The following is a 57,671-nucleotide window of genomic DNA, read 5'->3' on the forward strand; positions in this document are numbered from 1 at the left end:
CAAAGAGCACTTATTTTTATATAACTGTCAAAGCCAGGTTATAAATCGTCTATCTCTTATTCTAAAAAAAATGTTCGCTTCGAGATCGAAAAATTGTATTCTTAAGTATTATCTAAAGTTGAACGACTGAAAAGGAAGTTTAATACGCTTTTAAATTCGAAAATACGTCCTAACAGAGAAGTGAGCCCGCTAAGATTCGAACTCAGGACCTCGCCATGTGAAGGCTTCAGCAACTCGAGACTTGATGCCAGTGATGATCTTACCTCATTCTTATCAAAGGTACCAAATATTTCAAATCTATTTTCCTATTTATCTCCTTTCAGATGTCAAGGAAACTAATACCTGAGGTCATGTTTTAATAGTATAACCCTCTCAGGACACATAATCTGCGAGCGCATAAAATAATTGCAATCATTACAAAGCAGTTGTTAGTTAACAAGCAGGAATAAGCAGGAAGTATTGTTATGACTGAACGACAGGTTGAAAGCGTACTTATCGAAATTCCGAAAGGAAGCCGGAACAAATATGAGTATGATAAGGAAAAGAAAGTGATTAAATACGACAGGATGCTTTTTTCTTCAATGGTATATCCATCGGATTATGGTTTTTTCCCGGAGACTCTGGCCCTTGACGGTGACCCTTTAGATGCCATGGTTTTGACATGGGAACCTACATTTCCGGGATGTGTAATAGATGTACACCTTGTGGCATTGTTTGACATGGAAGATGATAAAGGAAGAGATCAAAAAATACTCTGTGTTCCAAAGAATGACCCAATGTGGAATTATATTGAGACAGTTGACCAGGTTCCGCCTCATCTATTTAAGGAAATTACTCACTTCTTCCAAACTTACAAGAATTTAGAGGACAAACGAGTGAAAGTTATCGGTTGGAAAAGCCTCGAAACAGCAGTCACTATACTCGAGGAAGCTAAATCCCGATATATTGAGCAGAAGAAATAATGTAATCCGTGGGTGTAATCAAGGAGTTATCATTTTGCTTTTACGTCTGGGGGGACGTAAAAAGTATAATTGCCAGAAGGTATAATTTATTAAAAACAATATGAAATTTGTAAAAAAGTAATGGATATTTGCAAAAATCTCTGTAAAAAAGACAGTGGGCTCGCTGAGATTCGAACTCAGGACCTCTGCCGTGTGAAGGCTGAAGCATGCGATGTACGCACCATTATTGACGAGCTAAATCCTGTGACCTTTCTTTCTCATTAAATAAGGACTCAAATCGCCAGAATATTGTTGAACAAAAGGCTAATGCTCTTAACAATATCTGAGCTGAACATAAGGACAAATTCAAAGCTGGTAAAATGAAAAATCCAGAGTAAGGCACAGATGATTAATGTGCCTAAATGATACGAGTTTTTGACAATATGAGTCCTGCAATAATTAAGATTAAAACACAGAAATAACTCATATAAGTAGACCCTACATTCGGTACATTACTACTTGGAAATGATACATTCACATTTTCACATACAGTGCCATAAGTTTGAGACTGCGCACGAATTCTCACAGTGTACGTATTTCCAAGATGATTAGTGACTATAAAAGAGTCAGTTACCACTCCTATAGAGTTACTTACTTTGTCATTAGTACCTGAGATTCCAGAAGGTACAAATGTTTTTCCACTACTCATAGTACCCAATACAAAAGTCAGGTTGCTAGATTGTGATGAAGAATCATAATAGCTTGCATTAATATAAGCTGCTGTATTGTTTATCTGTTTAGATGTACAATTTGCACTAATCACAGTCTGCATTGCAGGTATTGCAGCGGTATCACCTGCAGGTATTGTAATAGTATATTGATCCAAATTAGGTGTCACTTTTTTAGTGTACTTTTGTCCAGCTGGAGTAATTAGTACAATTTCATATGTAACATCTTGAGTCAAATGGAAACTTACTCTACTGTCTTTATTTGCCCAAGCACAAAAATTCGGTTTTTCATTATTTGGGTCATTATTTGGTGTATAAATTTGAACTTCACATCCAGGAATCTTTTCATTTGAATTAGTTAAAATATCTAAATGTACATAGTGTGGCATACAATAATCAGGTGCTTTAGCCATTTTCAAATTCATTTCTGTGTTTGTACCTGTCACATTTACTGGTAATTCAGGACTGTTAAGATAGCCTGTTGCTGAAGCAGTTAAACAATACATGCCTTTTCCACTGTTAACAGTGAACTGATAAAGCCCATCAACATCAGTAATTTGAGTATCATTCCACGTATTATTTGATAATGTTACTACAGCACTCTGAATAGGTTGACCTGTAATTGCATCTGTTAAGTATCCAAATATACCAGAATTAACCGCACCCGATGTTTTACCATTTACTGTGAACAAACTTACAGGACTGTTGTACACCCATGAATTATGAATGTCATCGTGTGCACTGATTTTTATGGCAAACGGTCCATTGTAACTTATTGGTACATTTGCAGACGTTTGTGAAGTATTAAGACTATATATTAAGTGAGAAGGATCGAATTTTGATGTACTGTTGTATACCTTGATAGAATAACCGGTTGCGTTTAAATATGTCCAGCTTATACTTACATATCCGTTAACAGTTGAAATTGTACTGCAATGGGTTGGAAAAGTAACAGAAGGTGCTACAGAACCATTGTAAACCGGTAAATTTCTTGTACCATTGTCTGCAACATACCCATAATCTTTTGTACCCTTGGCGCTTGAATAGGAGCTAGTTTCAGTATTGCCAGTTGATCTAATATTCATGCCATTAATTCCTTTATATATAGGACTGTTATAGAATATATTATTTGAAACAGTACCTTTGCCTGAACAAGCCCCATCAGCTGGGTCTTGATAAATTGTATTTAATTGAAGGGTTGAAAATATATTGTTATGAATATTAAGGCCTGTTACATTACCTCCCATTACTTCTACACCAGCATTACCAGAACCGGTATCAGTGTAGAAAGTATTCTTGTAAATTTGAACATTTTTCGTGTTATGAATTTTAATGCAAGAATTTATAAAAGTGCCCCAGCAATTATTAAATATTGAAATTCCATCACCTGCTGACCATGCATCAAAACTGTCATGACCGGGTTTACACACCGTATTATAAACCTGAACGTTGCTGGTATTTTTTTTACAGTGAATAAAGTCCCCCATACTATATTGCATTTTTAAGTCATGGATAACTACATTTGAACAGCCAGACAAAAGAACTCCTTTTTCATACTCTCTATATTTGTTGCTTGCTGCATGCATTTTACTTAACGATCCCCAACCCCCATCAATTAAGAAATTTGAAATTTCAATATCAGAAATACCTTTACATTCAATAATATTTTGAGTTGCAAAATTAGAACCAGGATTGTCACAATAGATTACCGTCGCACCAATCCCATTTCCGTTAAGGGTTACCCCTGATTTCATAATTATGGGTGAACTTATGTGAAATGTGGTTGATGCAAGCTGTACAGTGTCCCCTGAATCCGCTGATTGTATGGCAGCGTTAATAACATTTTGGTCGTCTGAGCCTGTAGGATTAAAGGAAGTTCCTGGGCCTACATTGATAATTGCACCTGAACAATTTGTTGAAAAAAAACAGATAAATAAAAACAAAGGAATAAAAATATATTTAGCTTTCACACTTATCACTAATCTTTCTATGGCTCTACTCTCTAATATTTCTTATGTTATCTGCCTTGTTTTATTCTCAAAGTTAAAGGACAAGTTTTAAAATTAGTTACTAAACAAAGAAATCCTACCTCGAAGCAAGAATAGAAACATTAAAAAAGCTCTATACGCATCTAGAACAGGAAAACGAGACTAATAAAGAGAAGTGGGCCCGCTGAGATTCGAACTCAGGACCTCCGCCGTGTGAAGGCGACGTCATAACCGTCTAGACCACGAGCCCACAGATTGCATTTGAAAATTAATAAGGGTTAAGCAACCATAAAATAGAAGTTCTTATGTATAAGCTTATCGCTTGTTAACCACATTAGGGGCTTCCCTGATATGTTATGTTATTATTTTTTATGTTTTTTCGTCCTGGTTTCCAGTCAATTTATCTGAGTAATTTTTACATGGTCAATAAAGTAAATAAGTAATAACTGTGAATGAATGTAGAAATAATTTAAGTTCGGGTCAAAATGATAGAACTCATAAAAATCCTCTTCAGCATGCCCTTTTTGCTTTATTCGTGTTATTCGGACCTGGATTCCCGCAGGGTCTCAAATAAAGTCTGGAAATACATGCTTACTTCAGGGTCCGTGTTTGTATTCTATGAACTTTTTACAGACGGCGTTTCCCACCTTATACCTCTTCTTTTTTCGGGAATTATTGTTTTTACTGTAGTTTATATTCTCTTCCAGCTTGGGGCTTTCGGGGGCGGGGATGCAAAAGGGCTGATAGTGCTTTCCATCCTTTTTCCTTCCTACCCGGTTTTTAGTTTTTCAGGAAAAATGTATCCCCTACTCGGGTTTCCTCCTGTAGGGCTTTTTACATTCACGGTCCTGGGAAATGCCCTCCTGCTGACGACTCTTGTTCCCCTCGGAATGTTCTGCTACAACCTCCTGCATTTCTCGCCTGAGATGGTCAAAACGCCTCTTTACATGTTTATAGGATACAGAACTGAGGTCTCTTCTCTGAAATATAAGAAACATGTTGGACTGCTTGAGAGGTTTGAGCTTGACGAACGCGGAAGTCTTAAAAAAGGGTTTGCCCGGACAGGGCTTAACTTCGATGCAAACCAGAGACCAGAACTTGAAGAGTATCTGAAAAAAGGATTGATTGAAAAAGATATATGGGTTACTCCTGGCTTGCCGTTCATGCTTTCAATTACAGCGGGCTTTATAACTGCTGTCATTTCCGGGGATTTGATATTTTATGCTGTCATGCGCCTGATGGTAGGCTGAATTAAGGGCTGAATAAAGGCAGAATCGAATTATCTCCGAAAACTGTTATCTGATTTTTTCTGTTACAGTTTCCGGTCTCTGGTTCCATTTATTTTCACCTGTTCCAGCCGATGCACGAGCTTCACCTGCAACATAGGGTCCAATGGTTCTACAGGAACCACACGTTCTATATGAATTATTGGTTCCATCAGAATCACACGCTCTATCGGAATCACAGCCTCTGCCGAATTCAGCAGCCTCTCTGCAGGTCTAAATCATGTTTATCTTTTAAATTATATTTACCTTTCTTGCACGACAAGCAGTCCGTAGAGAATTGTTTCCGGAACAGGTGGATTTTCAGGAGTGCCTTTTGCGATCCTTTCTTCAGGATAGCCGAGGTTTTCGCAGGTATAAAGTTCAGCTTCTATTCCCAGTTCTTTCAGAATATCTGCAACCTCAAAGGAGCCAAACGTCTCTTCAGGAAGTAAGAAGATATTTCTCCCGTTCTTCAGTTCCCGGATGAGTTCGGCTTTTGCTGGCTCAAATTCCCTACCATGGGCTGTGATTGCACATAGTTTAGTCAGGTTCACTTTCGTGCGTGCACATGCCACCTGCATTGAAGAAATCCCGGGAATCACTGTATCTTTTTCCCCTGCAAATTTCCCGAGCCCTGAAAACATAGGGTCTCCTGTGGATAAGACTACTGCATCTGCTGGCAAGAGGTGAAGTGACTTATAGTCCTTAATTGGCTTTGCTTCACAGGTAATATACTCCTGTGCAAGTTCAAGGGCTCTTTTTGCGCCATAAATTACAGACGCTTTCCTTATGGCCTTTATTCCTTCTTCCGTGAGCATTCTGGGCCCGACTCCAACTCCTACTACAATCATTCTCTTTTTTCCCCTTCACATGTTTAAGTCTTTTAAATTTCACTTTTCCCGTATGACTTTTAATGTGTAATCTCTTCAGCTTTTTCAGTTTAATTCTTCAGTTTTTTCGTTTAACTCTAACTTTTGCCGTCCATCAGGATAGACCCATCTCTGTCAATTACTATGATTCTTGCGCCTTTCCCTTTCCCGATTGCCATCTCGAAGGCTTCTTTCAGGCGCTCGTGTTCAGGCGCTTTTTCAAGCATCTCGACGACAGTTACGTATCCGCTGTCTTCAAGCATGCCCGGGTTTCCCCATTTAAGGACAAGGCCCGGAAGCCCGAAGATAATGATATCCCCTGATGCATGATCAAGCCCTTCCGATATCCTGCTTCCGACCATAACTACTGTATAATCAGGAAAAAGCATGTGAGAGTAACGCATTCCTATTCGGCCTGTAGTCAGGACCACCCTGTCTGTACATCGGATAAGATCTCCTTTCGTCTCTCCGAGGTGGTCGTTCCAGGGTTCAACAAAACCCGTACTGCCGAGGACAGAAATCCCGCCTTCCACTCCTATCCTGCTGTTCAGAGTCTCCTTTCCGACCCTTTCCCCGTCAGGAATTGAGATTGTAACCTCGGCTCCTTTCAGGCCCAGTTCTTCTACGGCTTCCTGTACTGCGGCTTTTATCTGTTCCATTGGTTTCGGGTTAATAGCCGGCTGGCCTTTAGGAACCTGGAGCCCGTCCCTTCTAACAATTCCGATGCCATTTCCCCCGTAAATTCGGACTTCTTCGGCTTCCCTGGCTTCACCCACAAACTCAAGCCCCCTGGTAATGTCGGATTCGTGGTCGTTTTGGATCTTTTTTACGACTGCATGCCCTGGAGAGGATTCGCTGACATCGAGCTGAGCCCTCAGTCCTACAGGAGTCGGGACGGATACTCTGTCTACCTTTTTCTTAAGAGAAAGGACAGCGGCTTTTGCAGCAGCACTGGCTGTAGTTCCTGTAGTGTACCCTCGTTTGAGGACAGACCCATCACTCAGAACCACAATCATTCCGGATGCTACTTGTGTTTCAAGCTCTTCCCTGGGTAGCCCGGAACGGATAATCCATTCTTCAGGGATCTTGAAATTGTTAACAGGATCTATCATGGAAGAATACTCGGAGGTTTTTTATTATAAATGTATTGACGTGAAAATCGGAAAAGAGCCCAATCGATTTCCGCTCGAATTTTGCTTCGGGATCACAGAAAATCGGAGATTTTCTGGGAGTTGCGATGTAATTAATCGCAACAACACGGGGTTCATTTCACTGCACCCCCCGAATTGAGCCTCTGGAGTACGCTGTCCTTCTCGCTGCGGAGAGGACTAATTTACAAAATTACAGTTTTGCCATGTTTTTCGTTATTATGGTGTTTTGATTGGGTTTTTCCACGCACGTCTGTGTTTTTCGTAGTTATGAAACCTGTAGTAAAACCTGTGGTGATTTAAGTGTAAATACTTACATTTTAACTATAATTAGGTTTATAAGTGTAATTAATTCGTGAGTTTACTATAATGAAGCCGTGGAATTCCAGTAGAAATTCAGCTAAAAAGAGGTAGTAGAGAATAAAAAGCCCTGTTTTAAGAAATGTTTAGCCGATAGAAAGTGTTCAGTCACTGATTGAAAATAATTGGTAAATGATAGAGAAAAGTTATTGAATTACTATTTATTAATATTTATTGGATTGTAAAAGGTTGTCCGGAAATAAACAGATTACAGAATTTTAGAAAAGATGTGGCATCATTCCCGGAGTTGGGATTTTGTTTTTGTGGAAATTGGGGTTTTTCCTGAATTCTGGAACGATTGGGGTGCGTTCCTTGTTGGAATTTGGATTTGGGGTTGGTGTGTGAAAAATAGCTTTGTGGAATGATGCCTAATATAGGTATCAGTACTTGCCTGACACCCACTACTACATCTTAAGTTATATTATATAAATGTATAGGAAACTCATAGCCGTGTTTCGATATAGAAGTACATCGATTGATCGCGAATATATTGCCTATATTGCCTATATATCCTCTATCTATTCTCTATATATTTATTTACGGGCCGCGTATTCTAACCGCAATGAAACAACTTCCTCTTCGAAATATATGTTTATCTTACCTAAAGTATCTGGAAAACACGGGAAAAACCACACCGATTACTTTTTCCGAGTCCCAGCCAATTTTACTGGATCCTTGCAAACATACGGTCCAGTTCTCCTTTCGTAAATGTGACCACAGTGGGCCTTCCATGAGGGCAGGAGTAGGGATTTTCAGCTTTTTTGAGCTGTTCTATCAGCTCTTCCATCTGCCTGGGATTACAGGCTGCTCCTCCTTTGATTGCTGCCCTGCATGCAAGGGTCTTGCAGACTTTTTCCGAAATCCCTGTATCCTTTTTAACTTTTCCTGAAGCTAGAAGGTCAGAGATTACGTCATGGACAATTTCCGGATTCTCAAGCCTGCCGAAGACCTCAGGCACAAAGGTGACCACATAAGTATTATCCCCGAACTCCGAGATTCCGAAGCCGCACTCTTCCAGATAAGGAATGTATTCTTCCATGAGCACTTTTTCTTTAGGGGTAAGGTCTATGGTTACAGGAGTAATCAGCTCCTGCACCCTGGACTGTTTCATTCTCAAAACCTGCTCATAAAGAATTCTCTCGTGAGCTGCATGCTGGTCAATAAGCACAAGGTCTTCTCCTTTTTCGGCAAGGATATACAGTTTAGAGACCTGTCCTATAATCCGCAGGTCTTCAAGAGGGTCCGTATTTGGTTTTATTTTCGGCTTTTGCCTCTCTTCTGTATTTATTTTTTCTTTTTCTCCCTCTCCTTCGTTCTCTTTTTCTTTCTGTTTTTCCTTCTCTCTTTTACTATCCTGCTCCTTTTCTCTCAGGATTTCCTGCGCTCCGCCCTCTCCGGTAAAGTTCAGAAGGCGCTCTGATTTCTTTAACTTTCGTTCGGTATCTTTTACTGGATAGGTGTAGGTTTCGGCCTTTTCTCTCAAGATTTTGCCGCTTTCAGAAACCCTGGCTTTTTCCGAAACCTCTGTTTCCTTTCCAGTTACTTTTATTTGGAAGGTTTCCGGAGACTCTGATACCTGTAATCTGCCTGAAGAACCTGAAACTTCAAAGGTTTTCTGAGAAGCTCTGTCCCTTTTTTCCCTAATCTCGGGTACTAGAGCATGTTCGGAGAGAACCTTCTCAATCGCTGATGTGACTATGTTCCCAAGTTCTTTTTCCCGGCTGAAGCGAACCTCGGCTTTGCGGGGATGCACATTCACATCCACTTCTGCGGGATCAAGAATAAGGGAGAGTACTGCCACAGGATAACGTCCTTTTGGGATCTTGGTGTAGTACCCCTCGCGAATAGATTTACTGATACCTCTTGAAGCTACTGGGCGGGTATTTACGAAAAGAAAAAGCTGATCACTGTCTCCTCTGGTGGTTTCAGGCTTTGAAATGTATCCCCGAATCTCAAAGTCTTCTGTCCGATATTCCAGGGGGAGCATTGAACGAGCGGTATCTGGTCCCAGAAGATTCACAATACTCTTAAAAAGATCGCTTGATCCCGCGTTTCGGAGGACTGGTTTTCCTTCACTTAGCAGAGTAAAGGAAATATCCGGATTTGCCAGAGCAAGCTGCGTGACGGTATCGGTAATATGAGCAAGTTCCGTACGGTCACTTTTCAAGTATTTCCTCCTTGCAGGGGTGTTATAAAAAAGGTCTTTTAAATATACTGAAGTGCCTGGAGCCGCGCCTGCATCCGAGGTATCCAATACCTTTCCTCCATGGATTACTATCTTAGTGCCTGTAATTTCTTCCAGAGGTCGGGTAAGAATTTCCACCTTTGCAATGGCTGTAATAGAGGAAAGAGCTTCTCCCCTGAAACCCATTGTAGAAACAGTATCCAGATCTTCGATCCGCGTGAGTTTGCTTGTTGCGTGTTTTTTGTATGCAACAAGGGCATCACCCCTACTCATTCCGCAGCCATTGTCCCGGACAAGAATGGAGTTTTTTCCGCCTTTTTCAACTTCGATCCGGATATCGGTAGCCCCTGCATCGATTGAGTTATCTATCAGCTCCTTTACTACGGATGCAGGGCGTTCTATTACTTCTCCTGCTGCAATTTTGTTTATTGTATCCTTATCAAGGATTCGGATTTTATTTCCCTGTACTTTCCCCTTCACTTCAACAAGTTCTTCCATAATTCCTTTACTCCGTCCAGACCAGAAAAATATCCCTTTGAACATCCTGTAAAAATCCTTCAGATGCCCTTTAAAACCCATTTAATAGTCATTTAAAAGCCCTTTAAATATTTTTGGTCCCTTTAATCGAGCAGCCTTTTCAATTCGTGGAGTTTATTCAGGGCTTCTATGGGCGTCATTTTCTCCACATTCAATTTTCTCAGAGCTGCTTCCACAGAATCAGACCTGCTCGCCGGTGCAGGATTTGCGCCACTTCCGGGGTCAAAAAGCATCATCTGTGTATAGCGTGCTGTTGCTTTGCTTTTTCTTTTTTTTCCATTTTCGCTATCTTCGGCATCCTCAAGCATGTTTTCCTTTTCGAGTTCCTTGAGAATTTCGTTTGCCCTGTCGATAACCTTTTCCGGGACTCCTGCAAGCCTTGCAACATGGATCCCGTAACTCCTGTCTGTCGCCCCTGGTACGATTTTTCTCAGGAAGACGAGTTCATGACCTTCTTCTTTTACCGCGATATGATAATTTTTGACCCTTTTCAATTTCTCTTCAAGGGCTGTGAGCTGATGGTAATGTGTTGCAAATAGCGCCCTTACTCCGACTTTTCCTCTGTTATGCAGGAACTCCACAACAGATTTTGCAATACTGTACCCATCATAAGTACTGGTTCCCCTGCCGATTTCGTCAAGAAGCACAAGGCTTCTGGGAGTTGTATTGTTCAGGATATTTGCAAGCTCGACCATTTCCACCATAAAGGTACTCTGTCCGCTTGCGAGGTCATCGAAAGCCCCTATTCTTGTAAAAACCTGATCAATAATCCCTATGGAGGCATGGGATGCAGGAACAAAAGAGCCTGCTTGAGCCATAATAGCTATGAGGGCAGTCTGGCGCATATAGGTGGACTTTCCTGCCATATTCGGGCCAGTTACCAGCAAAAACTGGTTTTCCTTGCAGTCCATTTCGGTATCGTTGGGGACAAAACCTCCCGGTAGGGTATTTTCAACTACCGGATGCCTTCCATCCCGGATAAGGATCTTGCAGTTGTCTGTAAGCTGAGGCCTGATGTAATTGTTATTTTCTGCAACTTCAGCCAGGTCTGTAAGGACATCAAGAACTCCTATCCATTCGGCTGTTTCCTGGAGTTCTCTCGAATGGGCTGATAGAGTCTGCGTAATTTTCATAAATATTTCGTATTCAAGAGCCTTTGCTTTGTCATTAGCTGTTAGGATGAGGCTTTCTTTTTCCTTGAGTTCAGGCGTGAAAAAGCGCTCTGCATTTGCCAGGGTCTGTTTTCTGATGTAATCTTCAGGTACCTGGTTGCTGTTGGCATTGGTTATTTCTATATAATATCCAAAGACCTTGTTGTATCCAACCTTCAGGGACTTTATCCCGCTTTTCTCTTTCTCTTTCTGCTGAAAAGTTGCAATCCACCGCTTGCTGTTGCTGGCAATGTCCCTGAGTTCATCAAGTTCTGCATTGTATCCTGGCTTTATCATTCCCCCTTCCCTAACTGAGACAGGGGGCTCGTCAACTATTGCTTTTTCTATCATTTCAGCCAGATTTTCAAGTTCCGAAAAGGCTGCAAGCCTCTCTGCAATCTCTTTTAATAGTCCAGACCCGATTTTTTCCATCAGCGAATCCCGGACAGGAGGTAAGGCGTCCAGGGATCTTTTTAGGGCTATGAGATCCCTTGCGCTTGAGTTTCCATATACTACCCTGCCCACGAGGCGTTCTATGTCCCTCACTTCTGAAAGCCAGTTTCGGATATCGTAGCGGAGCAGGGGGGTTGCTGCCAGTTCTTCTACGGCATCTAGCCGGAGATTTATCTTTTCTACGGAAAGTAGAGGCTTTAAAAACCATTTCTTCAGGGTACGGCTTCCCATAGGCGTTTTTGTACAGTTCAGACTGCGGTAAAGGGAATTTTCGTCCCCATCATCTCGCACATTTCTCACAATTTCGAGATTGTGCAGGGTTACAGAGTCCAGGATCATAAACTCGGAATTCGAGTAAGTCCGCAGCGTATTGATATGAGTAAGGTCCCGCAGCTGCGTGGTCTGTGCGTATTCCAGGGCAGCCCAGGCAGAATACACTGCAAAATCCAGTTTCTCACAGCCCATGCCTTCAAGGGTTGCAACCTTGAAATGGGTTTTTAATTTTTCTCCGGCCTCCCCGGTTCCTGAAATCTCAGGGGCAAACTCCTGAACAATTGTCTGGTCTTTCAGCCTGCTTGCAAGGTCTGTATTTTTGTAAAGAGATGGGGGCAGAATACATTCTGCAGGGTGCATGCGGGCAAGTTCGCTCAGGAGTTTTTCGAAACTCTCCGAGTCCCGAAACTGTGTTGTAAGGAATTCTCCTGTAGAAATATCCAAGAAGGAGACTCCGATTTCTATTTCTTTTTCCTTTTCGGTATTTTTTCCAGACTTTCCAACTTCTTTTCCTGCGACTGCCATGAGGTAATTGTTTGAGGCATCCGAAAACATTGAAGAATCAATTGCCGTGCCAGGCGTGACTACCCTGACAACTCCCCGCTTTACAACCCCTTTTGCCTGCTTCGGGTCTTCAAGCTGTTCGCAGATAGCCACTTTATATCCTTTGTTTATGAGCCTTGGCAGGTAAGTGTCAATAGCGTGGTAGGGTATTCCTGCAAGCGGCATTTTTTCCCCGGTTTTGTCTTTTCCCCGGGCTGTCAGTGTAATTTCAAGCTCTTTGGCAATCGTTTTTGCGTCTTCCCCAAAGGACTCGTAGAAGTCCCCCATACGGAAGAAGATCAGGGCGTCAGGGTATGCCTGCTTGGCTTCATAGTACTGGCGCATTGCAGGGGTCATCATTTCAGTCATTTTTTACTCACTGTAAGCCTTGAATTGTTCTGGTGTAAAATTAGAATTGGTGTGTAGTATAGCTTCAAATCGGTTTCGAACTTAAATATCTACGCTTAATTAGCTTCGGATTCGCGCTCACGGAAAATATCGGCAGGCACGGTAAAATTCACTCCATAATCTATAACCATGGAAGGCATACCACTGAAGACACGGAAAGCACGGAAGAATTGTGTCTGTGTTTATTTTTTCGTATTTTAAATTCTCTGAATACTGGTTAGTGAATACTATATCTTTATTAAAATCATCCTTCTTATATATAATTAACAATTCGATACTGTAAGGTATCTCAACGGAGGAAATTACTTTGAATCGGGAAAAACTAATCGAAATCTGTCCTGTTTGCGGGAACGCAGATATCTACTATGAAGTTGGCGGGTATGCAGGTGCAGTCTACCACTGTAAGGAATGCGGGTATGTCGGAGCCTTTGTTATTGAAGCTAATGAGGAAATGATCGAGAAAATCAAGGAGAAGTATAAGCGTGAAAGAGAGATGGGTAAAGAATAATCTTAGAGCTCATCCCCAAATCAGTTTTATTCTCAATCAGTAAGAGTTTCAGAAATAATTTTCATGATCAGAAATGTTGATTGATTATTCAGAATACGAGAATCAGAGAAGCAATTTTGAGTTTTGAAACCAACGCTCCAATAAGTGAGTGCTTGCACTTGCTGCAAGTATGCCGTTTTTTGGCCATATATTTAGGTTAGCTGACTTAGTTTGACTGTATAAGAGCCGCTTTATTTTATTATTGGTTCTTTTTTGTTTTTGTTTTCTTTTTTGTGCTTGCGCGGGAATAAGTATTTATGAAACCATTTATTATATTGTATAGTGTATAAATAAAAATGGAATAACTACTATTTAATTAAAATCGGAGTGATACCATGTCTGAAAAAGGTGATTGTATTTATATTAGGCATTATCATGAGCCTATTTATGGGACGGGCAGTCGGGAAGCTCAGTGTTCTGTGAGTAAGCCGACTTGTTCTAAGATGAAAATGTATTTAGGTGCATGTCCTCTGGAGTGTAATTCTTATTTCTCCAGAAAGTAAATCTTGTGACTGTCTTTGAAAAGCATCTAATGTCTTTGATATGGTTGGCTCGTTGTTTTTCTGTCCTTGAAATGCTTGAAGTCCTCTTATAACTGAATATTAGGCAAAATAAGGGCTCACCAATTAACAATTGACCGGCTGCACAAAATGAAAACATTTTAGGATAAAAATTAAGACAAAGAATTCTATAATCACTTAAAGACAAATATCCTCATCTTTTTGGAGACAAGAATATTAAGTAACTGCAAAATATTATAGGATAGAATGTGCTTTCATAGTAAGGTCCTGCAAGAGTCAAAAAGTCGAATTTTGATATACTTCGAATTCTTATTATCCCGTACCCCTTCTATCCGGGGGAAATTAGAGATTGCTGACTTTCTCTTAGTGTATCCTGTCTGCGCTGCTTGTATGCTAGCTGTTTTTTTGCGATTACGTTTATATAGTTATTTGTAGTATTTTTCGGTGTGTTTCTGAGCGATTTAATTGGTATGTCTTGGGCGGCGTTTTTCATTTTGGTTATAATCTCTGTTATTTTTGCTGTTGCTTGTTTGTTTACTATGCGTAAGTTGATTAGGTGATTAGAATTTTAAAAATATTGGTAACTATTCAGCTATCCAATAATCAATATTAAGAGCCGTAATTTACGTGGACTGTAATGTATATTAGAGAGCTGATCCCAAAACTCGAAATTCCGTCTCTGAATCTCGTATTCTGAATAATCAATCAACATTTCTGATCATGAAAATTATTTCTGAAACTCTTACTGATTGAGAATAAAATTGGTTTTGGGATGAGCTATATCAGTAAAGCTAATTATATATTTTTACATATGTTATTCATTTCAGTCGAATACCCCGCAGCTTGCTGCGGGGATGGAAAACTTCCCCGAGAACCGTTGTTAAATAACCGCCTTATATTTTTAGTTACATTTGTACTGTAAATGGAACTCATACATGCAAACCATTGTGTCTATAAAATAAAATACCACATGGTTTTTGTATGAAATACCGGAAAAAGCTTCTTTTAGATGCCGAAATCATTAGTTTTTTGAAAACCGTATACTTTGGAATTGATGAAAGGTACTGTTTTGAGTTTGATGCAATTGGTACTGATGGTAATCACGTCCATCTTTTTGTTGGTGTTGAGCCGAAGTATTCTCTTTCAAGAGTAATGTAGATAATAAAAAGCATTACAGCAAGACATATTTTTAAGCAATATCCTGGGATTAAAAAACAGCTTTGGGGTGGTGAACTCTGGAGTGATAGAGGATATATTGGAACTGTAGGAGACGGAACAACTTCCGATGTAATAAGAAACTATGTTGAAAATCAGGGAAACGAGGAAGAAAAAGAAGCATATCAGCAAATGAGAATATTCGATTTTTAATAACCACTAAAACCATAGTGGTGGCGCGAACATACCCCGTTGCTTGCAGTAGGGTGCGCCATCGCAACTTTGATTGAATATTCTTGGAAACAACTCTTTTAGTTGTGTTTGGGTGTTGAGAGGATATACGATAGTGTCTTTATCGATGACGAAAGCAACAACATGGAAGGTGTGTATGCAAAAAAGCAGTAAGTTGCCACTCACTACTTTCCTATCATGCTTAAGCTCAACCATGAAATTGCTTTATGTTATGATGAATTTTTGAAGAAGTTTATGAGCAATATATAGCCCTAAGATAAATATGCATGCAGCAAATATATTAACTGTGAAGATTGTTTGCCTGCCAACCCATGCAAGTATTAAAAAGACAGCCATTACGCCTCCGCCTATAGCTCCACCTATTATGAACTTTTTTGGCTTACTTTGATTATGCTTTTTTTCTGGCTTTAGTGAATTTCTGCCAATAACATGAACAATGAGAAAAGCAGTTGCAAGGATGATAGCATAGGATAACAGATTACCGAGAGAAATAGGCATTTGAAAATTCAACTGTTGATCTGTTACTGCATTATGAATTAAGTCAATCGTTTCTTTGGAAATGACAATATGGATTGCTCCAAGAATGGATGTGGATAAAAGAAATGTATCAATAAAATCCAGGACTCGCTCTTTTTGACTTTTCTGTGGTAGTGCAGCTATCACTTCATCACAGAATGATTTATAATCCCCGCCGATCAACGTTTTAATATCTTCGCCGCGTTCTTGCGCGGACAGGACCATTTGTAGCAAATCCTGCCTTACAACTTCCTGATTATATTCTGAAATGTTTGCCACGCGCAGGTAGCATATCATATCGATCATGACAACGTTATTTTCTTTGGTTAACCGCTTATCCAGTTCATTATTCTCTTGATTCAGCGTTTTTGTCTTAGTCTTCATCATTTTATCCTCCAATATGAAATAATTGATTTACAGCATGATTGAGCTCTTGCCAATTCTTTCTGAATGCCTCCAATTCTTTTTCCCCCGTCGGTGTGATGGAAAAATACTTGCGTTTTGGCCCAAGAGCCGACTCACGATATTCTGCTGTTATGAGATTGTTCTTTTCAAGGCGGAGCAGGAGCGGATAAACTGTGCCTTCTGAAATATCTGAAAAGCCATATTTCTGCAATTGCTGCGAAATTTCATAGCCGTAAGTTTCTTTACTGCTGATTACTTTTAATATACAGCCTTCTAATATCCCCTTGAGCATTTGCGATGGTATCAATATGCTGCACCTCTTTTCGCACACTACATTTCATAGCAATATACGAGGACTATCTTGCAATGCAAGGTAGCCACACTATCAATATAAATGTATCGGTATATTGCTAATTAATTCGGTATTGTACCGATTTTTTTTGGAGGCATGTTTCACTCTGTTTTGTGAGGCCTTTGTAAACTCCGGCAAAAGTCAAGGCAAATAACATAATGCCCCCTATCAAAAGTAACCACTGATGAAATTAACACATAAGCAATGCATCCAAGAACAAGAAACAAACATGCCACAATAATAGTCGTTTTTCTATGATTGTAACAAGCCATAGGCATCCCCCATCGGCTTGATTACAATTTTCACTTATTAAATTTAGCATGGCTCTTTTCAAACGAGAAGAGAATCTGAAAATTGAACTAGAGAATAAATCAAAATAAAACAAGAATAGTACGCAATAGAAGGTAAGAGTGAAATTGCCATTATATAAAATTTTGGTGGGGCCGTTGAGATTCGAACTCAAGTCGCAAGACCCCCAGCCTTGCAGGATGGACCAAGCTACCCTACGGCCCCGCAGAGTAAGTTGTGCTTTTTCAATGGCAACTCTCTTTTTTGTTTGCCATCGTCAACTATTGTAATCAAATATGTAGTATAAATGCATATCGGTAGAAGAAAATGCTGGTTTTCTGTTCATTGTTTTTTCAATTGTAATTTGACACTCTTATATGCAATTCGTTATCTGGTTTTTAGCAGAATCTAATATATTATGGTTTTTGAAAATCGGCTTCTGAAGGATTACTCAGTATACTTTTTGCCCGGAGAACTCTCTGGATTATAGTGATGTGAGAAAATACGGCTATCAATACAAGAGCCCAGCCCAAAAAACCTGAAAGAGCGCCCAGAGCTAGGATGACCATTCTTTCCGCGCGTTCGGCAACTCCAACGGACAGCTTCCGGCAGCCTGCGGACTCGGCGCGGGCGCGGGTGTAGCTAACCAGAAAAGAGCCTATCAGGGCAAAACCTGCCCATAGCCAGCCGTCAATTTGCAGAATCGGAGCGAAGATCAGCCTTCCGTTCACCGCGCCTGTTATGATGCCGAGAAACATCAGGCCGTCGGAATAGCGATCGCAAACCGAATCAAGCACGCCTCCGAAAGGAGTGATCCTGCCTTTTGCTCTTGCGACTCCTCCGTCAAGAATATCAAAGATCCCGCTGAAAAGGATCAAAATCCCGCCCGCAAAAGGCTTGCCCAGTGCAAATGCTACTCCTGCAAACACGCTTACTGCAAAACCCAGCAGAGTAAGGGTATTTGGAGAAAGGGGTATTGAATGGGCAAGAGGAATTATCAGTTTTCTTGCGCTGTTTTTGAGGTCATCGAATATTTTCAATCCCTTCTTTTTACTGGCTGCTTATATAGCATGATAGTATGGTTGGATATTAGCCTTATCTTTTTTGGAAAGGTCTTGCTCCACACCTTTCTGACAGAATGGATGGCGGGGATAATATGCCCAGAAAGAGATTTTTATAACCTTCTGTCAAAATAATTCCCTGTCAAGAAAGAGATTTTAATGATCTCTTTAAGGATAGAATAGAATAAGCCGGATGAGTTTAAAATGATTTGGAGTTGAAAAATGGATATAGTAGAAACACACAGGGAAAAATGTACACAGTGCGGAAAGTGCCTTGAGGTCTGCCCTCGCTACGATGATCTTGATTTAATTAAAATTCTTTATGGGTATCTGGAAGGAAAATCGGAAATAGATTCCGACTCTCTGTTGCGCTGTCTGACCTGCGGGCTTTGTACTGATGCTTGCCCCGACAAGCTGGGAATTAAATTGCTTATTTCTCCTGCCAGGCAGAAATGGGTGAATGAAAATGGCCTTACTGACAGGCAGACAATGGTTGATCCTGATGCTGAAAACAATCTCTTTAAAAAGATTGCCGGAATGGATGAAATTCCTACATACAAAGACGATTCAGGTTCTGTTGTGTATTTCCCTGGTTGCGCCGGAACCTTTATCAATAAAATTATGGCACAGGCTGCTGTTGTCCTTCTGGAAAAAGCAGCAGTTGATTATACGGTCCTGAACGGGGTTGAATATTGCTGCGGAGCAGTATCCGCAGGTTCCGGAGATCCGGGGCCTATCCGCAGAAACGGACAGCGCAATATCTCTGAAATCCGAAAAAGGGGAGCAAAAACTCTTATAACTGCCTGTCCCGGCTGTTTCAAGGCTTTTAAGGATATTTACCCGAGAATATTTGGAAAGCTTGATTTTCAAGTTCTGCATATTTCCCAGTACCTTGAGCTTCTAATAAAGGAAGGTAAACTTACTCCGAAGGCTGTCCTCAATCACAGGGTCTTTTACCACGATCCGTGCCATCTGACCAGAGGAATGGGGGTGTATCGGGAAGCAAGAAATTTACTTGAAAACATTCCAGGCACTGAACTTGCCAACAAGACCCCTGAGAGTTCAGCCTGTTGTGGTTTCGGCGGTGGGGTAAGGGTTAATTATCCTTCCGAATCTCTGAAGGTGGCTTCTGACCGCTACGAAGCTGCAGAAAAACTGGGCTGTGATATAATCATTACGAATTGCGGAGGCTGCATGCAGAACCTTATTGAAGCCGGGAAGGACGAGAGAATTAAAGTCTTTGATCTTGCCGAATATCTTTCCCTAGCCTGTGGGATAAAATTAGAGCGGGAAGACACGAAGATGCTGGAACTCGTCAACCGGGCTTACAGCCTCTGCATTTCAGGTTACGGGGAATCCGATAGCTCATAATCCGTACTTAATAACTCACATGTCTTTTCTTTTTCGACTTTCTGATAGAAGCTCGACCAGGGAGAAATATTGCTATATAAATTTTTCCTTTTTTCGGATTTTTTAACCTGGCAGTACGGAAGCTTTGCAAAAATAGAACGAGAGCTCTCTAAAAACGATCTTGATATGTTTTCCTCGAAATATAAGGACCAGAATAATCCTCCTCTGGTTAAAAAACAGTAACTTTTCCTTAATTAATTACATAGAAATAAATATATATATCATTTCCATTATTTATTATAAATTCGTCTCCCTATTTCTTATACCGGTCGTTCTTTTAATGTTATTCAAATAACTTTATAAAAATCACTTTTAAATATCTACTATTTATATTTTGGGATTATTTCATTTTGTTTTCTTCCCAAATATACTCGTAAAATGCATCATATAGAAAATTATTTATAGAACCCCTAATTTTGTTACAACTTTTTTACAAAAATATTTATATGAGAAAAATGAACCTTTTACTGGAGACATCTGTAAAGATGAGTTATCAGACGGGATTTAAATGGCACTAAAAAATACTCCCTCTGCTAAAACACTCATGAACCCCACTCAAGATAATCATGAAAACTTCATGATTTCATTGTCTCACTTGTGGTGATCATGGTTCCCACCCATGGTGATCGTGAGTTTCTTCTTGTGCATCTCGTGGCTTCAAATGAAAGTCATGAGCTTGCAGCCCTGACATTCATGAATAATCGTGATAATCAGGGTTAGGGTTAAGACGTCTCTATAGTCTAAAAACTAAAACGGAGGATGCAATTATTAGCAAAGAAGAGTTGCTTCAGGAACTAGCAGGTGCTGTAATCTCCTGCAAGAAGGACGCAGTACTCGCTGCTGTTGAAAAAGCTAAAGGAGAACTGGAACCTTCCGAAATAATTGAAAAGGGGCTCGCAGCAGGTATGAACGAAGTGGGGGTTCTATTTGAGAGGGGCAAACTTTTCCTTCCCCACGTAATGATAGCTGCCGACGCAATGACTGCAGGAGTTGCAGCCCTTAAGGATCTTATGCCTGAAGGGGCTTCAAGCTCGAAAGTTGGCGTTATTGTGAACGGTACAGTAGAAGGCGATGTCCATGATATTGGTAAATCCATCGTCTCCACCATGCTCCAGTCTGCCGGCTTTGAAGTATATGATATCGGCCGTGATGTTCCTGTCAAGAATTTTGTTGAAAAGGCAAAGGAAGTAAATGCTGATATGATTGGAATTTCCGCTCTTATGACCACAACCCTTCAGGGGCAGAGGGATGTAATTGAACTCCTCAAAGAAGAAGGTCTTAGGGACAGGGTAAAGGTCATGGTAGGCGGCGCACCCGCAACCCAAGCCTGGGCTGACAAAATCGGTGCAGACTGTTATGCAGAAAATGCAAGTGAGGCTGTCGCAAAGGCAAAAGAACTGCTGGCTTAAATCATTCTCATACGGAGGTTATAAAAATGGCAAAAAATAATGCAGTTGCAGGATTTAACGCACTTAATGGCGTAGAATTAAATCTTTTTACTACTGACGAACTCAAAGCTATTCACTACGCAACCATGGAAGTTCTTATGAACCCTGGTGTTCAGGTTTCTGACCCCGAGGCAAGGAAGATCTTCAAGGAAAATGGCTGTGAAGTTGACGAAAAGACTCAGATCGTAAAGATCCCTGAATATCTCGTAAGAAAAGCCCTTCAGCTCGCACCCTCCAGATTTGTTCTATGGGGCCGTGACAAAAAGAACAATACCGTCCAGGAATGCGGTGGCAAAGTACACTGGACCTGTTTCGGTACCGGTGTGAAGGTCTGCAAGTACCAGGACGGAAAGTATGTAACCGTTGACTCCGTCGAACAGGACATTGCAGACATCGCAAAACTCTGTGACTGGGCTGAAAATATCGACTATTTCTCTCTCCCCGTCTCTGCTAGGGATATTGCAGGCAAGGGTGCACAGGACGTTCACGAGACTTTCACCCCGATCGCAAACACCTCAAAGCACTTCCACCACATTGACCCTGTCGGCGAAAATGTCGAGTACTACTGGGACATCGCAAAGGCCTACTACGGCGGCGACGGAGAAGAAGCCAGGAAAAAGCCGATCTTCTCCATGCTCCTCTGCCCGACCAGCCCTCTTGAACTCAGTGTCAATGCCTGCCAGGTCATCATTAAGGGTGCCCGTCTCGGAATCCCGGTTAACGTCCTGAGTATGGCAATGTCTGGTGGATCTTCTCCTGTCTATCTTGCAGGAACTCTCGTTACCCACAACGCCGAAGTTCTCTCAGGTATCACCCTCGCCCAGCTTGCAGTGCCCGGAACAAAGGTCTGGTATGGAAGCTCAACAACCACCTTTGACCTGAAGAAAGGTACCGCACCTGTTGGTTCTCCTGAACTCGGTCTTATCAGTGGCGCAGTCGCAAAGCTTGCCCAGTTCTATGGCCTCCCCTCCTATGTAGCAGGTTCCTAGTCTGATTCCAAGGTCCCAGATAACCAGGCAGGCCACGAAAAAACTATGACAACTCTCCTGCCTGCTCTCGCTGGTGCCAACACCATCTACGGAGCTGGGATGCTTGAACTCGGAATGACTTTCTCAATGGAACAGCTCGTCATTGACAACGATATCTTCAGTATGGTCAAGAAAGCCATGCAGGGAATTCCTGTCTCAGAAGAAACTCTCGCAGTCGAATCTATCCAGAAGGTAGGCATCGGAAACAACTTCCTTGCTCTTAAGCAGACCAGAATGCTTGTGGACTATCCGTCCAACCCCATGCTCATCGACAGGCGCATGTTTGGAGACTGGGCAGCATCTGGTTCAAAGGATCTCGCAGCAGTTGCACACGAAAAGGTTGTAGACGTCCTCAAGAACCACGAAGTCAAACAGATCGATGCAGACCTCCTCAAGGACATGAAGGCAGTCGTGGACAGAGCTGACAAAGCCTTCAGAGGCATGTAATTACAGTATCAGGATATTTCAGGAGAGCTAAAAATGGCAAACAAAGAAGCAATCATTGCAAAAGCAAAAGAAGCAATCACCGAATTCGATGATGAACTTGCAGCAGAAGTGGCAGAAGAAGCCCTTGCTGCAGGAATCGATCCTGTAGAGCTCATTGAGAAGGGCTTTACCGCAGGCATGGAAGAAGTCGGAGCAAAGTTCGAACAGGGTGCCCTTTTCCTCCCCCATGTACTTGCAGCCGCTTCGGCAATGAACGCAGGCATAGAAGTAATCAAGCCGGAAATGGAGAAGCGCAAGTCTCAGACCAAGAACCTCGGAACTGTCGTTATCGGGACCATCGAAGGCGACATCCACTCCATTGGAAAGGATATAGTATCTTCCATGCTCAACATTGCCGGTTTCAAAGTTGTGGACCTTGGAAGAGACGTTCCAATCAAAACCTTTGTCGAAAAGGCAAAGGAACTCAAACCCCAGGTTATTGCATCCTCCGCTCTCATGACCACAACCATGGTTAACCAAATCCAGATCGAGGAGCAGCTGAAAGAAGCAGGGATCCGCGGCCAGGTCAAGACCATGGTCGGAGGCGCCCCTGTCACCCAGGACTGGGCAGACAAGATCGGCGCAGACATCTACGGTGAAAGCGCCAACGATGCCGTCAGCAAGGTAAAGGCAGCCCTACTCTGAAATGGTTTAACTGCAGAAAGTGTACTCTGTGAATACATTTTCTGCCATAATTTTATTTTGTGCAGTTTTTGCGAACCCATAGCTGCAGACATAATTTAACAGCTCTCGCAGGTCATACCACTCACGGGAATATTATTAATCGACTGTCATATATCAACTATCAAGAAATAATGGCAACTAAAAACACAATTATCAAAAGCAGCTGAAAAATGACAGTTAAAAACAGAACATTGAAAATATTCCCGGAGATATGACGCCATAAGAGAGGGTTTTCAGGCTGTGGAATATGGACTGGGTGATACCCTTTCCTGAGGGAGTTCCATAGTATTCTGAAAAATGGAGGGAGTTTTCGTGGATTTGAAAGCTTTAAAAAAACAGGAAAGCAAAAGAAAGATCAGTAAAGGGTATATGTGGGCCTTTTTCTGTGCTGTGTTCTGGGGTATCTGGTATCTTCCAGGGACCGTTGTTTGGGTACTGAACCCATTTGATGAAATGTACGAGACCATCGCCGCAACCGGCGGAGACGGTACAGCTCTGATTGTAACTGCTGTTCTTATCACGGCATTCAACGCCCTTACTGTCATGCTTGCGTTGATGATCTGGAACGGAGTACTTGGCAAATATGGGGAACTCTTCCGAACAATGAAGGAATTCCATCCGTGTTCCAAGTGGTTCTTCCTTGCCTCTATCTTCGGAGGCCCGATGGCAATTCTGGGTTCTTTTATTGCTATGGGCTTTATCGGCGGAGCATTTGCAGCTGTTGCAGCTCTTCTCTACCCTGTGGTGGGTTCTGTTCTTGCATACTACTGGTATGGGGAAAAGATCTCAAAGAGAGCTGCAATCGGCATTGGAGTCATCATTCTCGGAGGCATTACAATCTTCGGTGGCGGGCTTCTGACTGAACTTTCTTCAGGCAACGTCCAGTGGATCGGGTATCTTGGAGGTTTGATGGCTGCTGCCGGCTGGGGCATTGAAGGTGCAATCGCAGGCAAAGGTCTTGATATTTCAGAGCCTGATGCCGGTTTGACTCTTCGCTTCCTTGGAGAGAACATTATCTGGTGGATTATTATTGTTCCTTTGCTTGCATTCTTCGGTTTCCCGATGTATTCCTTTGCGCTCCAGGCCTTCGAACCCCTTACGTTGCTGGTCCTGATCTTTGCAGGAATCACCTTTGGTTTCTGTTATGTCTGCTGGTACAAATCCTTCCCGCTCATTGGGGTTGGAAGAGGCCAGGGTATCGGAAACCTTTACGGGCTGTTTGCTATTATCTTCATTTTCCTCTTCTTCGGAGATGTCCCTCAGTGGACTATCCTTGTCGGAGGCACTCTCTGTGTTATTGGCAGTTTCGTCATGTTTACGGAAGAAGCAAGTGCACTTGAAACTTTGAGAGGTGAATGAAATGACTGGAAACCGTCCTATCAAGTTCAGGATCCTGGAACTTTTCCTGGATGGGAGAGAATACTGGAACTATGAGATAGTTTCAAAGATTCAGGAAGAGTACGGCATGAACAGCGACTACGGCAGGGACAGCATCAATTTTGACATCATCGAACTGGCTTCCGGAGGGATGCTGAAGGATGTAGATCAGAAAGTCGACGAAGAGGGAATCTACAAAAAAGGCTTCCTTCTGCACAAATATGTGATCACGGACTTCGGAAGAGTCCGGGGCTCTGATGCCTGCCTCAAATATGTGTAATTGGAGGATAAAATATGACACAAACAGCAGTGGCTCTAGAAGCTTACAATACATACTGGGCAAATTCCTTCATACCGGCAGCAGATAGGATGTGGATGGTTTTGATCCTCATTCTGGCGGTAATAGCCCTCTGGCAGGCCAGAACCTTCGTATCCAAATTCTGAACCCCAAAACATAGCTTTCCAGATCTGATATTAATATAAATATAAGGGTGAAAATAAATGGCAACTGAATATGCTTTGCGGATGGGAGACGGTAAACGTGTCTTCCTTACCAAAGAAAAGATTTTAAGCGAGATCGAAGCCGGAACTGCAAATGCTGCCGATCTTGGCGAGATCTCTGTCCTTAGCGCAGATGAAATCGACAAGCTTGCAGAAATTCTCATGATGCCCGGAAAGGCTGTCAGTGTCGAGCAAGGTATGGAAGTGCCTGTAACGCACGACATAGGCACACTCCGGCTTGACGGAGATCAGGGCAACAGCGGAGTAGGGATTCCTTCCAGCCGCCTTGTTGGCTGCATGATGCATGAGAGGGCTTTTGGCGCCGACACAATGGAACTCGGGCACATTGACTACAGCTACAAGCCAGTAAAGCCCGTAGTCTCAAACGAATGCCAGGCAATGGAAGTCTGCCAGCAGAACATGATTATCCCGCTCTTTTACGGGGCAATGCCCAATATGGGGCTTTATTACACTCCAGACGGGCCATTTGAGAACCCAGGGGACCTGATGAAGGCTTTTAAGATTCAGGAAGCCTGGGACTCCATGGAACACGCTGCAGAACACCTTACAAGGGATACTGTCTGGGTCATGCAGAAACTCTTTGCCTCCGGGGCAGACGGCGTCAACTTTGACACAACTGCCGCTGCCGGAGACGCTGACATGTATGGTACTCTCCATGCAATCCAGGCCCTTCGAAAAGAGTTCCCTGACATGTACATCGAAGCCGGGATGGCTGGGGAATGCGTACTCGGTATGCACGGAAACCTTCAGTATGACGGCGTGACCCTTGCAGGCCTCTGGCCTCATCAGCAGGCTCCACTTATTGCAAAAGCCGGGGCAAATGTCTTCGGGCCCGTGTGCAATACTAACACCAGCAAAACATCCTCCTGGAACCTCGCCCGTGCAGTTACCTTCATGAAGGCAGCTGTCGAAGCTTCTCCAATCCCCTGTCACGTTGACATGGGAATGGGTGTTGGCGGAATTCCGATGCTTGAAACTCCTCCAATCGATGCCGTTACCAGGGCCAGCAAAGCAATGGTTGAAATTGCAGGCGTAGACGGCATATAGATCGGGGTCGGCGACCCGTTGGGTATGCCGATTTCCCACATAATGGCTTCCGGAATGACAGGAATAAGGGCTGCCGGCGACCTTGTCGCGAGGATGCAGTTCTCAAAGAATATGAGGATAAAAGACGCAAAAGAATACGTGGCAAAGAAACTCAACGTCGACACCATGGACCTATCAGACGAGCATGTCATGCGTGAACTGCGTGAAGAGCTTGACATCGGTGTCATAACCTCAGTTCCTGGCGCTGCAAAAGGCATTGCCGCAAAGATGAACATTGAAAAGTTGCTCGATATCGAGATAAATTCCTGCAACCGCTTCAGAAAGCAGATCCGTTAAGAAAAAATTCAGGTAACAGCCTGAAGTTTCCTCCAGCAGGGAGAAATAGGACAGACCTAAATAGGACAAACCTGAACAAATCCGGACCTGCCGAAAAAACACAGCTTAAAAACAGTTATTGAGGCTGAAGGCAGGTCCGAAAAGTTCTTCCCCTAAAATAATAGTGATCTCCCTGCGTTTTTAATTTTTAATTTTTAATTTAACAAATTCTTTTGACTTACCCGGCAGATATTTCTTATTGAATCATTCTTGAGAAATTTTTTGATGAAATTTCCTGTTTTTTGATGAGAATTTTTTTATTTTTTATTTTTTATTTAGTTATTTAGTTATTTATTTGTTTATTTGTTTATTTCTACTAATTTTTACTCTTGTTTTCTCCAGATATGTTGTTTTCACATTGCTTGTTCTATTATTTTTTCTTCTTTCTGACAATGCTCTCCCATCTACGAAATATTTATATATTTTTATGTGCTTTTACATATTAGCAAATCAAATTTACTTGATTTGTCCTGTAAAGTGCCATTTTAAATCTCCGTAAATCTGCAGACTCCTGGATAAATTCGCCTTTGAACCTCCATTAAATTTTTTCTTTTTTTTGTTTTTTATAACTGGTTTTTCTTTTTGTGTTCTTCCGTTTCCTTTATTGTCAGAAATTTCGCAATGGAAGCAGCTTCAAGTTCTTTGCCTTCCAGCTCAAGGTTTATTAATCGCTACGATAATTATGCAGGGAATCCAACATCTGGACAAACGAAAGAGACTTCTATTTCCTGTTCATACCTGCTTCCAGGTTTATCGGAAATTCTGGTGAGAACTATGGCTGATACAATACACTGGGCAGACGTCATAGCCGAAGACGTGTTAAAAAAGAACTGCAAACATCTTGTAGCCACAGGCATCACTCCTTCTGGCCACATCCATATAGGCAACATGAGAGAAGTTGTGACCGCCGATGCTGTTTATAAAGCTCTCATTGACAAAGGAGCTGATGCTGATTTTATATATATTGCCGACAATTATGACCCTCTGCGTAAGGTTTATCCTTTCCTTCCTGAGAGTTATGCCGAGCATGTGGGAAAACCCATCTCTGAGGTCCCCTGTCCCTGCGGAGATTGCGCAAATTATGCAGAGCATTTCCTGAAACCTTTCCTTGAAGCCCTCAGGCGCCTGGGCATCAATCCTAAAATTTACAGGGCAGATGAGATGTACAGGGCAGGCAGGTACACTGAAGCAATAAAGACCGCCCTTGTAAAAAGAGATTCCATTGCAAAAATCCTCGAAGAGGTCTCGGGAAAAACCGTAGCATCTGACTGGAATCCTTTCAATCCCAGATGTAATGAATGTGGAAAAATTACAACTACGAAGGTTACGGGTTTTAATCTTGAGGCTGAGACCGTTGACTATGTCTGTGCCTGCGGGCACACCGGAACCGTGCCAATGGCCGGGGGAGGAAAGCTTACCTGGCGCGTGGACTGGCCTGCTCGGTGGAAGGTCTTAGGAGTGACAGTTGAGCCTTTCGGAAAAGACCATGCTTCAAAAGGTGGCTCTTACGATACAGGGAAGAGGATAGTAAGAGAAATTTACGGGCATGAACCTCCGTATCCTGTTGTCTATGAATGGATAATGCTTGGAAAGCAAGGGGCGATGTCTTCGTCTACAGGGGTCGTTATCTCAATTTCGGACATGCTTGGGGTTGTACCTCCTGAGGTTCTTCGCTATCTGATCATCCGCACAAAGCCTGAAAAACATATCCAGTTCGACCCTGGTCAGCCTCTCCTTACCCTGGTGGACGAATACGAACGGCTCAGGATACAGTTCAAGGAAAATGATCCTTCTCTTGGGATTTTTGAACGGAGAATCTATGAACTTTCCAGGGCAACAGGTATCTGCCAGTCTGAGATTCCTTTCAAGCAGATGGTAACTATCTATCAGGTGGCAAGGGGAGATTTTGATCGGATCCTGAAAATCATAAAACGCTCGGGTATTTCCACTGAAGATGAAAAGTGCATAAGGGAACTTGCAGATAATGTTTCCGAATGGCTTGAACTCTATGCCCCTCCGTTTGCAAAATTTAACGTAAAAGAGAACGTTCCTGTGCAGGTAGCAACCCTGTCCGAGCTTCAGAAAGCTTTTCTTTCAGCCTTTGCAACCGTTATTGAAACCAGAGGGGAAATCAGCGGAGAAGAATACCATATGCTTGTCTATTCCGCAAAAGACGAGGGTTCCGAACTGAACAGGCAGATTACGGAAAAGCTGAACACCCCTGTTCCTCAGGTGGATCAGAAGGATCTTTTCAAAGCTATTTACACCTCAATACTGGGGCAGAGTTCAGGTCCCAAAGCCGGATGGTTCCTATCTTCTTTTGAGAAGGAATTTCTCGTAAAAAGGTTCAGAGAAGCTTCGACCTATATTCCTGAAAAACGCGGATAAGTATGGATAAATCGGAGACTCATAACCTCACAGGTTCGCTGGGAAGTTCTGCAAAAGAGCATTTCCTTGCCTGGGACAAGGAATACGCACACCTTAAATGGGGAGGGCCTGCATCTGTCAGGGACACACAGGCCTATCTCCTTCCCGGATCCAGGGTTCTTGATGCAGGTTCTGGAAAGGGCAGATACCTGGGAGAGCTTGCAAGACATTATACCGCAGTCGGAATTGATATTTCTTTAGTTGCCCTGCACAGTTCCAGGGTTCAGCTTTCAAGGAGCAGCAGGTTTGCAGAACACCTTGGGGCGAATCTCCACGATTTACCTTTTAAATCACAATCTTTTGACGGAGTTTTCTGTTATGGGGTACTTCAACATCTTTTTTCTGAAGAAAGGGAATCCGCTGTTAAAGAATTCAAGCGCGTGCTCAGAAAAGGTGGTTTTGTCTTCTTTGAGGCCTTCGGCTGTGAAGATATGCGCTGCGGAGGAGAACCTTCGATCCCTTTTGAAGAAAGAACCTTTGCCCGGCAAAACGGAATAATCTATCACTATTTTGCTAAAGAAGAAGTAAGGGAGCTCTTCAAGGAATTCGAAACTATAGAGCTGGAAAATTCACTAAAAGAAAAAAAATTCAGGAGAGAAGCTTATATGAGGCATATGGTAAGAGGAATCTTCAGGAAAGCTTGAATTTGTCTTTTCCAGTGGCATTCAATAACTTTAAATTCATATGCAGCCTATCGCTTTAGATATTCTCTGCCTTCATTTTGCGTTTTTATCTGTTATACGAAGGCCAGTTTCAGATAATTCAACACGATTATAACAAGTGCTCCGAAAATGCCACCTATTGCACAGATAAGAACTGCTATCCAGGTGATTGCGATTTGAAGTCCGAGCAACAGTTTTGCTACCATCAGGACTAAGACCCCAAGTACTGCATTTATTGCAAGGCTGGTGGCGGTCCTGAGTGCTTTATATAACACTAAGGCTACTATAATTGCCAGAACAAGTACTAAAATTTCTATAATTCCAACTACCATAAATCATAGTTAGGACTTCAACTTATTTATAATTATCACTGAGTTTTATAATGTAGTTGTGAACCTCCAGAAGATTCTATTACTATACGTGGGCAGGACATTCAGTGTTTATTTATTCGAAACGCAGGCTAATTTCAGGCTTCTTTCCTCAGAGAGCCTTGATAAATTCTATAATAATTTTTTGAAGTGATGCTTTGTCCGGATAGGCCCGTACCTCAAGTAAGGGGCCTGGATTTCCCAGCACCATTGCCGAAACTGCTGCATCCGGACTGTGAAGGCAGAGAACGGGAATTCCCTTGACAAGCGCCCTGCAGATTTCGTAACCTACACCTGTCGAAGGTACCGTAACTTCAGCAATTAAGGCGTCACTTTTCATAAGCAAACCCATATCCCTGATGTAAATCTCTTCTTCTGTCATTCTCATTTCTGTTTTTTCCAGCTCAGGGTCCGCAACGTGCCAGCTGAGCACCTCAGCTCCTGCTTCTTCCAGAGTATCACACATAAGCCGGTATGTGTCAAGAAGTTGCCTTCCTCCGCGGATCGAGCCAGAGAGGAAAATTTTCGGACCTCGCTGTTCCGAAACTCTCATTTTCTCCATAGTTTCCATAATTTTCATCCTTCAAATCCGTTTTTTCCGGCACTTCCTGATTTTTTACTGCACACCCCTGAAATAATGCCCTTTAGTAAAGCCCTTCCCAAGGCTTTCACATTTTTCCGATTCCTGGTTTCCAGCCTCAAGATAGGTATCAATTGCATCCCTGTATTTCCCTGTCACTTTTCTTATTATTTCAGAATTTTCCATTCCGAGAGTCTCTATCCTTAGACTCGACACTCCGCTTTCGAGAAGTGCCGGAACATATTCGAGCATGCAGAGAGATCTTGAGTTAAGGAGATGCATCCTGCATTGATAGTCCATGAGCAGGGGAAACTCGTAATTTTTCTCGTCTACGAGTGTAAGGTTCCCTGACCTGCACGGGGCACTGCACTGTCCTTTATCTTTTCCGAGTAGCCCTCCTGCAAGGCAATGTTCGGATTCCATCAGTTCAAGGCAGCCGTGGACAACACATTCTGCAGGCCCGTAAAGGGCGATGCCTTTAAGTTCCTCAAGCGTCAGCTCCGGAGAAATTACAGCCATTTGAGCCCCTTCCTGCAAAAGAAGGGCAAAAGTATGGCTGTTAAAGATATTCAGAGGACTGTCTGCAATAAAAGGAATTTTCTCTGCTTTTGCGAGATTCAGTATCCCCAGGTTTGAAGCAAGGATACCATCAGCTCCCAGTTTCCTTACACGAGAGAAAATTTTTTCAACGGATTTCATTTCGGAATCTTTCACGATCTTTGGGGTGCTGAAATAGATTTTCCTGCCTGCATCCCGCGTTTCAGTAACAGCTTTTTTAAAAATAATGTCGAGGTCCTTTGTAAAGCTTTCTTTTTGCTCTGCTGTTTCCGGCCTTCTGAAAAATCCTTCTCCAAAATAGATGCAATCTGCTCCGCCTGAAAGTGCTCCTTCAAGTCCGTCAAGGGAGTAAACGGAAACCGAGAGTATCGGACGCATCGGAAGGTTTCCTGAAACATTTTCTTCTATTTTCTGTCCTGCCTTTTCTCCTGGTTCAGGGAGTTGTGGAGTATTGAGAGGTTTTAGCTTCCACCTGGAAATCCGCAGTTTTTCAAGCTGCTGAATTGCTTTTGTCCTCAATTCGTTCAATTGCCCCATTGGAATAAAAATATCCCCGTCCATATTCACATGGAGTTCAGCCGCTTCAAAAAGCGTGTTTCCGAGTTTTGAGAGCTGTTTTTCTATCTGAACCTTTGAAGTAGGCTGCTTTTCTGCCTTCTCGACCAGATATTCGGATTCGATTGTTACTATGTTCGAATCCCTGTCCTTTATCTCAAGTCTGACAGGCCTTCCTGATGCAATTGTTGAGGTGACGGATACAGGGATTTTAGGCTTCAAGCTTCCGGATTCGCTTTCTTTTTTGAGAGAATCCATAAGCTTTTTATCATGCGTCCTGTACACAGTGCTTCCTGATGGGGCTCTTGAATCAAATGGGATTTCTATAATGTCTCCCTTTCCTGCACTGTATACAGGGCCCTTGCCGGTATACATTGAGGATATGATTTTTCCTTTGTCTTCGGGCCTGGTTTCGGCGTTTTCGACCATTATCCCGTCTCCCAGACGGAGAGGGCGTGAAAGTTTTACGCGGATACGACTCGAAAGCCTGTCATACCCTACAACCGTGCCTGTCGGAATTCCGCGGTTATGGGGATTCTCCCGGCTTATGAGTTCCCAACGTGGATTTTCAAAAAAGTAACCTTGAGTAAAACCCCGATTAAAAAGCTGGGTTAGCGTTTCCTGTTCTTCTTCGGAAACAGAGTGTCCTGCAGGATTTTCAATATACCTGTCAATCAGGCGGCGGTAAATCCTGACAACACCTGCCACATACTCCGGTCTCTTCATTCTGCCTTCTATTTTTAAAGATTCGACCCCGGCTTCTATAAGGGCTCCCAGGCCTGAAGTTGTGTTGAGGTCTTTTGGACTTAAAAGATAGCTTCCGCTTGTTTGGATCTGTTTTCCTTCACAGTACAGCCTATATTTTTTGCGGCACGGCTGGGCGCAGTACCCTCTGTTTCCACTCCTCCCCCCTATAAGACTGCTCAGAAGACACTGGCCGGAATAGGAGATGCAGAGAGCTCCATGTACGAAGACCTCTATTTCAGTCCCGGTTTTTTCTTTTATCCGTTTTATTTCTTCAAGCGAGGACTCCCGCGATAGTACAACTCTGTTGATTCCCAATTTTTTTACAAAATTAACTCCTTCGCTGTTATGCAGAGTCATCTGTGTACTCGCATGCAGCGGAAGGTCAGGCAGATATTTTCCTGCAAGGGAAATAAGCCCCAGGTCCTGCACGATAACTGCATCTGCCCCCATTTCTCTCAGACAGGACAGCAGTTTGAGGGCATTTTCCACTTCTCTTTCCTTAAGTAGAATATTTACGGTTACGTATACTTTTACGCCTCTTAGGTGAGCATAGTCAATTGCTTCTTCAAGCTCTTTATCTGAGAAATTCGAGGCATATCCCCTGGCACTGAAAGCCCGGGCTCCAAGATACACAGCTTCCGCTCCGTTTTCTACGGCTGCAACAAGGGCTTCCATGCTGCCGGCCGGGGCAAGCAGTTCCGGTTTTTCAGGCTTCATCAGATTGGATTAGATACCCTGTCCTTAATTAAGCTTTGGCATCTTCTCTTGCCTGTATAACTTGAATATTTCTAAAAACTTCTGTGAAAAATAATTAATTATTAGAGTTGGTAGAATCCGGCTTCAGACGTCCTTTCCAATAATCCGGCAACTCTTCTAAAGTAATAACTTTAGTGGTTTTGCAAAAATTATAAAATAGGGGTGAGTGAATTGAGAAGCTCCGGAAGGAGCCTGAAGTTTATGCTCCTTGGGTTATGCTTTTGGCCCGATGATCCAGGTTACGATTCTCCTGTTTTTCTCATCTTTTGAGGCTTCGGAGAGCATCTTTCCATCGTGCATGTTACATTCACACGAATAGTTGATTTTATCCTGCCTTGCCCCATATCTGAAGTGTATCTTGCAGTACCCTTCTGTGCACCCTATCCCGTACTTGACCCAACCCTCAATATCCGCTCCACCTTCGCAGTTTCCTTCGCATGCACTGAGTTCAAAGCTTTTTTCCTCATAAGATTCGATTTTCGCTGGAGCTTGGTGGCCCTTTTTGTATTTCCCTTTCTCTATTTTCTGAGCTTGAAGCACAAGATCCTCACCGGTATTGTTAAGGATCTTTAACTGCAATCCCTCAATAAGTTCCATATTTTCTGCTTCTGACATATTCTATTACCCCGATAAATGAAGAATCCAGCTAGAATTCCTCATAAGAGATTGCCTCTAAGAAATAAAAACGTATCTCCAAATATAAGGAAGTGTGTCTGTAAAATGAATCCCTTAAAAGATAAAATCCGGAAAAGTATAGATCCTAAAAAATAATCCAGAAAATAAAGATCTAAGAAATATAAGTCCTGTTCGTGAGTTATTGATCAATTCCGAAAAAGCAAGTACATCTTCCTTATTTGAGGAAAAATATAGAGATTCTTATGCTTACTGTTTTCAATAACTCATGCCCATTACTTGTTATTTTGATCACCGTAATATTATTTTAATCATCGTAGTATTTTTTTAATTATTATAGTGGCATTTTTATCACTTGGATATTATTTTAACTACCGTAATATTTTTTTAATTATTATAATAGTATTTTTATCACTATAATATTATTTGGCAGGATGTGTTTTTTTCCTGCCTTTTTCCTGAACTCAAAGCCTTACAGGAATTTCCCGGTCTTTAAGGTATTCTTTAACTTCTCTTATTGAGTACTCCTTGAAGTGGAAAATGCTTGCTGCAAGAGCTGCATCGGCTTTTCCTATTGAAAACCCTTCATAGATGTGCTGAGGGTTTCCGACTCCTCCTGAAGCTATAATCGGGATGTCGAGCTCTTCGGAGAGTTTTTTTGTAATCGGCAGGTCGTAGCCGGCATACGTTCCATCCCTATCCATACTTGTGAGCAGGATTTCTCCGGAGCCCAGTTCTTCTGCCCTTCTCGCCCACTGTACTGCATCAATTCCTGTAGCTTCCCTCCCTCCATAGATTACTACCTCATACCAGGCAGTAGTCCCGTCTTCAAGTTCCAGGACAGTCTTGTCAGGGTTATTCTTTATGTTATTATTTCGCCTGCAATCAATAGCAGTAACAATGCACTGGGCTCCGAATATGTCTGAGGACTCTTTGATGAAGTCAGGATTCTTGACTGCCGAGGTGTTAACCGAGACTTTGTCTGCCCCGGCCCTGAGAACCTGGCGGATGTCATTAATAGAACTTATTCCTCCTCCAATCGTAAGAGGAATGAAAACCTCGTCTGCAGTCCTTTCAATCACATCTATCATGGTTTCCCTCCCATGAACAGAAGCTGTGATATCCAGAAAAACAAGTTCGTCTGCACCCTCTTCATTGTAGCGCTTGGCGAGTTCCACAGGGTCTCCGGCCTCTTTCAGGTCCACAAACTCCACACCCTTAACAACACAGCCGCCGGCTCTGTCAAGGGTTACATCAAGGCATGGTATGATTCTTTTTGTGAGCATCTAAGGGATAATAAATTTAACTGTTATTAAAAGCTTACCTAAATTAAGCCGGTAACGGTCTATCAGGTTTAACCTGCTAAAAAAAGGCAGTACACTTTAAAACGGATTCAAAAAATAGCTCTCTGCAGGTAGAGGAATCAAGCTTCTTTGAGTTGAAGTTTCAGGCCCGGGAAAAAGAGTTCTGTGTGCTCTAACCGAAGATATTCATCACACGTGCACCTTCAAGTCTGGACATCTCCACTTCGGAACCTTCAAGCACCTTTTTTCTAATTCTTATCGGAGCACTTACACGCAGGGCAAGGGCAATACAGTCGCTTGGTCTTGCGTCAAACTGCATGACGCTGTTGTCCTTTCTTATCAGGAGCCGGGCGTAATAGATTTTGTCAACCTTTTCATCAATCAATACGCCCTCGATTTTTATATCTAACCGTTCGAAAATATTGATCATAAGGTCATGAGCCATGGGTCGGGGAGGAGAAACGTTTTTAAGCACGTTTCCTATTGAGAGGGCTTCGAGATGCCCTATGTATATGGGAAGCATGTTCCCGTCCATATTTTCAAGAAGTACCACAGGGGTCGGGTCTGTAAAAACATCGACTATATAGACATCTTTAACACGAATTTCCTCAAAGTCCTCATAAATGTCTACGCCCATACTCAATAGAGTATTTCACACTTATTAATACCTTATTTAATTCTTTCATATTTATTAAAAAAGCGCTTACAGCTTTGCTTCAGATTTCTCTCGGATCTTAATTTTTTGCACTCTCAGCTTTTTCGAAAGCCATGTTTACCAATCAAAGGTACGAAAACGACCTCGCCTTTTCTCTTTTTATGTATATCGCCCTTACTGTCTTTTTTAATTCTTAAAAGCTCCTGGGAATAACTTCCCACAGGAATCACCATTATACCTCCGGGCTTTAACTGTTCCAGCAGAGGCTCAGGGATATAAGGGGCTGCGCATGTTACAGCTATCCTGTCATAGGGAGCATACTACGAATAACCCATTGATCCGTCTTCATGAATCACTGTAACGTTATCGTAGCCTGTTTCTTTCAGGTTCTTCTTTGCAAAATTTGCAAGGAACTCTATCCGCTCCACAGTGTATATATGTCCGCTTTTTCCTACTAATTCTCCCATCACTGCGGCATTATATCCGGAACCTGCCCCTATTTCCAAGACTATATGCCCCTCAGACAGCTCTAGAATTTCACACATAATAGCGACCATATGAGGAGCAGATATTGTTTGCCCGTGGCCGATTTCCAGAGGTCTGTCCACATAAGCTGCTCTTTGTTCATATTCCGGAACAAATTTATGCCTGGGAACACGGAGCATGGCTTCACGAACTTTTTCATCTAATATATTAGCCTCAAGCCCCTCTACGAGACGCTTGCGCAGTTCTTCGAATTTCTTTTCCTCTTCTCCGGTATTATAATCCTCTTCACCATGGCCCTCTTCGGAAATCACGCTGACCTGAACCTTCCCCTTTCTTTCTGGCAAAAATTCGTTTTACGTATTTTGCAGGCACAACATCGCCTTTTCTGGACCTGAATGCCCCATCTCTCACCTTGATTTTGGTGATGAAAAGACTTATTCTTCCCACTCTTTCTTCTGCTCCAACAGTAAACTCATAGTCTCCGGGAACACGCTTCTCGATAACATCTGTTTTTTCAACACCCGACTGCGCGGAGAATTTTACAGTTATCTCATCAATGGCTCTACCCCATATTGTATCGACATCTTCTGCCTTAGTCGATTGAACCCTTTTTTCTCCTACTTCAAGGGCAGTAATCAGGATAGGAACTACTACTCCTGTTTCTTCGTCATCTATAACCAGCTCGTCGTCTACCTGAAGGACAGTCTCGGAATCCAGTTCAGTTTTATAGGTATTTGAAATATCCATCTTGCTGACTATAACCTTCAAACTGACTGCTTTTGGGGTTTTTATCTTCGCTGCATGTACCTGTCCGCACTCAAGGCAGCGAACTAACGGGCTCTGCCCTTCTTTCAGAACTGCATGCCCTACTTCTTCTTTAGGGGAACATGAGGGGCATTCAACTTCAATTTCTCTTGTCATGGTCTGATCAATAGATGGATTCAAAATACTAAATACTTAACTTCTCCGGTGGTGTTTTTTCTGGAGGTGTTCTGAAAGGAGAACTGGTACAAAAAAGGTTTCAAGAAATTAAAGGTAAAAGCACAGGTAAAATTTACAAAATTTATGGTGAACTATTCTTTTTCATTCCAGAGACAATTTCGTTCAATGGCTTTTTCAGATCGTTTCGAGTTCTTCAGCCGGCGCTGAAGGTGTGCAACTGGCCTCCACACGTCTTTCGTTCGTTCTTGTTATCAAAAGTTTTATTATAACGAAATGCATAATCTAACATCTCATTATTGAGATGCATCTCAAAATTAAGATAGGCGTGCTGACAGTGCCGGATATTGAACACCTGAAGAAACTTGCACTTATTGGAGCAGTAAACAAAACCATTAAGGTATCTTCGAATGAGTTTCAAAAGCATACCGGGGCAAGCTCAAAAACCGCAGCAAGAAAACTAAAACAGCTGGAAGAAGAGGGGCTGATCGAAAGAAAGATAGTCTCAGGTGGCCAGTTGATAAAAATGACCGAAAAAGGGATTGAAATTCTTAAGAGCGAATATATAGAATACAGCAGGATCTTTTCTCCGGAATCTGATCTTTTAGAGCTTGAGGGAAAGGTGCTTAAGGGCCTGGGCGAAGGCCAGTATTATGTCAATATACCCGGATACAGGAAGCAATTTGAGGAAAAATTACGTTTCGAACCTTTTCCCGGGACTCTGAATATACAACTTTCCGAAAACAGTTCGGCTCTTCGAAATCTGTTACGCGAAATGCCGGCTGTCCGGATAGAAGGCTTCAATGACGGAGAACGCACTTTCGGAGGCGGAAAATGTTACCCGGTTATTATCGGCGGTATAGAAGCTGCTGTAGTCGCCCCTGAGAGAACACACTACCCGTCAGATTTGATTGAGATTATTGCACCTGTAAAGTTAAGGGATGCCCTGCAATTGAACGACGGAGACAGAGTTGTGATACAGGTAAAAAATCAGGGTATGGAGAACCAAAAATGAGCGGAAGTACGGTTTACGATTGTTTTACGTATAGAAATGAGAATATCAACCTGGCGCTGGAAGCCCTGCGTGCCGGAAACATGATCCAAATTTACGATTCGGACTCCAGGGAAGGGGAAACCGACCTTGTAATTCCTGCAAAAGCGGTAACCTGCAAAGATGTGAAATGGATGCGAAAAGATGCAGGCGGCCTTATCTGTGTAGCAGTTGACCCTGTGGCATCAAAACAACTCAGGCTGCCTTTCATGGCAGAACTCGTCCGGGAAGCCAGCAAAAACAGTGACGTTCTCGGGGAAGTGGCGGAAAAGGATGGAGACCTTAAATACGATTCTCATTCTTCCTTTTCTCTCTGGGTGAATCACAGAGATACTCGAACCGGAATCCCTGATGATGAAAGAGCTCTTACTATCCGGAAAATCGGAGAAATCACAGAAAAAAATCTTTCCGGAGATAATATCCATTTTGGGGAAGAATTCAGAACCCCTGGACACGTTGCACTGCTGAGAGCCGCAGAAGGACTTCTGGACGAGCGCAAAGGACAGACTGAACTTTCAGTTGCTCTTGCTCGCATGGCGGGAATTACCCCTGCAATGGTAGTTTGCGAGATGCTGGATGATTATAATGGCAAGGCCCTTTCCAAAGAAAACGCAAAAGAATATGGCAAAGAACACGGGCTTATATTTCTGGAAGGGCAGGAAATTCTAGAAGCTTATATGACATGGGTAGGCTCATAATAGCAGTTCTTCTTTTTCTTCCGCCTTTTTTCAGTTTTATTTTTTTCCAGCTCTGATTTTTATCCCTTTTTAAAACGCAGAATTCTATATAAAAGAGAAATTAGTATATCATTGATAGCTTCTTGATATTTTTCAACCGTATTAATTATTTTTGCTTTATGTCCGGTTTCATACGGTCGATGTAAGGCGATGTAAGGGGGGTCAGATTTGTGTTACAAAAATCTAAAAAAGTTCAGCAAGTTCTTATCTATGTGCTATTTCTGAACCTTGCCGTTGCATTTGCCAAAATAATTTACGGAAATTTAACAAGCACTTTAAGCATGATTGCAGACGGCTATCATTCCCTTTTTGATGGGGTTTCCAACATTATAGGACTGGCTGGGAGCTTCATTGCATCCCGGCCGCCTGACAGCGATCACCCTTACGGGCACCAAAAATACGAAACCGTAGCCTCCATTTTTATCGCATTACTGCTTATTTTTGTGGGCGTTGAGATTTTCCGAGATGCTCTTAACCGTTTCCTTGTCCAGAGCACGCCAAAGGTCACAGATGTCAGTTATCTGGTGATGCTCGGGACAATGTGCATTAATTATCTGGTCACACGATATGAACATAAACAGGGGGTATCTCTCAGGAGCCAGGTACTTATAGCGGACTCCATGCATACCAGAAGTGATATTTATGTCTCTCTTTCCGTTATAGTAAGCCTGACTGCCATAAATTTGGGATTTCCTATGATGGACCCTTTAGTCGCCCTAGTGATCGCTTTTTTAATTTTCAAGGCAGGATACGGAATTGTAAAAGAAAGTTCAAGGTCCCTTCTGGATATGTCCAGGATTGAAGAGAAAGAAATTTGTGACCTGGTTATGGGAATTGAAGGGGTAAAGGGCTGTCACAAGATTCGGACTCGTGGCAGCATTGGAGATATTAAAGTCGATATGCACCTGCTTGTCAGGTCTGACATGCCTCTCGAAGACGCACATATTATCACTCACATGGTCAGCAAAAAGCTGAAGGGCGAATACAAAGACATCTCTGATGTAGTCATACATCTTGAGCCCTCCTCACAACAACCCCAAGGATCAAATAGCAAAAAAACCAGTTAAGATGCATGGCTGGAAACGTTTTCGGGCAGATGTTTCGAATAACTACATGGGGCGAATCCCACGGAAGGGCTGTGGGCGTCGTGGTAGATGGATTGCCTGCAGGTCTTCCTTTCTCCGAGGCTGACATCCAGAAAGAACTGGATAGAAGGCGCCCGGGACAGAGTGAAGTTTCAACTCCCAGGCGCGAGGCTGACAGGGTGGAGATTCTTTCGGGAATTTTTGAAGGAATGAGCACAGGCACTCCTGTTTCCATGCTGGTTTGGAACTCGGATGCCAGGTCTTTGGCTTATGATGCTATCAAAGATACTCCCCGTCCCGGACATGCTGACTTCACCTATATCTCCAGGTATGGGATAAGAGACCACCGCGGAGGAGGCAGGTCTTCAGCCCGCGAAACAATAGGCAGGGTTGCAGGCGGAGCTCTTGCAAGGTTACTGCTTTCCAGATTTGGAATCAGGATTGTAGGCCATGTGCTTGAACTCGGAGGGATCCGAGCAAAACCCATGTCTTTTGATGAAATCCTTGAAAACGTGGAAAAAACCCCTGTGCGCTGTGCCGACCTCGAAGTTGCTAATAAAATGATTGAAAAAGTTACAGCCCTACGGCAGGAAGGAGATAGCGCCGGAGGTATTGTAGAGGTTATTGCGAAAGGCGTGCCTGCAGGCCTGGGAGAGCCTGTTTTTGACCGGCTGGATGCTGACCTTGCAAAGTCCCTTATGAGCATTCCTGCGGTCAAGGGTTTTGAAATCGGAGCCGGATTTGAGGCCTCCCGCCTGCTTGGAAGTGAAATGAACGATCCTTTCAGGATGGAGGAAGGAAAAATAACCTGTTCGAGCAATAATGCAGGCGGAATCCTTGGAGGAATTTCAACAGGTCTGGATATCATCTGCAGGGTTGCAGTGAAACCCACTCCATCCATAGGAAAAGTTCAGCAAACAGTAGACCTGTCAGCCCGTGAAAACACCGAAATCGCGATCAAAGGACGACATGATCCTACAATCCCTCCGCGTATGGTACCGGTTGCCGAAGCCATGGTTGCCCTTGTGCTTGCCGACCATATGCTCAGGAGCGGCTTTATCAATCCCAGGACCCTGCTGGAATAAAGAGAATACATTATAATTCTGTATGAACAACTTGAATAATCACCAAAGTATGGGGCGGGGCGCCTCTCCCGTCAACTGGGTTTTTTTTTCCAATTCTTTCCTGTAATCATTTAAGTGTTATTCAATTTGGAAAGTTCGATAACTACCTTATTATAAATATCTTATTCTCTTAACTCCTTACTAGTAAAGCCTTCAGTCCTCCAGTCGGGTGACTTATTTCTTGTTCTTTTTTACAGGTCTAAGTCTGAAATGGCAGAATATTAATATTACTTTATTAATATGACCTCTCAAGTTAAAATTACATCAATTCTCGGTAAAATTGAATCACTCTCATATTCAGCCCTCAGATTGTGATTTTTACTTTATAATTATTGTTAATTTGTAACTCTAATTAACCTTTGACTCCTATTAATAAAAACCCTTAATTTATGATTGTCATGACAAATGCACCAAGGCTTATCGCATGGGAACTGACTGCGGGCTGCAACCTGAACTGCGTACACTGCAGGGGAGCTTCCACTTCCTCGGTTCCGGCAGGTGAGCTTACAACTGATGAAGCTAAACATTTCATTGATGAGGTTGCAGGGCTTGGAAAGCCCATTCTCATCCTGAGCGGAGGCGAGCCTCTCACCAGACCTGACGTTTTGGAGATTGCTCGCTACGGCACTGATGCCGGGCTTCGAGTAGTGCTTGCAACAAACGGCACACTTCTCACTCCTGAGCTTGTAGAGAAACTGAAAGACGCAGGCGTTCAGAGGCTCAGTATAAGTGTTGACGGAGCGAATGCAGAGACACACGATAATTTCAGGGGAATGCCCGGAGCCTTTGAAAGGACGCTTGCAGGCATTGAAGTTCTCAGGAAAACAGGTTTTCCTTTCCAGATAAACACAACGATCTCAAAGCGCAACCTTGAGGAAATTCCAAAGACCTTTGAGCTTGCAAAAGAGCTTGGAGCAGTTGCATATCATGTCTTTTTCCTTGTGCCCACAGGAAGGGGAGAAGAGTCCGATGAAGTGTCCCCGGCAGACTACGAGCGTATTCTGCACTGGTTTTATGATCTGCAGAAAGACTCGGAAATTCAGCTGAAAGCGACCTGTGCCCCCCACTATTTCAGGATAATGCGCCAGCGGGCAAAAAAGGAAGGAATTGAAATCTCGGTGAAAACTCACGGCTACGAGGCAATGACAAAAGGCTGTCTCGGAGGGACAGGCTTCTGTTTCGTATCAAGTGTGGGTGAGGTATACCCTTGCGGTTATCTGCCTGTGCTTGCCGGAAATATCAGGGAACAACCCTTCAGGGATATCTGGGAAAATTCCGGGGTCTTCAAAAAACTCCGGAATCCCGAGGAGCTTAAGGGCAAATGTGGAATCTGCGAGTACAAAAAAGTCTGTGCTGGCTGCAGGGCAAGAGCTTATGCTGCTACAGGCGATTATCTTGAAGAAGAGCCGTACTGTATCTACAGGCCTGGAAAAAATGATCGTGATCAGGATGATTGAATTTGAAAACTGCAACAGCCGGCTCCAGAATGCGGACGCCGATTTCACCTCTGACATACAGCCTTACGAAGAGGAAGTTCCTGAATTTGAACTTGATGAGACCGACAAGATAATTCTGAACCAGATCCAGCAGGAGGTTCCTCTGGAAGTCGAGCCATTTGAAAAGTTAGGTGAAATTCTCGGCCTTTCTGAAACCGAAGTTCTCGGACGGCTGCGTGAACTCAACAGGAAAGGAGCAATAAGACGGATAGGGCCGGTCCTCAGCACAAGAAATATGGGTGGAGTAAGCACTCTCGTAGCCCTTAAGGTTCCCGATACCCGAATCGAAGAAGTTGCAAATTTTATAAATGAGTACCCTGAAGTTTCCCATAATTACCTTCGGAATGCTGCACAGTATAACCTCTGGTTTACGCTTTCTGCTCCGAATAAAAAAAGGCTTGAGAAGATAGTTGACGAAATCAGGGAGAAAACAGGCTGTCCTCTGTTAAACCTTCCTACAAAGCGCCTTTTTAAGATAAATGTGAAGTTCGATATCAGGTGAAAATAATGGATAAAACGGATGTAAAACTTCTCAAGCTCACACAGGATGGGATTCCGATAACTCATTCCCCTTTCAAGGTCCTTGCTGCCGAACTTGGGATAAGTGAGCAGGAAGTTGTTGACAGGCTTAAAAGCCTTCAGAAAGCCGGAAAAATCCGGCGTTTCGCAGCTTCAATAGGACATCGGGCAATCGGAATTACGGCCAATGCTATGTGCGTCTGGAATGTCCCCGATGACCGGATAGAAAAAACAGGAGCATTAATGGCAGAATTCCCCGAAGTGACTCACTGCTATGAGCGCCCGCGTTATCCCGACTGGCCATACAACCTGTTCACTATGGTTCACTCATACACTTCTGAAGACTGTGAAAAGGTAGCTATCAGGATTTCGGAAGCTACAGGAATCAAGGATTATACCCTTTTTTTCAGTGAACGTGAGTTCAAGAAAACCGGGGTCAGGCTGTAAACAGGTTTTTGGTCTGGTCTTAAATTATATTAGTCAAGAGGTTCCTGAAAATGGCTGAAAAAAACAATTTTCTTCCCCTTATGCTTGACCTGTCTGGCAGGAAAATCATTATCTTCGGAGGAGGTTCTGTCGGGGAGCGCAAAGCCGAATTATTTTCCGGCTGTGCGGACACCCTTGTTTTCAGCCTTGAATTCTCTCAGCGGCTGCAGGAACTTGAAGCTTCAGGGCAGGTGCGACTATTTAGGGTTGATCTTCTTGCTGCGTCGGATTCCGAACTCAGGAAACTCATTTCAGGGGCTTTTATTGTCATACCCGCAACCAGCAGTTTCGAGCTTAATCGAAAAATCACTCTCGTTGCACGGGAAAGCGATATTTTGATTAATCAGGTCGATGCTTTAGGTAGTGTCGTAATCCCGTCAGTAATAAAAAGAGGAGACCTTGTAATCGGGATTTCCACTCTTGGACACAGTCCCGCAGTATCCAAATATACCCGCAGGCAGATAGAAGGTCTGATTACTCCTGCATATTCGGATATGATCCGGCTTCAGGACGAACTCAGGACTTACCTCAAGCAGTATGTGGCTGAGCAAAGAAAGAGGAAAGAACTCCTCTGGAAAGTCCTGGAAAACGAAGCTGTCTGGAACGGGTTTTCCGAGTCTTATGAAAAGGCAGAAGAAAGGGCATACGCTATAATTTCTGATTGCCTGGAAAATTCCGGAAAGTAAACCCTGGCAGGAAGCGCAGGGCTTTTCAAAGGAAAATGTACTCTATAAAAAGAGTACTCTATAAAAAGAATTGTTCTGCAAATATAATTATTCTGTATAAAAGTATTCTCTTAATCAAAATATTCTGTAAATTAAAATTCCTTTGATGAAAAAAGCTTAGGAGTTATGGACAAAGTTTAATTTACAACTCCTTATATTATTATTCTATTTCCTGTATTCATTCTATCCGGAGGCTCTCTGTGACAGAAATCTCAAGTATGGTTATATCCCATAAAAAAGCAAAGGTTGAGGAAATGGAGTCCGCCTGGCACGGAGATCTGGACGGACTGCTCCATAACCTGTATCACCAGGAGTATGTTTACGAGTGCGTAGTCTTAAAAACGTGCAACCGTGTTGAAATCTACGTTGTTTCCCCCAAAAGCAGCAGTGTACTTTTCTCTTTTGCAAAAGAAATGGGAGCTTCCACCCATATTATCGATTTTTACGGGCATGATGAGTCCCTGGAGCACCTGCTAAGGCTTGCTGGTGGTCTTGAATCCATGATTGTAGGGGAAGACCAGATTCTTGGACAGATGAAAGATCTTTATGCATATTCTAAGAAAATGGGGACAACCGGAAAAATCCTGGATACTGCCTTTGAGAAGGCTATTCAGGTAGGAAAGAGAATTCGCAATGAAACCAAAATCAACAAGGGTTCGGTTTCCATAGGTTCTGCGGCTGTAGATCTGGCAGAAGATATTCTGGAAGGGCTTACGGGAAAATCCGTGCTCGTGATAGGAGCCGGAGAAATAGGTGTCCTTGTTGCAAAGGCTCTGGCTGAAAAGGATATCGAAGCAATATACATTGCTAACCGCACCTTCAAGAAAGCCGAAGAAATTGCCTATGAACTCGGAGGACATGCAGTCAGGCTTGATGATATCCAGACTTATCTTAAGGACGCTGATGTGGTCATCAGCGGCACAGGTGCTCCGCATTACATTCTGACCAGGGAGATCGTTCAAAAGGCTATACAGAACAGAAACCGCAAACTTCTCCTTGTTGATATCGCAAATCCCAGAGATATCGAGGAATCGGTTGTTGAATTTGATAATGTTGAACTGTGCAATATCGACAACCTCAGGGTCATCAGCGAAAGGACTCTCAAAATGAGGAAGGAAGAGGCTAAAAAAGCCGAAGCTATAATTCAGGAAGAGATCAGACTTTTAAACCTTCAGTACAAGCGCCAAAAAGCTGACCGTCTTATTGCCGACCTTTACCGGCAGGTATACGATGTTCGGATAAGGGAAAGGGAAAAGGCAGTTAACAGACTTTGCGCCTATCATACTATCGGAGAGATTGAAACTGAGGTTCTTGACGACCTCACTCATTCTATCGTTAACAAGATCCTTGCCGAGCCCACAAAAGTCCTTCGCCAGGCCGCAGAACTCGGAAATGACGAGTTCCTTGATGTGGTTTCAAGGATATTCTGCCTCGAAAAGAACAGTGTAAGGGTTGAAAAACTAAAGCCCGATTGCGGAAATGAACTAAACCGGGTCTCTGAAGAAAGCAACTCATAATAAAGTAACTAAAATTAATTTATAATTACAGGAGTGATCACATGTTTCCAGATGTCAGGTTGAGACGATTGAGAAAAGGAAAGATCAGGAACCTTGTGCGTGAAACCACCTTATCAGTGGACGACCTGGTTCAACCTATTTTTGTGGATGAGACTATCGACTCCCCGGTTGAGTTCTCTTCCATGCCAGGCATATACAAGTTTCCTCTCTCAGATGTTGCAAAAGAAGCAAAAGAGATTTCAGAATTAGGGATACCTGCTGTTATTCTTTTTGGAGTGCCTGCTTCCAAGGACGCAGAGGGAAGTTCCTCATGGGGAGAAATTGATGTCATCCAGGAGGCTGTCCGGAGGATTAAGGCTGATCTTGGAGACGAACTCGTGGTGATCACGGATATCTGCATGTGTGAATACACAAACCACGGACATTGCGGGATAATCGATTTCGAAACTAAAGAGGTCCTGAACGACCCTACCCTTGAGGTTCTCGGAAAGATTGCAGTCAGCCACGCAAGAGCAGGTGCTGATATGGTAGCCCCCTCAGGAATGATGGATGGAATGGTAGAAGCCATCAGGCAAGCACTTGACCTTAATGGCTTTGAGAATATTCCCATAATGTCTTATGCCGCAAAATTCAGTTCATCCTTCTACGGGCCTTTCAGGGAAGCAGCAGACTCAGGCTGTTGTTTCGGAGACCGCTCCACCTACCAGATGGACCCTGCAAACAGCAATGAGGCTCTCAGGGAAGTGACCCTGGATGTGGCCGAAGGGGCAGATATTATAATGGTGAAGCCAGCCCTCAGTTACCTGGATATTGTCTACAGGGTCAAGACTGAGTTTGGAATGCCGACAGCCGCATACAATGTTAGCGGGGAGTACTCCATGATTAAAGCAGCCGCAGCTAATGGCTGGATTGATGAAAAAAAAGCCGTGTACGAGTCTCTCATCTCCATTAAAAGGGCGGGAGCAGACATTATCATTACTTACTTTGCAAAGGATGCTGCCCGCATGTTGAAGTAAGCGCCTTTTTCAGGCGCTCCTGCTTTTCAGGAAACTTCAGTTTTTTCCTTTTCGACAGCCTCTCTTAATTTTTTAAAAATTGCTACTCGTTTCGTTTATGTTCTCATCAATAACTGCTTAATAGGGGAAGGCTCTGTTATAAGATAGAAAAGAGATACAGAAAACAGTAAAATTACCTTTACTTACAGGTTTTCCGAATTTGTATTTCAGTTTAATTTATAATTCAGTTGAATTCAGAGTTTCGCTTTAATTCATGAATTACCAGTATGTTGAATCAGTACGTTGAATCAGTACGTTGAATCAGTACGTTGAAGATTTCTAGTCCAATCCGGTGAGATTTCCATGATATCTGAGGTAACACTTGAGAAGTCCATACAAATGTATGAGAAAGCAAAGACCCTTATTCCGGGCGGGGTAAGCAGTCCTGTGCGTGCAATCAAGCCCTATCCTTTTTATACGGCCTCAGCTGATGGCTCAAAGATAAAGGACCTTGACGGGAACGAGTACATCGATTACTGCCTGGCTTACGGCCCTGAAATCCTTGGGCACAACCACCCTGTAATAAAAGAGGCCATTAAAGCCCAGCTCGATAAAGGCTGGCTCTATGGAACCCCTACAGAGCTTGAAGTAACCCTGGCAGAAAAGATTGTGGGGTATTATCCCAGTATTGACATGCTCCGTTTCGTTTCTACAGGGACTGAAGCCACAATGAGCGCCCTCCGCCTTGCCCGCGGCTTTACAGGTAGAAACAAATTTATAAAAATCGAAGGCGGATTTCACGGTGCCCATGATGCCGTACTGGTAAAAGCAGGTTCAGGAGCTACAACCCTGGGAGAACCCGATTCCCTGGGCATTCCTGCAGATTTCACTAAACATACCTTGCAGGCTCCGTATAACGATATTGAAGCAATGGCCGAACTTGTGGAGAAGAACAGGGATAAACTGGCCGCGGTTATAATAGAACCCGTGCTCGGGAACATAGGTCCGATCATCCCAATTCCTGGCTACCTGGAAGAACTCAGGAAGCTAACCCTGGAAAACGATGTGCTTCTAATTTTTGATGAGGTCATTACAGGATTCAGGCTTGCAATGGGTGGAGCTCAGGAATACTTCGGAGTCGTGCCTGATATGACTACCCTGGGAAAAATCGTAGGTGGAGGCTTGCCTATAGGGGTTTTCGGCGGCAGTCGGGAAATCATGGAAATGGTATCCCCGTCCGGAGCTGTTTACCAGGCAGGGACTTTCAGCGGAAGTCCATGTTCTGTAGCTGCGGGCATTGCAATGCTTGATTATCTGAAACAGGAAAACATCCATGCAAAACTCAATTCGACAGGCGATTACATACGGGCTATGCTCTCTGAAATCGTTGAAGACGAAGGGCTTGACTATCACGTATGCGGAATTGCTTCCATGTTCAAGATCTTCTTCGGGGCTGAACCTCATAACTACCAGGAGGCTCTGAAGTGCGATAAGGAGGGTTATCTTGCTTTCTTCCACAGGATGCTCGCAAGCGGAATTTTCCTCCCTCCCTCGCAATTCGAGACCAATTTCGTCTCTGCAGCCCATAATGAAGAAGACATCGAAAAAACCCTTAAAGCATATACTGAAAATATCTGAGCAGATTTGCGTCTTTGAAAACGAGGATTCCATATGATTATAGGTACGCGGGGCAGCCAGCTTGCGCTTGCTCAGACCAAAAATGTTGCACGCCTTTTAAAAGAACAGGGCGTTGAAACCAGCTTGAAAATTATAAAAACCAGCGGAGACAGGTTCACGGACCGTCCTCTGCATGCAGTATCAGGTGGAGTTGGGGCTTTTGTCAGGGAACTGGACGATGTTATGCTTGCAGGAGAAATAGATATTGCTGTCCATTCCATGAAGGATATGCCAACTGTCCGCCCGCCAACACTTCCAACCGCTTCCGTTCTAAAGCGAGATACCCCGTTCGATATCCTGCTAACATATGACGGGACCACACTGGATGAGCTACCGGAGCAGTCCATTATAGGCACCAGTTCCCTGAGAAGGGCTGCTCAGATCAGGCGCTACAGGCCCGACCTCATTACGCAGGATTTAAGGGGCAATATTGATACAAGGCTCAGGAAGCTCAAAGAAGGGCAATATGACGGTATCCTGCTTGCCAGGGCCGGGCTCGAACGCCTGGGCTGGGAACTTGAAGGGGAAATCCTTTCTCCGGACTTCTTTTGCCCCTCTCCGAATCAGGGCACGGTTGCAGTGGTCACAAGGGCAGGCACTGAGGCTGAAGCTGCAGTTTCCAGACTTGAAGATCTCGAAAGCCGGATTGTCACTGAAATCGAGCGCATCCTGATTTTCGAACTCGGTGGAGGCTGCACTACCCCTATAGGTTCCTATGCCGAACTGACGCAGGATAAAAAACAAATCCATGTTCGGGCCGAAGTCCTTTCCCTTGACGGGCGGGAGGCTGTCAGGATAGACGAGTTTATCCCTATGCTCGGAGGCATCGAAAAAGCCAGGGAACTCGGGCACAGGCTTGTACAGATGGGCGGCAAGAGACTGGCTGAAGAGGCGCTCTTGCAGCTTTCCAGAGATTCGTGCGACTGCTCAGATGATTCATACGACTGATGATACTGACAGGGCAGAAAGGAGTCATCCATGTACACTCTTACCGGACTTAAACTGAAAAATCCGACCATTCTTGCAGCCGGGGTGCTTGGCACAACAGGAGCATCTCTTTGCAGGGTCGCACGTGAGGGGGGAGCAGGCGCAGTTGTGACCAAATCCATAGGTCCTATGCCTAAAACCGGGCACTTCAACCCTAGCATGGTCAAACTCGACTGTGGCTTTTTGAATGCTATGGGACTTCCGAACCCTTCCTATCCGGGTTTCCTGCAGGAACTCGAGATTGCAAAAAAGGATTCAAGGGTCCCGGTAATTGCAAGCATTTTCGGCGGAAGTCCTGCTGAATTTAAAGAAGTTGCTGAAGGTCTCCTTCCTGCAAAACCCAATGCTTTCGAGCTTAATGTGAGCTGCCCCCATGCAGAGGGATATGGGGCGGCTGTCGGTTCTGATCCCTGCCTTGTAGAAGCAGTCACAGAAGCGGTAAAAGATGTAGTAAACGTGCCTGTGTGGGTCAAGCTTACCCCCAATGTTTCTGACATTACGTGCATAGGGACTGCAGCTGAATCAGGGGGCGCGGATGCGGTTGTTGTAATCAATACCTTAAAAGGAATGGCTATAGACATCGAGTCAGGGTATCCTGTCCTGGGAAACCGTTCAGGCGGGCTTTCAGGAAAAGCTGTTAAGCCTGTGGCTGTCAAATGTGTCTACGACCTTTATACTGCTCTGGAAATTCCTGTAATAGGAGTAGGAGGGGTGTCTACCTGGCAGGATGCTGTAGAAATGATGATGGCAGGAGCGGCGGCTGTCCAGGTCGGGTCTGCAGTGTATGACAGGGTTGACATATTCTCCGAAATCAGTACAGGGATCGAAGCTTTCCTGCAGAGGAAAGGGTATTCGGATGTGAAAAAATTAATAGGGCTTTCCCATGAGATGGTCTGATGTTACCTCTTAATGCTACAATAGTACGGATAATTGAAGAGTCTCCTTCTGTCAGGACTTTTTTCTTTGATCTCCAGTTTGAGACTATGGAGCCCGGCCAGTTTGTAATGGCATGGGTCAGGGGCGTGGATGAAGTGCCCATGGGCCTCTCCAAAAAAAACTCTATTACTGTCCAGAAAGTGGGAGAGGCAACCGCGAAAATCTTTGAATTTAAAGAAGGAGATTCTTTCGGGCTAAGGGGGCCTTTCGGAAGGGGCTTTTCTCTTCCTTCTAAGAGCGAAAAAATCCTGATAGTTGCAGGCGGTGTCGGAGCTGCTCCTCTTGCTCCTTATGCAGACGCAGCCCGTAACGCAGGCTCTAAGGTGCACACAGTCCTTGGAGCACGGAGTGCAGGCGACCTGATTTTTGAAGATCGCTTTGAAGAGGCAGGGGAAGTTTACGTTTCCACTGATGACGGCTCAAAAGGGACAAAGGGTTTTGTAACCGATGTTCTAAGTAGCCTCAACCTTTTGGTTTATGATAGGATCGCTGTCTGCGGCCCGGAAGTAATGATGGCATCTGTTTTCAGGTTACTTGAGGATAGAAAGGTTCTTGAAAAGGCAGAGTTCAGCCTTCATCGCTATTTCAAATGCGGTATCGGAGTCTGCGGAGCATGCTGCATAGATCGGTCCGGGCTCCGGGTTTGCAAGGACGGGCCTGTGTTTTCAGGCGTTCAGCTCCTTGATTCCGAACTCGGGAAATATGCACGGGATGCCAGTGGGCGAAGAGTTAAAATTTAAGTTTTGATATATCCTTTAAAAAATGAAAAAAAGCAGGTGGAAAGATCCCAAAACGCAGGAGAAGGCAAAGATATGATTGGAAGATTCAGATCAGGAGATGAAATATTTTATGGAGAGATCGAAAGTGGGCACGTATATCCTAAATGTGGGGCTCTAGCAGGGGTTTTTGAGCTTCAGGAACTACGCGTCCTCCCGCCCGCGTCTCCCTCCAAAATCGTATGTGTTGGCCTGAATTACCGGGACCATGCCGAAGAACTGTCCATGGAAGTCCCGGAGACTCCTGTTCTCTTTTTAAAGCCTCCTTCAGCAATTATAGGGCATAAAGACAAGATCATTTATCCGGCATCCAGTTCTAGAGTAGAACATGAGGCCGAACTAGCAGTTGTTATCGGCAAACGCTGTAAGAGTATTTCAGCCTCAAAGGCTGAGGACGTGATTGCGGGTTATACCTGTTTCAATGATGTAACTGCACGGGATCTTCAACAAAAGGATGGGCAGTGGACCAGGGCAAAGAGCTTTGATACCTTTGCAGCCTTCGGGCCTTATCTTGCCTCCCCCGAAGAGCTGGATATTACGGATGCAAAAATTGCATGCCGGGTAAATGGGGAAACCAGACAGGATTCCAGCACTTCAAACCTTATTTTTGATATTCCTTACCTTATTGAATTTATCACCGAGATCATGACCCTGGAAGTGGGAGATGTTATCACTACAGGAACTCCGCCTGGTGTTGGAGAACTACAGCGTGGGGACACTGTCGAAGTGGAAATCCAGGGAATCGGAATACTTCTAAACGAGGTTGTCTGATGCTGCTTGAGCCTATCGGAACTGAACTTGACCTTATAGAGCGCCATCTTCTGGTGCTAAAAAAAGTGATCGAAGAAGCCCCTATCGGAATTCTGAAACTTTCAGAAGTCACTGGAATGCAGAACCACAAAGTGCGCTACTCTCTCAGAGTCCTTGAACAGGCTAATCTTATCAAGCCCTCGGCTCAGGGTGCAGTACCTGGAGATGCAGTTCCCAAATTCCTGGAGGAGTTTGAGAGCGAGCTTGAAAAAATAAATGATAAAGTGTCCCGTATCCGGAAAATTGAAGTTTCCATCCCGAAATAAAGGCTTCTGCGTGCAGGGAATATTTTTCGGAATGCCTTTTTTCAATTTATTCCGGGAATCTGGGGGCTTCGGTGACTTTTTATAACTCTATTTACATGTTTTTCCGCAATCATCGGATTCCGCGCATCTCATGGAATATTCACTTTTCCGTGAGTATCTATTAAATTGAATTATCCACTAACGTTTAATTTGATTTGTCTGACATTCTTAACATTCAATCCATGTTTATTTTTGGAGAAACTTCTATGACCTTAAGTCCTGAAGACCTTAAAACAATAGAAAAATACGCCTTTCAAAATGCTGTAAAATACGGGAAAGCCCCCCAGCCCAAAGCTGTTATGGGAAAGGTAATGGGGGAGTGCCCTCAACTCAGAGCCGATCCCGGTGCAGTATCCGAAGCTCTTGAATCTATTGTTTCCGAAATTGCTAAAGGAAACCCTGAAATCTGGGAAGCCCGGCTCTCTGAAATTGCACCCGAACTTATTGAAGCTCTGAGTGTGAAGAAAGAGCCCGATAAAGGCTTAAAACCCCTGGAAGGGGCAGAACCCGGCAAGGTTGTAATGCGTTTTGCCCCAAATCCTAATGGGCCGGCGACCCTGGGCAGTGCAAGAGGCATGGTAGTAAATTCCGAATATGTGAAGATATACACCGGAAAATTCATCCTGCGTTTCGATGATACCGATCCTGACATCAAACGGCCTATGCTTGAAGCCTATGACTGGTACCTCGATGACTTTAAATGGCTCGGAGTTGTGCCTGACCAGGTGGTCTATGCGTCTGATCACTTCCCTCTCTATTACGATTATGCAAGAAAACTCATTGAAATGGGCAAAGCTTATGTTTGTTTCTGTAAAGGGGAAGATTTCAAGCGCTTGAAGGACGCCAAGCAAGCTTGTCCTCACAGGGACGTAAGCCCTGAAGAAAATCTCATGCACTGGGAAAAGATGCTTGCCGGGGAATACGAAGATCAGCAGGCAGTTCTGAGGATTAAAACCGATATAAAATATAAGGACCCAGCTTTACGGGATTGGGGGGCATTCAGGATCCGAAAAATGTCCCATCCCCGCCCTGAGATCGGAAATAAATACATTGTCTGGCCCCTCCTGGATTTTGCAGGCGCTATCGAAGACCACGAACTCGGCATGACCCATATCATCCGAGGCAAAGACCTGATAGACAGCGAAAAGCGGCAGGGGTATATCTACAATTACTTTGGCTGGAACTACCCGAAGACAACCCACTGGGGCAGAGTTAAAATCCACGAGTTCGGAAAGTTCAGCACCAGTACCCTCCGAAAAGCCATAGAAACAGGGGAATACAGCGGCTGGGACGATCCGAGGCTGCCCACAATCCGGGCAATCCGGCGCCGTGGAATACAGGCTGAAGCCCTCAAAAAATTTTTGATAGAGATGGGAGTCGGGATGACTGACGTGAGCATAAGCATGGAGTCTCTGTATGCCGAGAACCGCAAAATCGTGGACCCTATTGCAAACCGCTATTTCTTTGTCTGGGACCCGGTAGAAATGGAAATCACAGATGCAGAGTCGACAGTTGCTAAACTTCCACTTCACCCCACTGACCATGCAAGAGGATTTCGGGAAATTGCCGTAGGAAATCAGGTGCTTGTCTGTAAGGATGATGTAGAAAAGCTGGAAATTGGTTCCGTCCTCCGCTTAAAAGATTTCTGCAATGTCGAAATCACTTCCCTTTCTCCACTTCAGGCAAAATGCTCTGATATTTCTCTTGAAGCCCTTAAAAAAGCAAAAGCAAAAATCCTCCACTGGGCGCCAGTTGACGGAATTTCCGTTACAGTTCGCGGCCCCGAAGGCGATATCAAAGGAATCGGTGAGCACGGGATTGCAACCGAACTTGACAGAATCGTACAGTTCGAGCGCTTTGGGTTCTGCAGGATCGATGCGGTAGAGGAAGACGAAGTTGTGGCTTATTTTGCCCACAAATAATTTCTGGAAGAAGGTGGGCAGGAAACTGTTCACTCTTTCTTTTGCTCACTCCTTTTTATTAATTTTTCATTATTCCTTATTTCTTATCTGGAAGTGTCCGTAATTTGTTGATTTGATATTAAAAAATGAGCTTATCCGTCATTTTTGGCCATTTTTTAGAGAGATTTTAATTTTGTGATTTTCAGTAGTACTCCCTATCTAATTTCTTGACTCTTTCAGAGCTCATTTGAAATTCTCAAAAGTTTTTCTTTTACCTTTTTTGTACCGAAAAACTTCGCTATTTCTGTACATATTTACTGCGACCTTATTCTTTTTCTCGAAACAAACTCTCTAAAATTACACATTTTCTTAAAGCTTACATTTAAATGACAAAGTTTAAAAATGTAAATATATCTAAATTATTAACATTTTTTATATGAAAATTAAGCGAAAGATAAAGGAGTAGGATAAATGAAAATTAACAAAAAATTGCATTCCCTGGCCTTAGCATCATCAGCCCTGGTTTTATTTTTGATTCTCGTTTCATCTACTGTATCGGCGGCTACTGAGCAAACTGCTTCGCTTACGATCAATGAAACTCGGATAACTACCAGTGGATCAGCAGCGTTTCCTGCTATATATGGTGACAGGATAGTATGGGAGGACTGGCGTAATGGAAACAGGGATAATGGACCCTTCAATATTTACATGTACAATATCTCCACTCACAAGGAAACTCAAATTACCACAAGCGGATTAGCATTTTTTCCTGCTATCTACGGTGATAGGATAGTATGGCTGGATGGGCGCAATGGAAATAGTCAGAATGATACCGAGGGAGGACATGATGTCTACATGTACGATCTCTCTACTCACAAGGAAACTCGGATAACCAATAGCACAATCCCTGCTGATGGATTCGGGTATGGCCTCGGGGCGAGTATCTCCGGTAACAGGATACTGTGGGGTGGCACATATGATTATTGCATTTATGATATCTCCACTCACAAGAAAACTGATCTCAACGATGTGCCAATAATCAATCCTGCTTTTTTCGGTAACAGAATAGTGGGGGTGTCTGATATTGATGGACGTCCGAGTAATCTCACCATGTACGATCTCTCTACTCACAAGAAAACTCAGATTACCACCAGCGATGCAGCATTCAGTCCTGATATTTATAATAATATTATAGTTTGGGCAGATGAGCACAAGGGAGATGAAGTTTACCACTCCGAGATCTACATGTATGATCTTTCCAGTAAAAAGGAAACTCAAATTACCAACAGCGGATCAATATTTTATTATAGTCTTGCAATCTCCGAGGACAGGATATTGTGGGAGGATTATAATAATGGAAGTATTTACATGTATAATCTCTCAACTCAAGAGGAAACTCACACTAACGATACATCAGTTAGGGGAGGATTTGATTTCTATGGTGATAAGATAGTGTGGACGGATTGGGGCAATGAAAAACCCAATGTCTACATGGGTACTCTCATCAGTTCAAACCTGCCTGTTGCTGCATATTCTGCATCTCCAACCTGTGGAAAAGCACCATTAACTGTTGCCTTTACTGAAAAAAGTACAGGCTCACCGACTAAATGGAGATGGAGTTTTGGAGACGGAACAACTTCAACAACCCAGAATCCGAAACATAAGTATTCAAAAGCAGGAACCTATACAGTATCACTTAAAGCAACCAATGCTGCAGGAAGCAATACAAAAACATTAAAAAATTATATAAAAGTTACACCAACAAATACAAGACCGGGTATATACTCTGAAAACGAATAAACCCTTAAATTGAAAAATAATAAAAAAGATCAAGGCTAAGGGCAATGAGTGGATAAACCATTTCTTCTTTTTCCTTTATCACAAAGTACAGGACTTATCATTTTACTGATACATGAATTTGATTTTTAAAAAATCTTTGCATCAGTAAAGACGGCGGCTTTGCTTTTGTAGCCTGTTTCTACCACAGCAGAGGAAATCGAGTATGTGACAAAAAATACATCATGTGCTTATTACCCTCGGATATAACCTTTTTACGGTTTTTCAATTAAGAGTTTACTTACTTAACTATTATATAACTGGTCTTTTTCGCCATGTTACTACCTGCAGCATTCTTTACTGTCAAACTGACAGTATATTTTCCTATTTTATTGTATTTGTGCACAGGGTTCTCAAGTGTAGATAATGCACTTTTATCTCCAAAGTTCCATGAATAGTAATACTCATCTGTACTCTTATCAGTAAACTGCACATTCAAAGGATGTTTTCCAGTGGTTGGGGATGCAGAAAAAGCAGCTACAGGAAGATAACTAATAGTACCCATGTAGACATCGGGATTTCCATTGCATGTATCTATCCATGCAATTTTGTTATCGTATAGAGCAATAGCAGGGGCACTCGGAGCTGACTTATCGGTAGTGTGTACTTGTTGATGGGTTATAAGATCATATGCGTAGATATCCAATCTACCGTTTCGGTTATCCATCCATACGATGTTATTACCATAGATAACAGGGTCTTCTGAATCTGATGGATTTGTAGTGATTCGCGTCTCCTTCTTAGTGGAGAGATCGTACATGTAGATATCTCCATTTCCATTACGATTATCCTGCCAAACTATCTTGTTTCCGTAGATATCAGGGCAGTACGCTGATCCGCTAGTAGTGATCTGCGTCTCCTTAGAAGTAGAGAGATCGTATGCATAGATATCCCATTTACCATTCTCATTCCTATTATCCCACCACACTACCGTGTTTCCGTAAATAGCAGGATAGAATGCTCTTCCTTTTGTTGTTATTTGAGTTTCCTTCGAAGTAGAGAGATCGTACATGTAGATACACCAGTATCCATTGTGATTATCATCCCACACTATCTTGTTTCCGTAAATATCAGGTTCATCGGTATGTCTGTCTGTTGTTATTTGAGTTTCCTTCGAAGTAGAGAGATCGTACATATAGATGCCCCAGTTATTATTGCGAAAATCATCCCAAACTATCCTGTTTCCATAGATAGCAGGACGGTACTGGCTTGAATCGGTGATCTTAGTTTCTTTTTTCGTCGAGAGATCATATGCATAAATAGCAGAGTTCCCATTGCGTGTATCCTGCCAAACGATTTTATTATCGTAAATATCAGGATTGCCTGCTGTGCCATGATTGGTGATACGAGTCTTAGCAATAGATGCCGAAGCAGTGGATGAAACAAGAATTAAAAATAAAATCAGAGTTGCTGATGCTAAAGTTACTGAATATAATTTTTTGTTAGTTTTCATTATCCTCTACTCCTTTGCCTTTCGTTTATTTTTCATATAAAAAATGTTAATAATCTGGACTTCTTTACATTCTTAAACTTTCTTATTTGAAGCGCAGTTTTATAATAATCATTTAATCCGAGAGAATTTCCCCGAAGATAAGGGTGTAAAGACGAGGCTTGGAGTTTGTGGATTTTCTTGTTTTTAACTTCTAAAAAATAGGGTACTTTTTTAACAGCTTAATTTAAGGGTATTTTTGCCTGATTTAGTCACTTGATTAGTT

Annotated in this window: 47 protein-coding genes, 2 tRNA genes and 6 pseudogenes; 34 read left to right on the forward strand and 21 right to left on the reverse strand. The window is 43.1% G+C overall.

The genetic code is table 11. The features are described 5' to 3' along the window. Positions 1-464 precede the first annotated feature (464 nt). Positions 465-962: an inorganic diphosphatase gene (locus tag RG963_RS04820; protein ID WP_310575148.1), complete on the forward strand. Its 498-nt coding sequence runs from the start codon at positions 465-467 to the stop codon at positions 960-962. Positions 963-1,082: 120 nt separating this feature from the next. Next, complete coding sequence (locus RG963_RS04825; protein WP_310575149.1) at positions 1,083-1,226, forward strand: hypothetical protein; 144 nt, start codon at positions 1,083-1,085, stop codon at positions 1,224-1,226. Positions 1,227-1,359: 133 nt separating this feature from the next. On the opposite strand, the gene RG963_RS04830 is transcribed toward RG963_RS04825, so the two are convergent. Beyond that, entirely contained in the window at positions 1,360-3,423 is a 2,064-nt protein-coding gene (locus RG963_RS04830) for a carboxypeptidase-like regulatory domain-containing protein (RefSeq protein WP_310575150.1), read from the reverse strand. A 70-nt stretch (positions 3,424-3,493) separates the two neighbouring features. Between RG963_RS04830 and RG963_RS04835 the strand changes: the two genes are divergently transcribed. Then, on the forward strand, positions 3,494-3,730 hold the full coding sequence (locus tag RG963_RS04835) for a hypothetical protein (RefSeq protein ID WP_310575151.1): 237 nt from the start codon (positions 3,494-3,496) through the stop codon (positions 3,728-3,730). Positions 3,731-3,833: 103 nt separating this feature from the next. On the opposite strand, the gene RG963_RS04840 is transcribed toward RG963_RS04835, so the two are convergent. Next, positions 3,834-3,907 (reverse strand) — tRNA-Val (locus RG963_RS04840). 235 nt (positions 3,908-4,142) lie between these two features. Between RG963_RS04840 and RG963_RS04845 the strand changes: the two genes are divergently transcribed. Further along, a complete protein-coding gene (locus RG963_RS04845; protein ID WP_310575152.1) occupies positions 4,143-4,907 on the forward strand; it encodes an A24 family peptidase C-terminal domain-containing protein in 765 nt (254 codons plus the stop codon). Between the two features lie 62 nt (positions 4,908-4,969). On the opposite strand, the gene RG963_RS04850 is transcribed toward RG963_RS04845, so the two are convergent. The 5 genes from RG963_RS04850 to mutS form a co-directional block, all read right to left on the reverse strand. Beyond that, a complete protein-coding gene (locus tag RG963_RS04850; RefSeq protein WP_310575153.1) occupies positions 4,970-5,095 on the reverse strand; it encodes a hypothetical protein in 126 nt (41 codons plus the stop codon). Positions 5,096-5,185: 90 nt separating this feature from the next. Beyond that, on the reverse strand, positions 5,186-5,773 hold the full coding sequence (locus tag RG963_RS04855; RefSeq protein ID WP_310575154.1) for a cobalt-precorrin-7 (C(5))-methyltransferase: 588 nt from the start codon (positions 5,771-5,773) through the stop codon (positions 5,186-5,188). A 116-nt stretch (positions 5,774-5,889) separates the two neighbouring features. Then, on the reverse strand, positions 5,890-6,903 hold the full coding sequence (locus tag RG963_RS04860; RefSeq protein ID WP_310575155.1) for a cobalt-precorrin-5B (C(1))-methyltransferase: 1,014 nt from the start codon (positions 6,901-6,903) through the stop codon (positions 5,890-5,892). A gap of 1,060 nt (positions 6,904-7,963) precedes the next feature. Beyond that, positions 7,964-9,982 (reverse strand): DNA mismatch repair endonuclease MutL, encoded by a 2,019-nt coding sequence (gene mutL / locus RG963_RS04865; protein WP_310575156.1) that lies wholly within the window; start codon positions 9,980-9,982, stop codon positions 7,964-7,966. Between the two features lie 122 nt (positions 9,983-10,104). Beyond that, the gene (gene mutS / locus RG963_RS04870; protein ID WP_310575157.1) at positions 10,105-12,810 is read right to left on the reverse strand and encodes a DNA mismatch repair protein MutS; all 2,706 of its coding nucleotides are present in this window, start codon (positions 12,808-12,810) and stop codon (positions 10,105-10,107) included. A 346-nt stretch (positions 12,811-13,156) separates the two neighbouring features. Here mutS and RG963_RS04875 point away from each other — a divergent pair, with 346 nt between their 5' ends. Next, positions 13,157-13,357, forward strand: coding sequence for a hypothetical protein (locus tag RG963_RS04875; RefSeq protein WP_310575158.1), 201 nt, complete (start codon positions 13,157-13,159; stop codon positions 13,355-13,357). A gap of 1,482 nt (positions 13,358-14,839) precedes the next feature. Next, positions 14,840-15,285 (forward strand): annotated as a pseudogene (gene tnpA, locus RG963_RS04880) (IS200/IS605 family transposase). Between the two features lie 243 nt (positions 15,286-15,528). On the opposite strand, the gene RG963_RS04885 reads toward tnpA, so the two are convergent. The 4 genes from RG963_RS04885 to RG963_RS04900 form a co-directional block, all read right to left on the reverse strand. Then, positions 15,529-16,227 (reverse strand): DUF1129 domain-containing protein, encoded by a 699-nt coding sequence (locus RG963_RS04885; protein ID WP_310575159.1) that lies wholly within the window; start codon positions 16,225-16,227, stop codon positions 15,529-15,531. Position 16,228: 1 nt separating this feature from the next. Further along, positions 16,229-16,552, reverse strand: a complete 324-nt coding sequence (locus RG963_RS04890) for a PadR family transcriptional regulator (RefSeq protein WP_310575160.1) — start codon at positions 16,550-16,552, stop codon at positions 16,229-16,231. A 480-nt stretch (positions 16,553-17,032) separates the two neighbouring features. Then, positions 17,033-17,110 (reverse strand) — tRNA-Pro (locus tag RG963_RS04895). Between the two features lie 191 nt (positions 17,111-17,301). Further along, the gene (locus tag RG963_RS04900; protein WP_310575195.1) at positions 17,302-17,862 is read right to left on the reverse strand and encodes a CDP-alcohol phosphatidyltransferase family protein; all 561 of its coding nucleotides are present in this window, start codon (positions 17,860-17,862) and stop codon (positions 17,302-17,304) included. Between the two features lie 306 nt (positions 17,863-18,168). Between RG963_RS04900 and RG963_RS04905 the strand changes: the two genes are divergently transcribed. The 10 genes and pseudogenes from RG963_RS04905 (at position 18,169) to RG963_RS04950 (ending at position 29,394) form a co-directional block, all read left to right on the forward strand. Continuing rightward, entirely contained in the window at positions 18,169-19,317 is a 1,149-nt protein-coding gene (locus RG963_RS04905; RefSeq protein ID WP_310575161.1) for a (Fe-S)-binding protein, read from the forward strand. A gap of 803 nt (positions 19,318-20,120) precedes the next feature. Continuing rightward, positions 20,121-20,765 carry a dimethylamine corrinoid protein MtbC gene (gene mtbC, locus RG963_RS04910; protein WP_310575196.1) on the forward strand — a complete coding sequence of 215 codons (645 nt, stop codon included), beginning with the start codon at positions 20,121-20,123 and terminating at the stop codon, positions 20,763-20,765. 26 nt (positions 20,766-20,791) lie between these two features. Beyond that, positions 20,792-22,279 (forward strand): annotated as a pseudogene (gene mttB, locus RG963_RS04915) ([trimethylamine--corrinoid protein] Co-methyltransferase). A 33-nt stretch (positions 22,280-22,312) separates the two neighbouring features. Next, on the forward strand, positions 22,313-22,963 hold the full coding sequence (locus RG963_RS04920; protein ID WP_310575162.1) for a methyltransferase cognate corrinoid protein: 651 nt from the start codon (positions 22,313-22,315) through the stop codon (positions 22,961-22,963). Positions 22,964-23,299: 336 nt separating this feature from the next. Then, positions 23,300-24,361 (forward strand): DMT family transporter, encoded by a 1,062-nt coding sequence (locus tag RG963_RS04925; protein ID WP_310575163.1) that lies wholly within the window; start codon positions 23,300-23,302, stop codon positions 24,359-24,361. Position 24,362: 1 nt separating this feature from the next. After that, complete coding sequence (locus RG963_RS04930) at positions 24,363-24,659, forward strand: hypothetical protein (protein ID WP_310575164.1); 297 nt, start codon at positions 24,363-24,365, stop codon at positions 24,657-24,659. A gap of 14 nt (positions 24,660-24,673) precedes the next feature. After that, entirely contained in the window at positions 24,674-24,823 is a 150-nt protein-coding gene (locus RG963_RS04935; RefSeq protein WP_310575165.1) for a hypothetical protein, read from the forward strand. A 57-nt stretch (positions 24,824-24,880) separates the two neighbouring features. Continuing rightward, positions 24,881-26,284: pseudogene (mtbB, locus tag RG963_RS04940) on the forward strand ([dimethylamine--corrinoid protein] Co-methyltransferase). Between the two features lie 813 nt (positions 26,285-27,097). Then, positions 27,098-28,711 (forward strand): lysine--tRNA ligase, encoded by a 1,614-nt coding sequence (lysS, locus tag RG963_RS04945; RefSeq protein WP_310575166.1) that lies wholly within the window; start codon positions 27,098-27,100, stop codon positions 28,709-28,711. 2 nt (positions 28,712-28,713) lie between these two features. Further along, positions 28,714-29,394 (forward strand): class I SAM-dependent methyltransferase, encoded by a 681-nt coding sequence (locus RG963_RS04950; RefSeq protein ID WP_310575167.1) that lies wholly within the window; start codon positions 28,714-28,716, stop codon positions 29,392-29,394. Positions 29,395-29,486: 92 nt separating this feature from the next. Here the strand turns inward: RG963_RS04950 and RG963_RS04955 are convergent, their stop codons facing one another. From RG963_RS04955 to RG963_RS04990, 9 genes and pseudogenes are all read right to left on the reverse strand, one after another. After that, positions 29,487-29,744 carry a pro-sigmaK processing inhibitor BofA family protein gene (locus RG963_RS04955; protein ID WP_310575168.1) on the reverse strand — a complete coding sequence of 86 codons (258 nt, stop codon included), beginning with the start codon at positions 29,742-29,744 and terminating at the stop codon, positions 29,487-29,489. 148 nt (positions 29,745-29,892) lie between these two features. Continuing rightward, on the reverse strand, positions 29,893-30,342 hold the full coding sequence (locus RG963_RS04960) for a nucleoside 2-deoxyribosyltransferase (RefSeq protein WP_396654688.1): 450 nt from the start codon (positions 30,340-30,342) through the stop codon (positions 29,893-29,895). A 54-nt stretch (positions 30,343-30,396) separates the two neighbouring features. Further along, positions 30,397-31,902 carry a DUF3656 domain-containing U32 family peptidase gene (locus RG963_RS16670; RefSeq protein ID WP_449566833.1) on the reverse strand — a complete coding sequence of 502 codons (1,506 nt, stop codon included), beginning with the start codon at positions 31,900-31,902 and terminating at the stop codon, positions 30,397-30,399. Positions 31,903-32,094: 192 nt separating this feature from the next. Then, positions 32,095-32,937 (reverse strand): annotated as a pseudogene (locus RG963_RS16675) (peptidase U32 family protein); the annotation flags it as partial. Positions 32,938-33,189: 252 nt separating this feature from the next. After that, the gene (locus tag RG963_RS04970) at positions 33,190-33,591 is read right to left on the reverse strand and encodes a hypothetical protein (RefSeq protein ID WP_310575171.1); all 402 of its coding nucleotides are present in this window, start codon (positions 33,589-33,591) and stop codon (positions 33,190-33,192) included. Between the two features lie 482 nt (positions 33,592-34,073). Next, on the reverse strand, positions 34,074-34,895 hold the full coding sequence (gene hisF, locus RG963_RS04975) for an imidazole glycerol phosphate synthase subunit HisF (RefSeq protein WP_310575172.1): 822 nt from the start codon (positions 34,893-34,895) through the stop codon (positions 34,074-34,076). A 190-nt stretch (positions 34,896-35,085) separates the two neighbouring features. Continuing rightward, a complete protein-coding gene (locus tag RG963_RS04980) occupies positions 35,086-35,550 on the reverse strand; it encodes a bifunctional nuclease family protein (RefSeq protein ID WP_310575197.1) in 465 nt (154 codons plus the stop codon). Positions 35,551-35,663: 113 nt separating this feature from the next. After that, a pseudogene (locus RG963_RS04985) lies at positions 35,664-36,365 on the reverse strand (protein-L-isoaspartate O-methyltransferase). Continuing rightward, positions 36,340-36,975 (reverse strand): HVO_0476 family zinc finger protein, encoded by a 636-nt coding sequence (locus RG963_RS04990; protein ID WP_310575173.1) that lies wholly within the window; start codon positions 36,973-36,975, stop codon positions 36,340-36,342. The pseudogene RG963_RS04985 and the gene RG963_RS04990 overlap by 26 nt, the downstream one beginning before the upstream one ends. A gap of 322 nt (positions 36,976-37,297) precedes the next feature. Here RG963_RS04990 and RG963_RS04995 point away from each other — a divergent pair, with 322 nt between their 5' ends. The 18 genes and pseudogenes from RG963_RS04995 to RG963_RS05080 form a co-directional block, all read left to right on the forward strand. Next, positions 37,298-38,008, forward strand: coding sequence for a winged helix-turn-helix domain-containing protein/riboflavin kinase (locus RG963_RS04995; RefSeq protein ID WP_310575174.1), 711 nt, complete (start codon positions 37,298-37,300; stop codon positions 38,006-38,008). Continuing rightward, positions 38,005-38,742: a 3,4-dihydroxy-2-butanone-4-phosphate synthase gene (gene ribB, locus RG963_RS05000; protein WP_310575175.1), complete on the forward strand. Its 738-nt coding sequence runs from the start codon at positions 38,005-38,007 to the stop codon at positions 38,740-38,742. The genes RG963_RS04995 and ribB overlap by 4 nt, the downstream gene beginning before the upstream one ends. A 209-nt stretch (positions 38,743-38,951) precedes the next feature. Then, a complete protein-coding gene (locus RG963_RS05005; protein WP_310575176.1) occupies positions 38,952-39,848 on the forward strand; it encodes a cation diffusion facilitator family transporter in 897 nt (298 codons plus the stop codon). Positions 39,849-39,853: 5 nt separating this feature from the next. Continuing rightward, positions 39,854-40,951, forward strand: coding sequence for a chorismate synthase (aroC, locus tag RG963_RS05010; RefSeq protein ID WP_310575177.1), 1,098 nt, complete (start codon positions 39,854-39,856; stop codon positions 40,949-40,951). Between the two features lie 428 nt (positions 40,952-41,379). Further along, complete coding sequence (gene ahbD, locus RG963_RS05015) at positions 41,380-42,447, forward strand: heme b synthase (RefSeq protein ID WP_310575178.1); 1,068 nt, start codon at positions 41,380-41,382, stop codon at positions 42,445-42,447. Further along, positions 42,440-42,988: a siroheme decarboxylase subunit alpha gene (gene ahbA / locus RG963_RS05020; RefSeq protein WP_310575179.1), complete on the forward strand. Its 549-nt coding sequence runs from the start codon at positions 42,440-42,442 to the stop codon at positions 42,986-42,988. Before ahbD ends, ahbA begins: the two co-directional genes overlap by 8 nt. Positions 42,989-42,993: 5 nt before the next feature. Continuing rightward, positions 42,994-43,452, forward strand: coding sequence for a siroheme decarboxylase subunit beta (gene ahbB, locus RG963_RS05025; RefSeq protein ID WP_310575180.1), 459 nt, complete (start codon positions 42,994-42,996; stop codon positions 43,450-43,452). Between the two features lie 50 nt (positions 43,453-43,502). Further along, on the forward strand, positions 43,503-44,177 hold the full coding sequence (locus RG963_RS05030; protein WP_310575181.1) for a precorrin-2 dehydrogenase/sirohydrochlorin ferrochelatase family protein: 675 nt from the start codon (positions 43,503-43,505) through the stop codon (positions 44,175-44,177). A gap of 239 nt (positions 44,178-44,416) precedes the next feature. Continuing rightward, a complete protein-coding gene (hemA, locus tag RG963_RS05035; protein WP_310575182.1) occupies positions 44,417-45,733 on the forward strand; it encodes a glutamyl-tRNA reductase in 1,317 nt (438 codons plus the stop codon). A gap of 41 nt (positions 45,734-45,774) precedes the next feature. Beyond that, positions 45,775-46,749, forward strand: coding sequence for a porphobilinogen synthase (hemB, locus tag RG963_RS05040; protein ID WP_310575183.1), 975 nt, complete (start codon positions 45,775-45,777; stop codon positions 46,747-46,749). Positions 46,750-47,091: 342 nt separating this feature from the next. Continuing rightward, positions 47,092-48,366 carry a glutamate-1-semialdehyde 2,1-aminomutase gene (gene hemL, locus RG963_RS05045; RefSeq protein WP_310575184.1) on the forward strand — a complete coding sequence of 425 codons (1,275 nt, stop codon included), beginning with the start codon at positions 47,092-47,094 and terminating at the stop codon, positions 48,364-48,366. A 33-nt stretch (positions 48,367-48,399) separates the two neighbouring features. Continuing rightward, on the forward strand, positions 48,400-49,353 hold the full coding sequence (hemC, locus tag RG963_RS05050) for a hydroxymethylbilane synthase (protein ID WP_310575185.1): 954 nt from the start codon (positions 48,400-48,402) through the stop codon (positions 49,351-49,353). Positions 49,354-49,383: 30 nt separating this feature from the next. Then, positions 49,384-50,289 (forward strand): dihydroorotate dehydrogenase, encoded by a 906-nt coding sequence (locus RG963_RS05055; RefSeq protein WP_310575186.1) that lies wholly within the window; start codon positions 49,384-49,386, stop codon positions 50,287-50,289. Continuing rightward, positions 50,289-51,068, forward strand: coding sequence for a dihydroorotate dehydrogenase electron transfer subunit (locus RG963_RS05060; protein WP_310575187.1), 780 nt, complete (start codon positions 50,289-50,291; stop codon positions 51,066-51,068). The genes RG963_RS05055 and RG963_RS05060 overlap by 1 nt, the downstream gene beginning before the upstream one ends. 72 nt (positions 51,069-51,140) lie before the next feature. Then, positions 51,141-51,875: a fumarylacetoacetate hydrolase family protein gene (locus tag RG963_RS05065; RefSeq protein WP_310575188.1), complete on the forward strand. Its 735-nt coding sequence runs from the start codon at positions 51,141-51,143 to the stop codon at positions 51,873-51,875. Beyond that, entirely contained in the window at positions 51,875-52,180 is a 306-nt protein-coding gene (locus RG963_RS05070) for a hypothetical protein (protein WP_310575189.1), read from the forward strand. The genes RG963_RS05065 and RG963_RS05070 overlap by 1 nt, the downstream gene beginning before the upstream one ends. A 245-nt stretch (positions 52,181-52,425) precedes the next feature. After that, on the forward strand, positions 52,426-54,141 hold the full coding sequence (locus RG963_RS05075) for a glutamate--tRNA ligase (RefSeq protein WP_310575190.1): 1,716 nt from the start codon (positions 52,426-52,428) through the stop codon (positions 54,139-54,141). 450 nt (positions 54,142-54,591) lie between these two features. Continuing rightward, positions 54,592-55,875, forward strand: a pseudogene (locus RG963_RS05080) (PKD domain-containing protein); the annotation flags it as partial. A gap of 322 nt (positions 55,876-56,197) precedes the next feature. Here the strand turns inward: RG963_RS05080 and RG963_RS05085 are convergent. Then, positions 56,198-57,409, reverse strand: coding sequence for a PKD domain-containing protein (locus RG963_RS05085; protein WP_310575192.1), 1,212 nt, complete (start codon positions 57,407-57,409; stop codon positions 56,198-56,200). Between the last annotated feature and the right edge of the window lie 262 nt (positions 57,410-57,671).

The organism is Methanosarcina baikalica (assembly GCF_031461075.1).
Taxonomy (GTDB): domain Archaea; phylum Halobacteriota; class Methanosarcinia; order Methanosarcinales; family Methanosarcinaceae; genus Methanosarcina; species Methanosarcina baikalica.

Coding starts and splice junctions, on each gene's coding strand:
- RG963_RS04850 (WP_310575153.1), bottom strand. CDS start 5,095: ATGGAACCAATAATTCATATAGAACGTGTGGTTCCTGTAGAACCATTG.
- RG963_RS05060 (WP_310575187.1), top strand. CDS start 50,289: ATGTTACCTCTTAATGCTACAATAGTACGGATAATTGAAGAGTCTCCT.
- aroC (WP_310575177.1), top strand. CDS start 39,854: ATGGCTGGAAACGTTTTCGGGCAGATGTTTCGAATAACTACATGGGGC.
- RG963_RS04855 (WP_310575154.1), bottom strand. CDS start 5,773: ATGATTGTAGTAGGAGTTGGAGTCGGGCCCAGAATGCTCACGGAAGAA.
- RG963_RS04980 (WP_310575197.1), bottom strand. CDS start 35,550: ATGGGCGTAGACATTTATGAGGACTTTGAGGAAATTCGTGTTAAAGAT.
- RG963_RS04905 (WP_310575161.1), top strand. CDS start 18,169: ATGGATATAGTAGAAACACACAGGGAAAAATGTACACAGTGCGGAAAG.
- RG963_RS04885 (WP_310575159.1), bottom strand. CDS start 16,227: ATGATGAAGACTAAGACAAAAACGCTGAATCAAGAGAATAATGAACTG.
- RG963_RS04995 (WP_310575174.1), top strand. CDS start 37,298: ATGCATCTCAAAATTAAGATAGGCGTGCTGACAGTGCCGGATATTGAA.
- RG963_RS04845 (WP_310575152.1), top strand. CDS start 4,143: ATGATAGAACTCATAAAAATCCTCTTCAGCATGCCCTTTTTGCTTTAT.
- ahbB (WP_310575180.1), top strand. CDS start 42,994: ATGGATAAAACGGATGTAAAACTTCTCAAGCTCACACAGGATGGGATT.
- ahbD (WP_310575178.1), top strand. CDS start 41,380: ATGATTGTCATGACAAATGCACCAAGGCTTATCGCATGGGAACTGACT.
- RG963_RS05070 (WP_310575189.1), top strand. CDS start 51,875: ATGCTGCTTGAGCCTATCGGAACTGAACTTGACCTTATAGAGCGCCAT.
- RG963_RS05065 (WP_310575188.1), top strand. CDS start 51,141: ATGATTGGAAGATTCAGATCAGGAGATGAAATATTTTATGGAGAGATC.
- hemB (WP_310575183.1), top strand. CDS start 45,775: ATGTTTCCAGATGTCAGGTTGAGACGATTGAGAAAAGGAAAGATCAGG.
- RG963_RS04960 (WP_396654688.1), bottom strand. CDS start 30,342: ATGGAGAAAATGAGAGTTTCGGAACAGCGAGGTCCGAAAATTTTCCTC.
- RG963_RS04955 (WP_310575168.1), bottom strand. CDS start 29,744: ATGGTAGTTGGAATTATAGAAATTTTAGTACTTGTTCTGGCAATTATA.
- RG963_RS04920 (WP_310575162.1), top strand. CDS start 22,313: ATGGCAAACAAAGAAGCAATCATTGCAAAAGCAAAAGAAGCAATCACC.
- ribB (WP_310575175.1), top strand. CDS start 38,005: ATGAGCGGAAGTACGGTTTACGATTGTTTTACGTATAGAAATGAGAAT.
- RG963_RS05085 (WP_310575192.1), bottom strand. CDS start 57,409: ATGAAAACTAACAAAAAATTATATTCAGTAACTTTAGCATCAGCAACT.
- ahbA (WP_310575179.1), top strand. CDS start 42,440: ATGATTGAATTTGAAAACTGCAACAGCCGGCTCCAGAATGCGGACGCC.
- mutL (WP_310575156.1), bottom strand. CDS start 9,982: ATGGAAGAACTTGTTGAAGTGAAGGGGAAAGTACAGGGAAATAAAATC.
- hemL (WP_310575184.1), top strand. CDS start 47,092: ATGATATCTGAGGTAACACTTGAGAAGTCCATACAAATGTATGAGAAA.
- RG963_RS16670 (WP_449566833.1), bottom strand. CDS start 31,902: ATGGTCGAAAACGCCGAAACCAGGCCCGAAGACAAAGGAAAAATCATA.
- RG963_RS04860 (WP_310575155.1), bottom strand. CDS start 6,903: ATGATAGATCCTGTTAACAATTTCAAGATCCCTGAAGAATGGATTATC.
- RG963_RS04825 (WP_310575149.1), top strand. CDS start 1,083: ATGGATATTTGCAAAAATCTCTGTAAAAAAGACAGTGGGCTCGCTGAG.
- RG963_RS05030 (WP_310575181.1), top strand. CDS start 43,503: ATGGCTGAAAAAAACAATTTTCTTCCCCTTATGCTTGACCTGTCTGGC.
- hisF (WP_310575172.1), bottom strand. CDS start 34,895: ATGCTCACAAAAAGAATCATACCATGCCTTGATGTAACCCTTGACAGA.
- RG963_RS05055 (WP_310575186.1), top strand. CDS start 49,384: ATGTACACTCTTACCGGACTTAAACTGAAAAATCCGACCATTCTTGCA.
- RG963_RS04925 (WP_310575163.1), top strand. CDS start 23,300: ATGGAGGGAGTTTTCGTGGATTTGAAAGCTTTAAAAAAACAGGAAAGC.
- RG963_RS04990 (WP_310575173.1), bottom strand. CDS start 36,975: ATGACAAGAGAAATTGAAGTTGAATGCCCCTCATGTTCCCCTAAAGAA.
- RG963_RS04935 (WP_310575165.1), top strand. CDS start 24,674: ATGACACAAACAGCAGTGGCTCTAGAAGCTTACAATACATACTGGGCA.
- RG963_RS04835 (WP_310575151.1), top strand. CDS start 3,494: ATGGCAGCGTTAATAACATTTTGGTCGTCTGAGCCTGTAGGATTAAAG.
- RG963_RS04820 (WP_310575148.1), top strand. CDS start 465: ATGACTGAACGACAGGTTGAAAGCGTACTTATCGAAATTCCGAAAGGA.
- RG963_RS05075 (WP_310575190.1), top strand. CDS start 52,426: ATGACCTTAAGTCCTGAAGACCTTAAAACAATAGAAAAATACGCCTTT.
- hemC (WP_310575185.1), top strand. CDS start 48,400: ATGATTATAGGTACGCGGGGCAGCCAGCTTGCGCTTGCTCAGACCAAA.
- lysS (WP_310575166.1), top strand. CDS start 27,098: ATGGCTGATACAATACACTGGGCAGACGTCATAGCCGAAGACGTGTTA.
- RG963_RS04830 (WP_310575150.1), bottom strand. CDS start 3,423: ATGAAATCAGGGGTAACCCTTAACGGAAATGGGATTGGTGCGACGGTA.
- mutS (WP_310575157.1), bottom strand. CDS start 12,810: ATGACTGAAATGATGACCCCTGCAATGCGCCAGTACTATGAAGCCAAG.
- RG963_RS04970 (WP_310575171.1), bottom strand. CDS start 33,591: ATGTCAGAAGCAGAAAATATGGAACTTATTGAGGGATTGCAGTTAAAG.
- RG963_RS04930 (WP_310575164.1), top strand. CDS start 24,363: ATGACTGGAAACCGTCCTATCAAGTTCAGGATCCTGGAACTTTTCCTG.
- RG963_RS04950 (WP_310575167.1), top strand. CDS start 28,714: ATGGATAAATCGGAGACTCATAACCTCACAGGTTCGCTGGGAAGTTCT.